This is a genomic window from Bradyrhizobium sp. 41S5, assembly GCF_011516665.3.
Classification (GTDB): Bacteria; Pseudomonadota; Alphaproteobacteria; order Rhizobiales; family Xanthobacteraceae; genus Bradyrhizobium; species Bradyrhizobium quebecense.
Map to the genome: position 1 here is coordinate 6,680,984 of NZ_CP083721.1, position 56,155 is coordinate 6,737,138.

Here is a 56,155-nt window from a genome sequence, read left to right on the forward strand (position 1 = left end):
ACGCGCTGGCCATGCAGTTCCTGATCCAGGGGTGGACCTTCGACGACAAGCGTCCCTGCCTCGTGCGCTAACAAGAAAGGTTGGAAACATGACCGCTCACCAGAAGAACTTCATCGCCGGCGAATGGGTCGACGGAACAAGCATCACGCGGGACATCAACCCCTCCAACACGGCCGACGTGGTCGGCGAATACGCCAAGGCCGACAAGGCACAGACCGAAAAGGCGATCGCCGCGGCGAAGGCCGCCTTCCCAACCTGGGCGCGCGCGACGCCGCAGGAGCGATTTGACGCACTGACCAGGATCTCCGTCGAAATCCTCGCCCGCAAGGAAGAGCTCGGCCGCCTGCTGGCGCGCGAGGAAGGCAAGACGCTGCCGGAAGGCATCGGCGAGGTGGCCCGCGCCGGCCAGATCTTTGCGTTCTTCGCCGGCGAGGCGCTGCGGCTGATGGGCGAGAAGGGCGCATCGGTGCGGCCCGGCCTCGATGTCGAGATCACCCGCGAGCCGGTCGGCGTCATCGGCATGATCACGCCGTGGAATTTCCCGATCGCGATCCCGGCCTGGAAGATCGCGCCGGCGCTCTGCTACGGCAACACGGTGGTGTTCAAGCCGGCCGAACTGGTGCCGGGCTCCGCGCACGCGCTGTCCGAGATCATCGCGCGCTCGGGCATTCCGGCTGGTGTCTTCAACCTCGTGGTCGGTTCGGGCTCGGTGGTCGGCCAGACCCTGCTCGAACATCCCGACGTCGCCGCGATCTCCTTCACCGGTTCGGTCCAGACCGGCCGCAAGATCGCGCAGGCCTGCGTGCTCTCCAATCCGATGAAGAAATTCCAGCTCGAGATGGGCGGCAAGAACCCGCTGGTCGTGCTCGACGACGCCGACGTGAAGGTCGCGGTCGAGGTCGCCGTCAACGGCGCCTATTTCTCGACCGGCCAGCGCTGCACGGCCTCCTCGCGGCTGATCGTCACCGCGGGGATTCACGATCGCTTCGTCGCCGCGATGACCGAGCGGATGAAGGGGCTTTCGGTGGACGACGCGCTGAAGAGCGGCGTGCATGTCGGCCCGGTGGTCGACCAGAGCCAGCTCGACCAGGACCTTCGCTATATCAAGATCGGCCAGGACGAAGGCGCCCGCCTGCACTGGGGCGGCGAGCTGTTGAACCGCGAGACGCCCGGCTTCTATCTGCAGCCGGCACTGTTCACCGAGGCGACCAACCAGATGCGGATCGCCCGCGAGGAGATCTTCGGCCCGGTCGCCTGCGTGATCCGCGCCAAGGACTACGAGGAAGCGCTCGCGATCTCCAACGACACCGAGTTCGGTCTCGCGTCGGGCATCTGCACGTCAAGCCTGAAATACGCCTCGCATTACAAGCGCAACAGCGAGGCCGGCATGGTGATGGTCAATCTGCCGACCGCGGGCGTCGACTACCACGTGCCGTTCGGCGGCCGCAAAGGCTCGAGCTACGGCGCGCGCGAACAGGGCGCCTATGCCCGCGAGTTCTACACCACGGTGAAGACGGCCTACACCTTCCCGGGTTGAGTCTTACCGCACGGGAGGTGCGCCCCCTCTCCCGCTTGCGGGGGAGGTGAAGCCAAGCCAGGAGGAATACGGCATGGACCAGTCGATCGGCGCGCAGGAGCAGCCCCGCTACATCAAGCTCAACACGCGCGACAATGTCGCGATCGTCGTGAATGATTTCGGCCTGCCTGCCGGCTCGCGCTTCGCCTGCGGCCTGACGCTGCGCGCCTTCGTGCCGCAGGGCCACAAGACCGCGCTGGACGACATCGCCGAGGACGCGCCGATCATCCGCTATGGCGAGGTGATCGGCCATGCGCTGTCCCCTATCCTGGCCGGCGAATGGGTCGACGAAGCGCGCATCCGCATGCCCGACGCGCCGCCGCTCGATCAGCTCGAGATCGCAACCGCGGTGCCGCCGGCACTGCCGCCGCTCGAAGGCTTTACCTTCGAAGGCTATCGCAATCCCGACGGCTCGGTCGGCACCAAGAATATCCTCGGCATCTCCTCCTCGGTGCAATGCGTCAAGGGCACGATGGAATACGCGGTCAAGCGCATCCGCGCCGAGCTGCTGCCGAAATATCCCAATGTCGACGACGTCGTGCCGCTGACCCATGCCTATGGCTGCGGCGTCGCCATTACCGCACCCGACGCCGTGGTGCCGATCAGGACCCTGCAAAACCTCGCGCTCAATCCGAATTTCGGCGGCGAGATCCTCGTCGTCGGGCTCGGCTGCGAGAAGCTTGCGCCGGAACGGCTGGTGCCGGAAGGCGTCCGTGACGCCATCGTGCGGATGCAGGACGAAGCCTTTGACGGCTTTGGCGCTATCGTCGAGGCCATCATGACGCAGGCCGAGGCCCGCCTGAAGGTGCTCAACGCCCGCACTCGCGAGACCTGCCCGGCCGCCGATCTCGTGATCGGCCTGCAATGCGGCGGCAGCGACGCGTTCTCCGGCGTCACCGCAAATCCTGCGGTCGGGTTCGCCGCCGACCTGCTGGTTCGCGCCGGCGCGACCGTGATGTTTTCTGAAGTCACCGAGGTGCGCGACGCGATCCAGCTTCTGACCCGCCGCGCCGTTAACGAGGATGTCGGCCGCGCGCTGATCCGCGAGATGGCCTGGTATGACGCCTATCTCGCCCGCGGCGGTGCCGACCGCAGCGCCAACACCACGCCAGGCAACAAGAAGGGCGGACTCGCCAACATCGTCGAAAAATCCCTCGGCTCGATCGTCAAGTCCGGCTCCGGCCCGATCGCTGGCGTGCTGTCGCCGGGCGAGAAGGCGCGGCAGAAGGGCATGCTGTTCGCGGCGACGCCGGCCAGCGATTTCATCTGCGGCACGTTGCAGCTCGCCTCCGGCATGACCTTGCAGGTCTTCACCACCGGCCGGGGCACGCCCTATGGACTTGCCGCCGCGCCCGTCATCAAGGTCGCGACCCGCAGCGAGCTGGCGCGGCGCTGGAAGGACCTGATCGATTTCGACGCCGGCTGCATCGCGACCGGCGAGAAGACGATCGAGGAAACCGGCTGGGACCTGTTCCGCCTGATCCTCGACGTCGCGAGCGGCCGAACCAAGCCGTGGTCGGACCGCTGGGGTATCCACAACGATCTGACGCTGTTCAACCCGGCGCCGGTGACTTGAGCGCGATCCCGTCACGGATTAACCGCCTGTTAGCCACGCTCCGAGTGGCCGGGGAACGTTGCAATTCGATTCAAATTGTCTGGACATGGAGGCTGACATGACCCCGACAATCAACGATCTCAAGGATCAGGCCGACCGCGCCGAACGACTGGCGCGCACCGGCATGGACCCGGTGACCGCCGAGCGCTTGCGCGCCTACGCCGAAGAATGCCGCAATCGCATCGCGACGGATTATCCCGGCCCTCCGAGGGCTGGTTCGCCGGTCTGCCAAGTATCGCATTAAAACATGAAAGTCCGCCGCGACGAGGTCAGCGGCGGACTTCCATTTCTCTTGATCGGTATCAATCGTCGTCGTGATGAATGACGGTCTTGCTGCGATTGCCGAGCTCGTCCTGCTTCTTGATGACCGTGGTCCGGTCACTGCGCGGCTCACGCTCCTTGATTACCGTAGTGCGGTCGCGATCCCGATCGCGATATTCATGCGACTCGCCGACCGTGACGCCGGCGCCGACGGGGCCGGCACGAACACCGATTTCATCGGCGAATGCAGGCGAAGCGATCGCGGTCACCATAGCCACGGCAAACAGATACTTTTTCATGACGTCTCTCCTCCTCGAGTTGCGATGTGGAGGAGGAACGTCGGGTGCGACAAACTGTTCCTATGTCACCCTGCTGCAGACGCTCCCGCGCCGATGCGGAACCATCGCGCGGGGAACCTCGCTGAACAGGCATTCACCTGTGTGGCGAAATGCTCATGTTCGACGCGTTGAATAGCCCGATTTGACAGCCCACGTCCTCATCAACAGGAGGACATTCCATGAAGCAATCGCAGCACTTCCTCGACAATGCGGAGAACTGCGCGCAGCTTGCCGAGCGCGCCGACGACGAGCCGACCTACAATCGCTTCAAGCGCATGGAGGCGGCCTGGCGCGCCCTGGCCAAGGAGCAGGATTGGCTCGACGGCGAGACCCCGCCGTCGGAGACTGCAGCCGCAGCTCCGTCGGAAACCGCGGCCCAAATCCGAGCCAGCCCAAGCCTGAGCCAGCCCAAGTCTGAGCCAGCCCAAGTCTGAAAATCGAAGGTGTGGAAGCAGCTCGCGCGCGACAAATGAGATGTCGCCGCGGGCCGCTTCTTAAAGCATGATCCGGAAAAGTGCGAAGCGGTTTTCCGAAAAGATCATGCTCAAACAAGGAGCTTTTGCGCGACGATGATTCAACCTAATCTCATCGCGCTTTAGTCGGCGCTGCGCTGCCGCTGCCAGCGCAGCAGATAGGCCTGCAGCCGCCAGATGATCGCCGACAGCACGACACCGACCAGCATCAGCACCACGACCGCGACCATCATGCCGGAGGCCTCGCCGCGCGCCTCCGACTCGATGATAAGGCGGCCGATGCCGCGCTCGGCGCCGATGAACTCGCCGACGATCACGCCGATCAGCGCGAACGAGATCGCAGGTGTCAGCGAGGCGAACACCCAAGCCATGGTCGAGGGGATCACCACGGTACGGGTGATCTGCCACTCGCTGGCGCCGAGCAGCCGCGCCGCGTGGGTAAAGCCCTCGTCGATCGAGCGCGCGCCCTCGAAGGTGTTGAAGAACACCAGGAACACCACGACGATCCAGGAAGTCACGATCTTCGACATGTCGCCGATCCCGAACGCCAGCACGATGATCGGCGCGAGCGCGATCCGCGGGATCGAATTCACCGCGGTGATGAAGGGCTGGAAGATCGCGCTGAGACGGTCGGATCGCCCGAGGATCAGCCCCGCGACGAAGCCGCTGACCACGCCGGTGACAAATCCGAAGAAGGTGTTCTTCAGGGTGATCGCCGTAGCGGCCCAGAGATTGTTCTCGTTGCGCGCCAGGCACTTTGCGAAATCGCCGTTGAACCAGCCGTTGAAGACGCCGAGCTTGGACGTCAGGCAGCTCTGGATCAGGAAATTGTCGAAGATCATCGACGGCTTCGAGATGAAGTACGGATCGAGCAGATCGGGCACCAACCACGGCAGCTTCGTGCGGAGGTCGTAACCCCACTGCCACACTGACAGCACGATCGCGCAGATCAGGACCTGCCAGCCGATCGTACCGAGCATGCCGTATCGCTTCATGCGCTGCGACCCTTGACGAATTCCTCCCCGAGCGAGTGCCAGATGTGCTGGAATAGCTCGGCATAGCGCGGAGTCTCGCGCACCTTCACCGCATCGCGTGGACGGGCGAAGTCGACTTCGAACATATCCTTGATGCGGCCCGGGCGCGCCGAGAACAGGATGATGCGGTCGGCCAATGTCAGCGCCTCGCCGAGATCGTGGGTGACGAACAGCACGGTCTGCTGCTCGCGCTCCCAGATCCGAAGCAGCACCTCGTGCATGTCGATCTTGGTATGGGTGTCGAGCGCGCCGAACGGCTCGTCCATCAAGAGGATCTGCGGCTCGACGATCAGCGTCCGCATCAGTGCCGCGCGCTGCCGCATGCCGCCGGACAGCGCCGACGGATAGGCGTTCTCGAATCCCTTCAGCCCGGCCTGCGCGACGCATTCCGCGATGCGCTGCTTCCGTTCCTGCGCCGGCACTCCGGATAGCTCCAGCCCGTAACCGATATTGTCGGCGACGGTCCGCCAGGGAAACAGCGTGTCGCGCTGGAAAACATAGCCGACATTGGGCGTCGCCTTGCCGGGGACGACGCGCTTGCCGTCGATCAGGATCTCGCCGCCGGTCGGGCGGATCAGCGAGGCGATCATGTTGAGCACGGTGCTTTTGCCCGAGCCCGACGGCCCGAGCAGCGCGACGAACTCGCCGCGGCGGACGTCGAAGCTGACGTCGCGAACCGCCTCGATCGTAGCCTTCGCGAGCTGGAACGACTTGCTCAGGCCCTTGACCTCGACGCGGCGGTCGGCCGAGGCGCGCGGCGACAAGGGTGCGCTCGTCTCGAGCACGCTCAACCCGGATAGGCCTTTCGCGCCGTGTCGATGAGGTTCGAGTTGACCACGTCGGCGATCTTGAGCGGCTTGATGCCGGTCATCTCGCGGAACCAGACCTTTTCGCCGCGCGCGAAGCTCGCCGCGTCGACAATGCCCTCATAGTCCGCGACCTTCTGGATCGCGGTGATCTCGAGCAGGTTGGCGTCGCGCGAGGTGCTGCCGACATAGGGCTCGATGGCGTCGTAGACCTCCGCCGGCTTGTGCGTCTTGATCCATTGTGAGGCGCGCCACAGCGCGGTGACGTAGGCCTGCATCTTGGCGGGGTCCTTGTCGATGGTGGCCTGGAGCGTGAAATGCGCGGTCACCGGCACCTTGCCGCCGATATGCTTGTTCCAGATCGCCTCGTCGGTGCCGTCGAACAGCAATTCGCCCCAGCCCTGCTGCTGCGCCTCGTTCAACAGCGACAGCGAGCTGACGAGAATATCGACCTGCTTCGACTTCAGCGATCCCAGCATGGTGTCGACATTGCCGGTGCCGATCCAGGTCACCTTGTCGTCCAGTCCCATGGTTTCCATGTAGTAGGACGCCCAGACATGGTTGGTGCCGCCGAGCGAGGAGACCGAGACGATCGGCTTGCGGCCGTCAGGCCGTTTCCATTGCGTGAAGGCCTCCAGCGTGTTGATGCCCTGGTCCTTCAGATCCTTGCGCAGGATGAACATCACCGAGTTCGACCGTGTGTCGACCGGCAGCAGCACGCGCGCAGCGCGGCCGTGATTGGTCAGCTGCATCGGATGGGTGACGTCGCCGATCCCGATGTCGCCCTGCGACGAGGCGATGATCTCGCGGGTCTTCACGCCGCTGCCGCCCTGCACCAGCTTGCAGTCGAGCCCGGCTTCCTTGAAGTATCCGATGCGGTCCGCAACAAACTGCGTCTGATAGACCGGCACTGCGACAGGATAGATCGCGCGCCCGGTCGCCGCCTGCGCCCATACACGCCCGGTCGCCAGCGCCGCGCCGCCGGCGGCGATCACCGTCAGGGCTGATCGCCTCGACACATGGGGCATGGTGAGGCGCGCCATCACGCGTGCTCCTTGGCCGAGATCTTGTCGAGCGCGCCGAGCACCGCGTCGCCCATCTGGACGGTCGAGAGCTTCTTCGCGCCGGCGTCGGCGATATCGGCGGTCCGCGCGCCGGAAGCGAGCGCGGTGTGCACCGCCTGCTCCAGCAGGTCGGCATCCTCGGGCCGGTTCAGCGTGAGGCGCAACAGCATCGCGACGCTCAGGATCGAGCCGAGCGGATTGGCGATGCCCTTGCCCGCGATATCGGGCGCGCTGCCATGCACCGGCTCGTAGAGCGCCTTGCGCCGGCCGAAGCGATCCACCGGACCGAGCGAGGCCGACGGCAGCATGCCGAGCGAGCCTGACGCCATCGCCGCGCAGTCGGACAGGATGTCGCCGAAGATGTTGCCTGTCACCATGACATCGAACTGCCGCGGCTCGCGCACGATCTGCATCGCGGCGTTGTCGACATAGAGATGGGTCAGCTCGACATCAGAGAACTCCTCCTTGTGCAGCCTGATCACCTCCTCGCGCCAGACCACGCTGGTCTCCAGCACATTGGCCTTGTCGACCGAGCAGACCTTGTTGCGCCGGGTCCGCGCCAGCTCGAACGCCGAGCGCGCCACGCGGCGGATCTGGCTGGTGGTGTATTGCTCGGTGTTGAAGCCGCGGCGCTGGCCGTCAGGCAATGTCTCGATGCCGCGCGGCTCGCCGAAATAGATGCCGCTGGTCAATTCGCGGATGATGACGAAGTCGACGCCGTCGAGCACCTCGGGCTTGAGCGGCGCCGACGCCGACAGCGCCGGATTCGCGACGATCGGCCTTAGATTGGCGTAGAGATCGTATTTGCTGCGCAGCCCCAAAAGACTGCCCGCCTTGCGCGCCGCCGCCGGCACTTCGGTGGTCTCGGGACCGCCGGTCGCGCCCCACAGGATGGCGTCGGCCTCGTCCATCGCCTCCGTGGTGTCCTCGGGCAGCACCTTGCCGGTCGCCAGATACGGGATCAGGCCGTACTGCGCCTCGCGCAAGGTCATCGGCACGTTACGTTTGGTCGCGAACCACTCGAGCACGCGGCGCGACTGCGCGGTGACCTCGGGACCGATGCCCTCGCCGCCGACGACGGCGACCTTGACCATGTTGGATTGCGTGCTCATGCAGATGTCCTTGAAACGGGTGTCTTCTGGAAATGAATCCAGGGCCGCGTCGTGCGGTCAGAAGCCTGGAAGGCGTGGATCTCGTCGTCGCGCTGCAATGTCAGCGCCACCTCGTCGAGGCCCTTCAACAGCCCTTCGCGCCGCCGCGGGTCGATCTCGAACGAATGCCGAGCGCCCGACGGCGAGACGATGGTCTGGGCCTCGAGGTCGATCGAGACCTTGCCGGCGCCCTGCGTCGCCTCGACGTCGGCGGCGAGCTGATCCACCACAGCCTTGTCGAAGACGACGGGCAGGATTCCGTTCTGGAAGCAGTTGGCGAAGAAGATGTCACCGAAGCCGGAGCCGATGATAGCGCGGATGCCGCGCTCCTGCAGCGACCACACCGCGCCCTCGCGCGACGAACCGCAGCCGAAGTTCGGCCCCGTGACCAGGATCTCCGCCTCCCGGTAGGGCTCGCGGTTCAGGATGAAATCCGGATTCTCCGAGCCGTCGGCCAGATAGCGCAGCGAGCCGAACGCCCATTTACCGAGCGTGCCGCGGATTCCGTTGCCGACCAGGCGTTCGATCCGGATGATCACATCGGTATCGATATTGCTGCGCATGATCGGCGCGGCGGTTCCGGTGAGCTTGTCGAACGGTTTCGGCATCACTGGTGTCCCATCGTCCTGACATCGGCGATCGCGCCGGCAATCGCGGACGCCGCCGCGCTCGCGGGGCTCGCCAGATGGGTCCGCGCGCGCGGCCCCTGTCGGCCGACGAAATTGCGGTTCGAGGTCGAGACCGAGCGCTGCCCTGGCGCCACCACCTCGCCATTGGCGGCAAGGCACATCGAGCAACCGGGCTCGCGCCACTCGAACCCGGCATCGATGAAGATCTTGTCGAGCCCTTCGGCGACCGCCTCGCGCTTGACGTTTTCCGAGCCCGGCACCACCCAGGCGCGGACCCCGGCGGCAACCTTGCGGCCGCGCGCGACCTCGGCCGCGGCGCGCAGATCACTCAGCCGGCTATTGGTGCACGAGCCGATGAACACCCAGTCGACCGGCGTGCCGGCAATCGGCGCGCCGCCCTGCAGGCCCATATACTCAAGCGCGGTCTCGATCGCGGCACGCCGCGCCGGATCGTCGACCGTCTTCGGATCGGGAATGACGCCATCGACGCCGACGACATGCTCGGGGCTGATGCCCCAAGTCACCTGCGGGATGATCTTTTCGACATCGATCACGACCTCGCGGTCGAACACCGCGTCGGGATCGCTCGGCAGTTCGCGCCATGCGTTGACCGCGAGATCCCACATCCCGCCTTGCGGCGCGTAGGGGCGGCCACGCAGGAATTCGAAGGTTGTCTCGTCCGGCGCCACCATGCCCATCTTGGCGCCGAGCTCGATCGAGAGGTTGCAGATCGTCAGCCGTCCCTCGATCGGCAGCGCCCGGATCGCGCTGCCGCCATATTCGACCGCGTAACCCGTGCCGCCGGCCGCACCGATATGTCCGATCAGCGCGAGGATCATGTCCTTGGCGGTGACGCCGAGCGGCAGCTTGCCCTCGAAGCGCGCGCGCAGTGTCTTCGGTCGGCGCTGGATCAGCGCCTGCGTCGCCAGCACATGGGTGAGCTCGCTCGACCCTATGCCGAAGGCGAGCGCGCCGAGGCCGCCATGGGTGCAGGTGTGGCTGTCGCCGCAGACGATCGTCGCGCCCGGCAGACTCAAGCCGAGTTCCGGCCCGATGACGTGGACGATGCCCTGGCCCGGCTGATCGACATCGAACAGCGTGATGCCGCTCGCCGCCGTCTCGGCCCGCAGCGCGGCCAGCAATTCCATGCCGATCTTGCTGGTTCCGGCGCGGCCGGGCGCCGTCGACAACGCATGATCCGGCGTCGCGAATGTCAGTTCGGGATTGTGAACCTTGAGGCCACGGCTCTTGAGATCGAGCAGGCCGCGCGAGCCGCCGAGATCGTGCAGCAGATGGCGGTCGATATGAAGGAGGTCAGTGTCCTCGCTCAGGCGGGCAATGACATGCTGATCCCAGATCTTGGCCAGCATTGTACGACCGGTCTTTTCCAAGACAGTCCTCCCTTCGGCTTCTTGAGGCCCGCGGCGCGCGCTGATCGCCGCTTTGCGCGGCTTGCGTTGCGCACATCAAATCACGCAGGCGACCGCCCGGCCAGAGCCGAGTGGCAAGCATGCCATGGAAGGAGGGCTGCGCTTGGGCAGCTTGACAAAGCCGTAGCCCGGAACCAGCGAACCGGTCGTGCGAACGCGCACCCGATGACAGGCTCAGCGCAGTCGGGGGAGTTAGCCGCATCCGCGGCGAAATCCATCCTCTCCTTCCCGCTGAAAGGGGGAAGGTTGGGATGGGGGTCCGCCGCAGGCGACGCTCCATGTGGAGAGAGCAGATCCCCACCCGCTTTGCTCTGACGAGCAAAGCGACCTCCCTCCTTCAAGGGGAGGTTGAACCGGCGCTGCAATGAGACCTTTCGGATTTCGCCCTACGACGCCAGCGCTTCTTCCGGCATCACGGCCGACAGATGCTGGCTTTCGGCCACCGCGCGGTTGGTGATGCGGCCGCGATGGACGTTGAGGCCGGCGCGCAGATGCGGATCCTCGACCAGCGCGCGCAGTCCCTCCGAGGCCAGCGCCAGTCCGAACGGCAAGGTGGCGTGGTTGAGCGCATGGCTCGAGGTGACCGGCACCGCGCCCGGCATGTTGGCGACGCAATAATGCACGATGTCGTCGACCAGATAGGTCGGCGCCTGGTGCGTGGTCGCCTTCGAGGTCTCGAAGCAGCCGCCCTGATCGATCGCGACGTCGACCAGCACCGCACGGCGTTTCATGCCTGCGAGCTGTGCGCGCGACACCAGCTTTGGCGCGCTGGCGCCGGGCACCAGCACCGCGCCGATCACAACGTCAGCCGCGAAAACCTCCTGCTCGATCGCTTCCAGCGTGGCGTAACGGGTGCGGACACGCCCGAGGAAGAGGTCGTCGAGCGCGCGGAGCCGCGGCAATGAGCGGTCAAGGATGGTGACGTCGCTGCCGAGCCCGGCGGCCATGCGCGCCGCATGGGTGCCGACCACGCCGCCGCCGATGATCGCAACGCGCGCCGGCGGAACGCCGGGCACGCCGCCGAGCAGCTTGCCCATGCCGTCGGCGGATTTGCGCAGGGCAGCGCCCGCGGCCTCGATCGCCAGCCGGCCGGCGACTTCGCTCATCGGCGCGAGCAGCGGCAGCCCGCCATGCGCGTCGGTCACGGTCTCATAGGCGACCGCCGTGCAGCCGGAGGCGATCAGCCCCGCGGTCTGCGGCACGTCGGGCGCAAGATGCAGATAAGTGAAGAGGATCTGGCCCTCGCGCAGCCGGATCCATTCGGACGGCTGCGGCTCCTTCACCTTCACGATCATCTCGGCGACCGAGAACACCTCTTCGGCGGCGTCGGCAATCCGTGCGCCGGCCTGGGTGTAGACGTCATCGCCGGCACCGATGCCGTCGCCGGCGCCGCGCTGGACCACGACTTCGTGGCCGTGCGCCACATATTCCCGCACCGAGGCGGGCGTCAGCCCGACCCGATATTCCTCGACCTTGATTTCCTTGGGCACGCCGATCCGCATGGTCCGCTCCTTGAAGGATTCGTTTCCGTTACCCTCAAGGCTATTCCCCGTCACACGGCGTTTCTCAGCGAATTCCGGCTTGTGCACATGCAGATCCGCTCATATCCTTCGTTTCCAGCTCAGCCTTCGAAGGAAAACTGCGTGGACGGTCTCGATCGTATCGATCTCAGAATCCTTGCCGAGCTGGTCGCCGACGCTCGCGCCAGCCAGATCGAGCTCGCCGAGAAAGTCGGGCTGTCGCCGACCGCCTGCGCGCGGCGCATCCGCCATCTCGAGGAAATCGGCGTGATCCGCGGCTACCGCGTCGACCTCGAACCATCAACGCTTGGCCTCGTGACAACCGTCGTCGTCACCATCACGCTGGAGAAGCAGAGCGAGGATTATCTCGCAGCCTTCGAGGCCGCGATCGCACGCTGTCCCGACGTCGTGTCCTGCCACCTGATGTCGGGCAGCGACGATTATCATCTTCAAGTGATCGCCCGCGACATCGCCGACTTCGAGCGCATCCACAAGCAGCATCTGTCGCGGATGCCGGGCGTCGCCCGCATCCATTCCAGCTTCGCGATGCGCGAGGTGGTCCGCCGAACGATCCCGGAAACTGCCCTGCGCGGCTGAGGGTCGATCGCAGCGTCAGAACGGATTACGGCTCGCGCGCGGCCACATCCGCGCCAGCGTCTCGTCCTTCTTGACGACGACATGCCAGAGCGTCGCCGCGATATGCAGCGCGACCACGGCATAAACAAAGTAGGCAAGCAGGCCATGCGCCAGCTCGCCGGCCTCCGCCACCGCCTTGTTGTCGGCGAACAGGCGCGGCCAGCTGAAGGTCCAGAAATAGCGCAGCGAATAGCCGCCGGCCGACGAGAACATGTATCCGGTCACCGGCATCACGAAGAGGATGGCGTAGAGCGCCCAGTGATTGAGCCGTGCTGCGATCCTGACCAGCGGCGAGAACGAGCCCGGCTCCGGCGGCGCCGTGGTCACGGCGCGCACCATCAGCCGCAGGATCGCCAGAAAGAACAGGGTGACGCCGAGCGACTTGTGCACCTCGAGCAGCTCGCGCCGCGGCGACGTCCCCGCCGGCTGCAGCCCGCAATAGAGCCCGATCAGCATGGCCGCGATGAACAGCACCGCCGTCGCCCAGTGAATCCTGCGTAACAGCGGATCGTAGCTGGCCGTCATGTCCGTCGTCACAAGGCGCCTTCGCTTGCAGCCAGCCCGTGCGGGTTCGGCCGAAAAAGGAAGGCCGTTCAATAGATGATCGCGCGACGCCTGCCTACGGGGGCGGGCGTCACCTTCGATCACGATCGCGAAGGCTGGGCTCCCTCCATCGTCATTCCGGGGCGCGCGAAGCGCGAGCCCGGAATCCATTCAACCGCAACACGGCAGCCCGATGGATTCCGGGCCTGCGCTTTCGGCACATCCCGGAATGACGAAGAGGTTACCCCGCGTCCCGAAATGACGAACGGAGGGCTCGCCACGCGCTCGCTGTCACAAACCGCGGTCGCTGTCACAATCGGAGCCGCCCGGCCCCGCGCCACACGCATTTTTTAGTCGTGATACGCTGCCTTCTATGACAGAATTGCTACAATTCAATATCAGTTCGGTTACACGCGGAGCGGTGAATGAGCATGGAGTGGCGGGCGCGGCCGGTTTCGCTGGCCTGGTCGAATCCTGTGGTCCGGTGGTGGGGCTTCCTGAGCCTCGTCAGTGCCGCCAACATCGCGATCTGGTTCGCGCTGTACCGACAGTTCCACGAGCAGTCGAACGGTAGCCTCAGCAATACGTCCGGCATCGGCCTGATGCTGCTGCTCTGCGCGGCCTATGTGTTCGGCTGCGCCTTCCGCTCGGTGCTGCCGCGCGCCGACGTGCAGCGCATCTGCCTGTTCGACACCTGGCTGTCGAGCGTCGTGGTCGGCCGTACCGTCGCGACCGTCGCCGAGGTCTGCTTCGCCGCGCAATGGGCGATCGTCCTGTATCAGCTCGGCACGATGACCGGCGCCGAGACCACCATCAACATCGCCTGGATCATCGTGCCGTTGATCGTGATTGCGGAATGCTTCTCCTGGTATGCGGTGCTGACCACCCATTATCTCTGCAACGCGATCGAGAACTCGATCTGGGCCGTGGTGTTCTTCCTGGTCGGGATCGCGCTGTGCCGGCTGCTGCCCCAGTTTCATGGGCCGGTGCGCTGGGCCTTCATCGTCGCGATCGTCGGCATCGCCGCCTTCCTCGCCTTCCTGATGACCGTCGACGTCCCGATGTATCTGAACCGCTGGCGCGCCAACCTCGCCGCCGGCGGCACGTTGCTGCATCCGCTCGAAGGCCTGCGCGACGTCAGCCGGCGCTGGGTCGTGACCCACGACATCGCCGAATGGCGCGAGGAGATCGCGTGGATGTCGCTGTATTTCAGCATGGCGGTCTGGTCGAGCCTCGCGCTCTGCGTCGGCTACTCGCTCGAGGATCAGCTGCCGCGTTACCGCACCGAGCCTGCGATCGTCGCGACGACGCCGGCGATCGAAAGCCCGATACCGGCGATCTTCAGCACGACGCCGGCGGCGCAGCACACCGCAACGATCGACGCGGCGGCGCCGTCGCGGAATTGAGCGGCGGCCGCGCCGCACGGCTTGCGGCCGTCAACGCTTCCGGAGTAAACGCTGAGGCATCCCGCCCATCCGTCAGCGCGTTCCATGCCCCGCATCACCATCATCGAAACCGGGCTCGTCAGTCCGCAATTCCGCGAGCGCCACGGCAGCTATCCGCAGATGTTCCAGCGGATGGTGGCCGCAGCCGATCCGTCGATCGCCTGCGACGTCGTCAGCGTCGCCAACGGTGAGGCACTTCCGGATCCGGCCACACTGGATGCGATTCTGATCACGGGATCGGCGGCCGGTGTCTACGACGATGTCGCCTGGATCGCGCCGCTCGAAGCCTTCGTGCGCGCCACCCATGACAAGCGCATTCCGATGGTCGGAGTCTGCTTCGGTCACCAGCTGATCGCGCAAGCGCTCGGCGGCACCGTGCGCAAATCAGAAAAGGGCTGGGGCATCGGCCGCCACGTCTATCAGCTGGCGCCGGACAACGGGCTGATCGACGGCGAGACGGTCGCGGCGGCCGCCTCGCATCAGGACCAGGTGATCACCCCGCCCGCCTCCGCACGCACCATCATGGCGTCCGCGTTCACACCGCATGCCGGGCTGCTCTATGCCAACGGCATCACGCTGTCGGTGCAGCCGCACCCGGAATTCACCGTCGATTATGCCGACGCGCTGTGCGACCTGCGCCGCGGCCTCGCGCCCGATGTCGTGGTCGAGACGGCCAAGGCATCGCTCGCCGCACCGCTCGACCACGCCACGCTTGGCGGCGTGGTCACGCGCTTCCTCACCGGCCATACGCCCGCGTAAGACAGCGCTTCAGGTCATGCTGCCCGGCATGAAGCAGCGCACGCGCGGGTGGCCGTCGATATAGTGCTTCCACACCATGGTTCGGCCGATCTTGTTCGGCTCGGTGATCAAGGCCTCGTTCGGCACCACGACCCATTCGTCGTCGATGTGCACGCGATAATGGCCGTGGTCCGACTCCCAGTCCGGATCGGCGACCACGGATCCGTCGGCGTCGGAACAGCATTGTCCGTAGCCGCTGTGCAGGCTTTCAAACCAGGGCTTCAGAGGTGAATTGGCGTAGCGGCCGTCGTCGCGCGCCAGGGTCGGCGATGTCAACCACATCGCTCCCAGCAGCAGTGCCGCACGCGTCATGGCGTGCATGGTGTCGTCTCCGCAAGTGTCGATCCAGCTGCGGACGCGCATCACCTACCGTTCGCCGGCGAGATTGCCGTCGCGGGCGAAACACGACGAAGCGGCGCCCCAGCACCTTGCATTGAAGTATGCAAGAGCGACGCCAGACTGCATTCCGGGAGACTACGGCCGACGAAAGTATGGGAGCGCGGACCCGTCGCGCGCCACGCCGGGCAGGCCGCCATCTGAGGCACGAGCGATCGCCCTCGGCACGGCTCGATCAGCGGATCGCCGCGGCGACCTCGGAGACCAGCGGCGGCGCACTTCGCAGCGCGCATTCGACGAACCGGCGCGGCAGCAGCGAGGCGTTCGAGCGCATCGCCACAAGCATGCGGCTCTCCGCATCCGGCGTGTCCAGCGCTTTCGCGACAACGTTCATGACGCCGGCCTGCTGGTAACAGGACGGCAGGATCGAAAGTCCGATCCCGGCGGCGACGAGGCTGAGCACCGTGCGCAGCTCATGCGCCTCCTGCGCGATCCGCGGCGCAAAGCCGGCGCGCCGGCACAGCATCGCCGCCTGGTCGCCGACGCCGCAACCGCTCTCCGCCATGCCGACGAATTCGTGCTCGGCGAGGTCCGCAACGCCGAGTTTGCCGGGCGCGGCGGCAAGCGGGTGATCGATCGGCAGGAACACCATCAGCCGGTCGCGCCAGACGACATGAACCTGCAGATCGGCCGCGGGCCGGAAATCCAGCGGCGGCCGCATGATCGCGACGTCGAGTTCGGCGTCGGCGAGCGCCTGCAGCTGTTTTGCCGTCGACATGTGCCTGAGTTCGATCTTCACCCGCGGATAGCTGCCGCGGAAGCTGCGGAACAGTTCGGCGAACATGTCGAGCATCGGAACCGAGTCGGTGAAGCCGACACGGACCGCGCCGGCTTCGCCGCGCGCTGCGCGGCGCACGGTCTCCGATGCGAGGTCGAGCTCGCTGACGGCACGCCGTGCATGTTCCAGCAGCAATTGGCCGGCCTGGGTGAGTTCGACCGCACGCCGTGTCCGCGACAACAGCTGGGTGCCGAGCTCCTCCTCCATCGCCTTGATCTGCGTGCTCAGCGGCGGCTGGCTGACATGCAGCCGCTTGGCGGCGCGGCTGAAGCTGAGTTCTTCGGCCACCGCGATGAAGTAGCGAAGCTGCCTGTAATCCATCGCTTATTCCGTTTCCCTATAAGTGACGGGTCAAAGCGGTATTTGACCTCCCAGGTCCGTTTCTCGATCTTGGCGCCAAAACGCGGATGCTCCAAGGGGCAACACGCGCAGCCGGTCAGCCATGCGAAATCGCCGCGAATAGCAGGCGTTCCGCCCGGTTCGGATCACAAGCGCGATAACAAGAAGCAAGGGAGGATTCCAATGGGCCAAGCGTCCGTCAGCGAGCTCGAACGGCAAACCATCCGCCGGGTCTATTGGCGGCTAATCCCGATCCTCTTCGTCATGATGTTCTTCAACTATCTCGACCGCATCAATCTCGGCTATGCCGGGCTGACGATGAACAAGGACCTTGGCCTCAGCCCCGCGATCTTCGGCTTTGCGGCCAGCATCTTCTTCCTCGGCTACATGGTGCTGGAGGTGCCGAGCAATTTGATGCTGCACTGGCTCGGGGCGCGGATCTGGCTCGCGCGCATCCTGATCACCTGGGGCCTCGTCGCCACGCTCACCGCTTTTGTCTGGAATCCGCTGAGCCTCTACGTGATGCGGTTCGGCCTCGGCGTCGCGGAAGCCGGTTTCATGCCCGGCGTGGTGCTTTATCTGACCTATTGGTTCCCCGCGCGCTATCGCGCCCGCGCGGTGGCCGGCTACATCATCGCCGGCTCGTTCTCGGCGGTCTTGGGCGGGCCGATCTCGACCAGCATCATGACCTTCCTCGACGGCGCGTCCGGCCTGCATGGCTGGCAATGGATGTTTATCGCCGAGGGCGTGCCGACCATTCTGCTCGGCCTCTTCACGCTCTATTATCTGACCGACCGCCCGGTCAAGGCGAGCTGGCTGAGCAAGGAGCAGGCCGCCTGGCTGGAAGGCGAGCTCGCCGCCGAGCGGGCCGAGATCGAACAGCGGGGGCAGCACAGGTTGATCGAATGCGTGCTCGATATCCGGGTCTGGCTGCTGGCGGCGCTGTTCGGCTGCGCGCTGGTCGGCATCTATGGCCTGCTGCTGTGGCTGCCGCAGATCATCAAGGGCATGGGCAATCTCAGCAACATCGAGGTCGGCTTCCTGTCGGCGATCCCGCCGCTGCTCGGCGTCGTGGGCACCATCGTGGTGAGCCGCAGCTCGGACAAGACAGGCGATCGCAAGTTTCATCTTGCGGCCGTCTATTTGCTCGCCGCCGTCGCGATGCTCGGCAGCGCCTATGTCGCGAGCCCGGTGCTGGCCTTCGTGTTCCTGTGCATCGTCGGCTTCAGCCTGAATGCCGGCAATCCATTGTTCTGGAGCATCAACGCCTCGCTGCTGACCGGCGCGGCCGGCGCCGCCGCGATCGCCATGGTCAACACGCTGGCGCAGTTCGGCGGCCTGATCGGCCCCTGGTGCATCGGCCTGATCAAGGACTCCACCGGAAGCTTCTCCTGGGCGCTGGTCGGCATCGCCGGCTTCCTGTTCGTCGCCTCCGCCATCGCCGCCACCATGCGCGTCAAACCGCGCGAGACCGAATTGACGGGCGCGATCCCGTCATCCGTCGCCCACTGACAACTCTGCGAAGGACGCAACCATGATCATCGACTGTCACGGCCACTACACCACCGAGCCGGCCAAGCTGCAGATCTTCCGCGACAAGCAGCTCGCCGGCCTCGCCGACAGATCGCGCCGGCCGCTCACCACCAATCTCGGCATCACCGATGACGAGATCCGCACCAGCGTCGAGGGCGCGCAGCTCCGCCTGCAGAAGGAGCGTGGCACCGACGTCACCATCTTCTCGCCGCGCGCCGCCGGCATGGCGCATCATGTCGGCAAGGAAGCGACCAGCCGGGAATGGACCACGATCTGCAACGACCTCGTGCACCGGGTCTGCACGCTGTTTCCGCAGAATTTCGTCGCCGTGTGCCAGCTTCCGCAGAGCCCGGGCGTGCAGCCCAAAAACTGCATCGAGGAGCTCGAGCGCTGCGTGACGCAGCTCGGCTTCGTCGGCTGCAACCTCAATCCCGATCCCGCCGGCGGCTATTGGTGCGACCCGCCGCTGACCGACGAATGGTGGTATCCGCTCTATGAGAAGATGGTCGAGCTCGACGTGCCGGCGATGGTCCATGTCTCTTCGTCCTGCAATCCCTGCTTCCACGGCACCGGCGCGCATTACCTCAACGGCGACACCACCGCCTTCATGCAGTTCCTGACCTCTGACCTGTTCAAGCGCTTCCCGACCTTGCGGTTCATCATTCCGCATGGCGGCGGGGCGGTGCCCTATCACTGGGGCCGCTATCGCGGCCTCGCGCAGGACATGAAGCTGCCGCCACTGTCGGAGCATCTGTTGAAGAACGTGTTCTTCGACACCTGCGTCTATCACCTCCCCGGCATCGAGCTGTTGACAGGGGTGATCCCGGTCGAGAACATCCTGTTCGCGTCGGAGATGGTCGGCGCGGTCCGCGGCATCGATCCCGAGACCGGACATCACTTCGACGACACCCGCCGCTACATCGATGCGCTGCGCCTGAGCGCGGCGGACAAGGCCAAGATATTCGAAGGCAATGCCCGCCGCGTCTATCCTCGCCTCAACGCCCATCTCGACCGCCGCGCCCATTAGGCGACCGCGCCGACAACACACCGGAGAACACCGATGGCCATAGGATTTGCCATTCACAAGGCGAAGCGGAAAGTGTCGCCTGACCTCGTCGCGCGCTACCGCACGCTTCCGGTCGCCAATATCAGCGATGTGATGTCGCGGATCGCGGGCACCAACCGGCTGCGGCCGATGCATGCCGGCGGCTGGCTCGGCGGCCCGGCGCTGACCGTGAAGACGCGGCCCGGCGACAACCTGATGGTGCACAAGGCGATCGACCTGGCCCAGCCCGGCGACGTCATCGTGGTCGACGCCGGCGGCATCCTGGTCAACGCCATCATCGGAGAGATCATGTCGACGCTGGCCGAGAAGAAGGGCGTCGCGGGCTTCGTGATCGACGGCTCGATCCGCGATGCCGGCGCGATCCGCGCCGGATCGTTCCCGGTGTTCGCCGCCGGCGTTGCCCATCGCGGCCCCTACAAGGACGGCCCGGGCGAGATCAATTGCGCTGTTGCGATCGACGGCATGATCGTCGAGCCCGGCGATCTCATCGTGGCCGACAACGACGGCGTGCTCTGCGTGCCGCATGACGAGGCCGACGCCGTCTGCAAGCTGACCGAGGCCAAGAAGGCGACCGAGGAAAAGGCCATCCAGCAGATCCTCGCCGGCACCAGCGACCGCCGCTGGGTCGATGAGGCCCTGCAGCGCCTCGGCTGCGAGTTCAAGGACTAACCTGCCGCCGCTGCCCGGGAGGTGGGATGCCTGTCTCTTGGGCACAAGTCTCCGCAAAATCGGCAAGAATCACCGCCGCGCAGCCGGTTGCGGGCCCGTCGACCGGCATCGGGAACTTTTCCCGATTGCAGATGGAAAAGAATCCCGGATCTCCGGGACACATCTTGTTTGCCAAAGCACCAGCGCTCCCGCAGTCTCGAAGCCAAGGTTCGTCGGGGATAAAAGTCGAACCGGGACAACAGGGTGGGCGTTATGGCTGGTGCGTTGTTGCGTACGGCAACACGAATTTTGTCTGGTTCGGTCATTACGCGCGGCGCTGCGGCCATGCTCACCGCCATCGGAGCCGCAGCACCGCTGACGATCGTGCAGGCCCAAACCCCCGCCCCGACCGAACTGCCGCCGGTCACCGTGATTGCCCCCTCGCCGCTTTCAGGCACACGCAGCATCAAGCCAGCCTCCCGGCCGGTGGCGCGGACCTCGCGAACCGCGCGAACACGGGCCGCGCCGGCGCAAACCGCGGCGGCGCCCGAGGGCGGCGCCGGGGTCCCAAGCCCCTCCGACCGGGATTCGAGCCTGCTCGATCGCGACAAGATCCCGTCCAACACCGAGGTGCTGACCTCGGCGGATTTCAGCCGCAACTATTCGACGAACTTTCTCGACTCGGTGAACCGCAAGCTGCCCGGCGTCACGCTGACCGATCAGACCGGCAATCCGTTCCAGCGCAATCTCGACTATCGCGGCTTCGTCGCCTCGCCGGTGCAGGGTACGCCCCAGGGCATCGCGGTCTATCAGAACGGTGTGCGCATCAACGAATCCTGGGGCGACGTGGTCAACTGGGATTTCATCCCGGAAAAGGCCATCGACCGGGTGTCGCTGGTGCCCAACAACCCCATCTTCGGCCTCAACGCGATCGGCGGTGCGCTCAGCATCCAGATGAAGAACGGCTTCACCTATCAGGGCTCCGAGGCGGAACTGTTCGGCGGCTCCTACGGGCGCGTGCAGGGCAGCGTGCAAGCCGGCGGCCAGAAGGACAATATCTCGGCCTATGCCGCGTTCGAATCCGCCTATGACCGCGGCTGGCGCGACTACGCCAATTCCTCGCACGTCAACCGCATGTATGTTGACATCGGCGGGCGCAACGACGACACCGAATTCCACGTCAACTTCACCGGCGCCAGCAATCTGCTCGGCAACGTCGCCGCAACGCCGGTCGAGATGCTCAACCAGCGCTGGTCGAGCGTCTACACCTGGCCGCAATCGACGCTGCTGCAACTCGCCTTCGTCAACGCCACGCTGAGCCACAATTTCTCGGACACATGGTCGTTCCAGGGCAACGCCTATTTCCGCGGCTTCCGGCAGTCCCATGTCGACGGTAACGGCACCGACGTTGCGCCGTGCGATGATCCCACCACTTTGTGCATCGGCGACGGCCTCCCGGTTTTCGGTCCGGCCGACGGTCCCGCGACTCCGAACACGCTGGGCAACGCTTTCCTCGGCGAGATCGATCGTAACCAGGTTGCGACCAACAGCTACGGCGGCACGGCCCAGTTAACCAACTCGGACAGGCTGTTCGGGCACGACAACCACGTCGTGATGGGCGTCAGCGTCGACCACGGCAACACCAAATTCACGGCGACCAGCGAGCTCGGAACGATCGATCCGAACAACCTGTTCGTCACCGGCACCGGGGTCTTCATCAACCAGCCCGACGCCGGCCTCAGCCCGGTCGATCTGCGCGCCACCAACACTTACACCGGCGTCTACCTCACCGATACGTTCGACGTGACGAACAGGTTCTCGGTCACGGCCGGTGGACGGTTCAACTATGCCCAGATCGACCTGCAGGACCAGACTGGCACCAATCCGCTGCTGAACAGCAGCAACCGCTTCCAGCGCTTCAACCCGGTGATCGGCGGCACCTACAAGATCACGTCGAACCTCACCGCCTATGCCGGCTATTCGGAAGCCAACCGCGCACCAACGCCGCTGGAGCTCGGCTGCTCCGATCCCAACCATCCCTGCATGATCGACAGCTTCCTGGTGGCCGACCCGCCGCTCAAGCAGGTGGTCGCGCACACCGTCGAGGCCGGCCTGCGCGGCAGCTGGGGCCGCGACGCCAGGACCGGCGTGCTGAGCTGGGGCCTGGGCGTGTTCCACACCCTGTCCGACGACGACATCATCCAGGTGACGAGCCCGCTCGGCGTCAACAATTTCGGCTTTTTCCAGAATGCCGGACAGACCCTGCGGCAGGGCATCGAGGCCAAGCTCGACTATCGCATCGATCGCTGGAACGCCTACGCCAACTACACCTACGTCGACGCCACCTATCGAAGCGCGATCACGCTGTCCTCGCCGAACAATCCGAATGCCCTGACCAACGACGCCGGCGCGCAATTTGTCAACGTCACGCCGGGTGACCACATCCCCGGCATTCCCGCGCACCGCTTCAAGGCCGGCGTCGACTACAACGTGACAGATGCGTGGAAGGTCGGCGCCGACCTCAACGTGGTGGGCAGCCAGTGGATCATCCATGACGACACCAACCAGAGCCCGAAGGTGCCGGCCTACTCGGTCGTCAATTTGCACACGTCATACCAGGTCACGAAGAACATCGAGGTGTTCGGCCTGATCAACAATGTGTTCAACCAGCACTACTACCTGCACGGCGCGTTCTATCAAACGGGCGGCTTTACCAGCGCCGGCGGTCTGCCCAACCTGATGGCGCAGCTGAGCGATCCGCGCACCTTCGTGCCCGGCATGCCGCTCGCCGCCTATGCCGGCATCAGGGCGAAGTTCTAGGGGATAGAATCTGACGGATGAGTCCGCATGAGCCCAGCTAAAGCCTGACCTCTTGCACGGGTGACGTCGGGTCAACGTTCAACGTCCAAGCTTCAGCAAACTCCCGCACTTCGGCAATCGATTTTTTCGGGTGCGAGGTCGTGGTTATGAACCGGCTGGAGTCGCTTCCGTCACCGACCACCAATTCATCAATCACGTCTTCTATCCTGGCGCAATCATCGCCAATGACGCACACCAGAACAACCTTGTCTTGAATGCCCTTTTCAACGAACGCGTGAAGCTTCGGCGAGCGCCAAGGTGGCGCATGCAGGATGATTCTCTGTGCGTATTGCACTTCCAAGACGCTACGCCACCGTCCCGCCGTCGACCGGCATCGCGATGCCGGTGACGAACGAGGCCTTGTCCGACAGCAGGAACACCGCGACCTCCGCGATCTCCTCCGGACGTGCCGCGCGGCCCATCGGGTTGCGGGTCACCGCGGCCTTGATCAATTCCTCGGGGTCGGCTTCGTTGTGGCCCGGCTGGTCGGGCCGGTTGACGAACGCCCGCAGCATCGGCGTGTCGATCGCGCCGGGACAGATCGCATTGACGCGCACGCCGTCCTTGGCGTGGCGCTTGGCGAGCGCCCGCGCGAGGCCGATCACGCCGGCCTTGGCCGCCGAATAGGTCGGACTCCACGGCGAGCCGACCAGGCCCGAGGTCGATGCGGTGAACAGGATGCTGCCCTTGCGCCGCGCCGTCATCTGCCCGAGCGCCGCATGGGTGGTGATCAGCTGCGAGCGCAAATTGAGATCGATGCTGAGGTCCCAGCCTTCCAGATCGTCGATCACAGACGGACCGGGAATGCCGAGATGATTCCAGACGCAATCGAGCGCGCCGAACTCCTTCACGGCTGCAGCGACGATGTCGCGCGCAAAGCCGTCGTCGCGCAGGTCGCCGGTCAGCGCCAGCGCGCGTCCGCCGCCCTTTTTGATCTCGTCGACCACGGCCTTCGCACCAGCCTCGTTCTGGTCGACCACCGCGACCGCCGCGCCCTCGCGCGCGAGAATGAGCGCGCCGGCGCGGCCGGCGCCCGACGCCGCGGCGGTGACGAGTGCGATCTTGCCTTGCATGTCCATGGTTCGATCCTGATTGTGCTCGCGACCTCGAGCCTTCTTGGTTCTGATTGAAGTTCTGGTTGGATCAGGACCGCAACGCCAAAGTCTTGCGCTGAAGCGCTACTTCACGCCCTCGATCTGTTCGGAAGCGCTAAAGCATGATCCGGAAAAGTGCGAAGCGGTTTTCCGAAAAGATCATGCTCAAACCAGGAGCTAAAGCGCGATGACGATTCGACCTAGTCTCATCGCGCTAGCGGCCGCCGAACAGAACCGGTGACTGGCCCGGCAGCAGCTGCGAATGGATGTCGCTGTCCATGCGCTCCGCCCCTTGCTGGGTAAAACCGGCCCCGAACGACAGGGTGACATTCGAGGTCGGGCGGAACTCCAGTCCCGCACGCGCCGTATACCCGGCGTTGACGCCGGGATTGCCGCTGAACGGCGCCAGCGGCCCGCCGGCACCGGGGGGATTGTATTTCAACGAGTCGAAGCCGGCGAAGAACGTCACCGGCGTATCACCGACGCCCTTGAAATTGTAGCCGACCTGCGCGCCCTGATATTCGAGCGAGCCGAATGCCGCCGATTGACCAAGCCTGTTCCAGCCGGCGCGGCCGCCTTCGCCGCCGATAAACCAGCCATCCGGACGGCCGTTCAGATACGAGAAGTCGCCGCCTTGCGGGGCGGTGGCGTCAAAGCCCGGAAAGTTGCCGTAAGTGTCCGCCTTCTGGCCGTCGGCCAGGCTGCCGCCGAAGCCGAACAGCGAGCCCGGCGTCCAGTAGCGCACAGGGCCGGCCTGGGCGTTGGCCTGCTGGGCGCCGAGACAGAGCACTGCGGCGATGATTGCGAGACCGGATTTGCTTGCGAAAGTGGACATCAGGTTACCGTCACGTGCGGCCAAACTATACCCGTCGGACGTCGACAATGCCAGCGCGGCGCCTGATCGGGACGTAGCTCGCCAGGCTCCCGCGAAGCCGCTGACGACCCTCGGCAAGACGAAGCGGCCAGGCTTGGTCGCGGGATCATCGACGTCGCATCGACGAACGGCCGGGACCAGGGACGCGATCGTGGAGCAGTTGTGTGCCAACGTCGCGGTGTTGCACGATCACCCGGACGGCCGGAAATTGATCGCATCAATAAGCAATGCGGATTGACAGGCCGGCTCGTTTTCGAAACTGTGCGACACCGCGTCGCAGGCGCCGTCCGTCGGACTTGTGCCTCTCGACGCGGAAATGGCGTCGTCATGAAGTGGTTTCGTTCGAACATCAGGCACGGGACTCGGCTGGCGCTGTTGGCGCTGTCGATCCAGTTCGTGCTGTCGTTCGGCCATTTCCATGCCATTGCGTCGGCACATGCGACAACATCGCTCGCGGCGCACGTCGAGAACGTCTCGCGCGACGGGCCTCGTTCGAATCCCGATTCCGATCAGGCCGCGGACCTTTGCGCCATCTGCGCCGTCGTGGCGATGGTCAACTCGGCAATACCGGCGCCGACGCTGCCGCCACTGCAGCTGCCGGATGCCGCAGCTCTGCTCGCCTGGCACATCGACAATTATGCGGCGCCGCTCGACATCGGCCGGCTGCACTATCAGCCGCGCGCGCCTCCGATCTCCTGAACTCCCTGCACGACTGAACTTCGAACGCGGCCACCATTCGGCTGTCGTTTGATCAATGGGGAATTTCGCCGTCGCGCATCGACGGCGGGCTCGACCGCGTCCTTCGGTGAGGATCCGGATCGCAGCCTCGTGAGAGCGGGAACCAACATGTCAGGAATTATCAGACGACGCGCCGCCGCCGGCGCTGCATCGCTCTTGGTCTGCGGGATCAACGGCGCCGCATTCGGGCAGACGACCGCGCCGACAACCACACTTCCGGACATCACGGTGACGGCACCGCAGCGCCACACCGCGCCGGCCGGGTCGAACAAGCCGAAGACGCGCGTTGCGACCGGAGGCGGTCGCCGCGCGCGAAGAACCGGTGCGGTATCGGCGACGCCGCAATCTCCAGAACAGACCGAGGCGCAAGCCGTCGCGGGCCAGAACACACGGCTCGACCAGGCCCGCGCCGCGCTGCTGGCGCCCACCGGCGCCAACAGCTACCAGATGAGCCGGCAAGCCCTCGAGGCGCTGCCACAGGGCACCAACACCACCCTGGACAAGGCGCTGCTGCAGGCGCCCGGGGTCTCGCAGGACTCGGCCGCAAGCGGCGAACTGCACGTGCGCAACGAGCACGCCAACCTGCAATACCGTATCAACGGGATCATGCTGCCGGACGGCGTCGGCGCCTTCGGCCAGATCATCGACACCGGGATCGTCGGCAGCATGGCGCTGATCACGGGCGCACTGCCCGCGCAGTATGGCCTGCGCACCGCCGGTGTGCTCGACATCCAGACCAAGACCGACGCCTTCAACAATTCCGGCAGCGTCAGTGTCTATGGCGGCAGCCACGGCACGTTCACGACCAGCGTCGACTATGGCGGCACGATCGGACAAACCCAGTACTACGTCTCCGGCCGCTATTTCGGCGGCGACGTCGGCATCGAGAACCCGACGCCGGCCTATAACGCCATCCACGACCGGACCGACCAGGAGAAGGGCTTTGCCTATGTCTCAACGGCCATCGATCCGACCAGCCGGCTGACCTATATCGGCGGCGTCTCCAACGGCGGCTATCAGATCCCCAACAATCCCGGCCAAACTCCCGCCTTCACCGCCTACGGCGTCTCGAACTTCGATTCCGCGCTGCTGAACGAGCGGCAACACGAATTCAACCAGTTCAACGTCGTGGCCTATCAGAAGTCGGGCGACGGGTTCGACTACCAGGTCGCCTATTTCAATCGCTACAGCCAGCTGCACTTCATGCCCGATCCGGTCGGCGATCTCGTGTTCAACGGGGTCGCGTCGGACGTGTATCGCCAGAGCTTCGTCAACGGCATCCAGGAGGATACGTCCTACAGGCTGGGCTTCGCGCATACGCTGAAGTTCGGCGTCGCGGTCAGCGCCGAGCGCTCGCTGGTCAACAACGGCTCGACCGTGCTGCCGCTCGACGATTCCGGCAAACCGATCGATGCGCCGCTTTCGGTGTTCGATTCCAGCGCCAAGACCGGATATCTGTTCTCCACCTACATCGCCGACGAATGGAAGATCACAAACCAGCTGACACTCAATGCCGGCCTGCGCTTCGACCAGATGTGGCAATATGTCGATGCCAACCAGCTGAGCCCGCGGATCAGCCTGACATGGAAGCCCTATGACGGCACGACCTTCCATGCCAGCTATGCGCGCAATTTCACCCCACCCGAGCAGGTGCTGGCTGCCCCGACCAATCTGGGACTGGTGCAAAATACGACAGCGCAGCCCGCGGTCACCACCAATGACCCCGTGCTGCCGGAGCGCTCGCATGTGTTCGACATCGGCGTCACGCAGAAAGTTGATGCGATCCCCGGCCTCGAGGTCGGCATGGACGCCTATTACAAGATCGCGACCGACCTGCTCGACGACGGCCAGTTCGGCCAGGCCTACGTCCTGACCGCCTTCAACTATGCGAAAGGCACCAACGAGGGCGTCGAACTGACGGCGCGATACGACCACGACAACCTGCATCTCTACGGCAATGTCGCCGTCGCAAGGCAGGTCGCGACCAACGTCGTCTCGAACCAGTATCTGTTCGATCCGGACGAATTGGCCTACATCGCCAACAACTACGTCAACACCGACCATGCCCAGACGCTGACGGCATCGCTGGGCGGCTGGTACCAATGGCACGACACCAAGTTCAGCGCCTCGCTGATCTACGGCTCAGGCTTGCGCGACGGCTTTGCCAATACGGGCACGGTGCCGCCCTACGCGCAGGTCAATCTCGGCGTCTCGCACGACTTCAACATTGTCGCGCCGAACAAGCCGACCACGCTGCGCTTCGACGTCGTCAATTTGTTCGACACCGTCTACCAGATCCGCGACGGCTCCGGCATCGGCGTGTTCGCGCCGCAATACGGCCCGCGCCGCGGCTTCTACGCCGGCATCACGCAGAAGTTCTGACGAGGCCAGGGTTCGCGACACCCAGAAGCGGGCGCGGCGTGAGGCGCGCGCCCGCCGTGCCGGCTTACAGTTCGGCGACCAGTTTGACCAGTTGGTCCCGCAACCAGACATGCGCGGCATCGTGATGGTAGGACGCATGCCACAGCAATGACACCGTGACGTCCTTCACCTTCACCGGCGGCGGACTAAGGCTGAGCCCGAGATCGGCGGCGAAGCGGCGCGCCAGCCGCGCGCCCATGGTGACGATCACGGGCGCTTGCGCCACCAGATGCGGCACGGTGAGAAAACGCGGCGTGGTCAGCGCAACGGACCGCTGCAGGCCGAGCTCTTCGAGCGCTTCATCGACGAAGCCGCGCACGCTGCGCCCCGGCCGCAGGCTGGTCAGCACGTGCGGAATCCGGATGTAGTCCTCAAGCGAGATTGGCGGCGTGACACCCGTCTTCTCGGCATTGAACATGCAAAGAAAACTCTCGGTGAACAGCACGCGCTGCTTGTGATGCAATTGTCCCTGCTGGATCGGCCCATAGGAGAGCGCGAGATCCACTTCGTCGGCGTCGAGGTCGTCGAGCAATCGGGACGTATCGACATTGTAGAGCCGCAAGTGAATGCCCGGCGCGATCTCGCGCATGCGCGCCAGAAGGCGCGGCACGATCAGGATTTCCATACTGTCCGACAGGCCGAGCCTGAACGTTCGCACCGCCGTGGCCGGATCGAAGGACTGGTCGCGCAGCAGCACCGCCTCGACCTGTGCGAGCGCGGTCCGCACCGGATCGAGCAAGCTCATCGCGCGCGGGGTGAGGCGCATCCCGTCGGGCGCCCGCGTGAGCAGCTCGTCATCGAACAGTTCGCGCAGGCGGGCGAGATTGTGACTCATCGCGGATTGGCCGATGCCGACGGAGCTGGCCGCCCGGGTCACGCTCCGTTCGGTGAGCAGCGCATTGAGATGAACAAGCAGATTCAGGTCGATGCGACCCAAATTGACGGTATCGATGGCCATTATCGATCCTACCTGTTTGATCGATGATCATAGCCTGACCATCTCCTCCGGCAAGGGAGCAGGCGGGCAATCGCTCGCCAGCCCAGGTTCCGACACTCAAGCCAATGGAGGTTCTCATGTCGATCCGCAGCACAGTACTCGCAGTCACCCTGGCAGCACTTGGAACCTCGCTTGGAGCCGCAGAGGCGCGCGGGCTCAGGCCGAACGAGGCCCAAAGCATCCATCTGGGCGACGTGTCCGGCGTCACCTACTACACGGTCGAGCCCGACGGATATCGCGTCGTGACCACGCTCGCGCAAGGCGAGGCCGGAACGCCGGTCCGCTTCGTGTCGGTGCTCGCACCCGGTCAGCGTGCCCTGCTCTCGACGCCGAACCAGGCAGGCGCACTGGAGATCAGCCGGAGTAGCGACAGCGTGACCGTCCGCAAGCCGGGCACGCTCTCCAACTAGTGGGCACAGCGGTCGGAGCCTTCCATCAAAGGTGCAGGAGCCACAGATGTCCACGATCCATCTTCATCGGACGACGAGGTTGACGCCGGAGCAGTACGTCGCAGGCCTCACCGACTTCGGGCCGGGCCGCTCCAAACTGTTCGGCAATAGCGCCGATGCCTATCTCAAGGTGCATCATCGCGGCTTCTCGCAGGCGGATGTAACGGAAGGCTCGAACGGCATTTGGGAACGCTTGCACTACGACTGGTCCGACCCAGACCATGTCGTCCCGACGACGACCGACTCCAATGTGTGGGGCGGCAGGTCGGGCCACTCCTACAGCTTCGCGCGGCGGTCCGATGGCACGACCGACGTTGACGTGGTCGTGGTGCGCGAGGGCAAGAATCTGAAGGGATGGATCCTCGGTCTCGTGCTCGGGTCGATCGGCAGAAGCGTCCTGCTGAAAGCATTCGAAAACTCCGTCAGGGCCATCGAGCAGCGGCACCCGCAGCAGAGCCGGATCGCTGCCTAGACGCGGAGCAATGAAAGTATTGCTCCGAGATCAATGTTTCTATTGTACCGAGCAATGTACCGGACCATATCTAGGTTCAACGAACGCATTGCACCGGGTCAACCCGGTGCAAGCCGAATGGAGACAACTGAAATGGAGATGAATTTTCTCGATACGTTCCTGGCATTCCTCGGAATGACCTTCGGACTGGTCTCGGTGATGCCCGGCCTGTTTTTCCAACCCAAGGTCGAGGTAAAGCGCGCGACAAGGGCGACCGCGTCCCGCGCCGGCAACAGCAGGCGATGACGCGGCGCGGCTTCCGGGCCGGCGTCACGCCGAAGTTCTAGCCCGGCACAAGCAGCTTCTCCTTCAAGAGTGCCGCCAGCCAATCCGCAAACACCTGCAGCCGTCGCGACAGATGCTGGCGGTACGGATAGAGCAAGGTCATCGGCATCGGCGCCGCACGGTGCTGCGGCATCAGTTCGACGAGTTCTCCGGCATCGAGATGCCACTTCACGTCGCAGGCGGGAATCTGGATCAGCCCGAGGCCGGCTACACCTCGAAGTGAGGTCACCGTTCCCTGGGTGCACGAGCCTTTCCTTGCAGGGGAAACAGATCGCCGGCGGAATTTGACCGCCGGTTTGGCCGGCGATATCGTCGCCCCGCTGGGCCGTTCGCACTGACGGTCTATTCGAGCGCACATGGAATGGTCGACCAGGCCGGCCCGTCCGGACCAGCCCTTCGGCAGTTGGGCCGACGACCTCGCAGCTGCCTTCGTGCGACTGGAGCCGCGCCGGATTGCCGAGGAGTCGTTTGCGGGCGCGATCTGCAAGGTCGACGCCGCGCCGCTGCAGATATCGCGGGTCACGGCGAGCGGGCACATCGTGCACCGGCTCGCTGCGAGCACCGATGACCTTTGCTTCGTCAACCTCCAGCTCGAAGGGCTGGGGCGCACCTCGCAGCGCGGCCACGAGCAGATCAGCGCCCCCGGCGATCTCGCACCCCGGCGCTGGTCGGAATCTTCGGCGTCGCGCTGATGCGGGCGGCCTTCGCGTTCGCACTGGATTTTGCGCGCAGCGAAAAGCGCGGCGGCGTTCACCCCATCATCGAGCATCAGGCGGTCGGATACGCGCTCGCCGATGCCAAGACCACTATCGAAGCGGCGCGCACTCTCAGCTTGCGCGCCTGCCAATGGCGGTGCAGGCCAAGATCTTCGGCTCCGAGGCCGCGGTGCGCGTGATCACCGATCTGATGCGGGTGGTCGGCATCGACAGCTACGATCACGAGACGCCATTCGGCAGCCTGCTGCAGGACTCGCTCGCGCTGCCGATCTTTGACGGCGGCAATCTCGGCATCCGGCGGCGGCAACTGCACACGATGTTCAAGAGCCGCGACTACAGCCCGCTGGCCGCAAGCGGCGCGGCGTAGCGCGAAAAACGAGTGCAATCATGAGCACGGACGGAAAGTGGCAATCGTCACCGGCGCATCGCAGGGGATCGACGTCGCGCGGTCAAGCGCAGACGCAATATCGTTTCGAGATTAACCGCCTGCATGCAGGTGGTAAATTTCAACGCGCTCTTCAAGGCTGAGCTGGCCATAACATTGTCCCATCGCCACAACACCCTAGCAGGTGTTGCACTTGTGTCGTGAACCCAAGGGATCCATAATCACAAATGCTGCCTGTTGCGCGAGACCGGAACGACGAGTCCCCCACACAACACCCGCTGCGGCGTATGGGTCCCGGCCTTCGCCGGGACGACGATTGTGTATGCGACGCTGTATCGGGCTTCAGGGTAGGCAAAGCAAAGCCTTTGCCCACCCGCGTTCATGCCCTCTCAGTCCCACATCGACCTCCGCGACATTGCGCCGCGAAGCTCGTTGCGGCGCAACAATCAAAATGAGACTGCCCGTTAAGCACCCCCGCAGCGACGACATCCGCGCCGCGCCTGCCTTCGGCTAGCTTTGCCGGCAACAACCGGACGCCCATCAGCCTTCGTCAGGCCATTTGGACGCCGGCGACAACACAGAGGGAGGAGAGCGATGTTGAAAGGCAGTTTGGGACTGATTGCGTTGAGCAGCCTGTTGCTTTCGGGCACGGCGTTCGCGCAGGAGAAGATCAAGGTCGGCGTTACCGCGACGCTCGAGGGCACCTACACGGTACTCGGCGAAGACGGCATGCGCGGCTTCCAGACCGCGCTCAACGTGCTCGGCAAGAAGATCGGCGACAAGGAGCTCGAGTTCGTCGTCGCCTCGACCGACGCGACGCCCGACTCCGCGGTGCGCGCGGTGCGCAAGCTGATCGAGCAGGACAAGGTGCAGATCCTGCTGTCGCCGTTGTCCGGCGACGAGGGCATCGCGGTGAAGAATTTTGCCAAGACCCATCCGGAACTGACCTTCGTCAACGCCGCCTCCGGCGCGCAGGAGACGACCTATGTCGATCCGGCGCCGAACTTCTTCCGCTACAACATGGACGGCGCGCAATGGCAGGTCGGCCTCGGCAAATATGCCTATGAGACCAAGGGCTATCGCAAGATCGCGACCGTCGGCGAGGATTACTCGTTCATCTACACCCAGGTGTTCGGCCTCGTGCTCGAGTTCTGCGGCGCCGGCGGCCAGGTCACCAACCGGCAATGGGTGCCGCTCGGCACCAAGGACTTCGCCTCGGTGATCGCAGCACTTCCCGACGATGTCGATGCGATCTATCTCGGCCTCGGCGGCGCCGACGCCGTCAACTTCCTCAACCAGTACCAGCAGGCCGGCGGCAAGGCTCATCTGATGGGCGGCTCGATCATGATCGACCAGACCATCCTGTCGTCGAAGGGCAGCGCCAAGAACGCGCTGATCGGCACCATCGCCGCGAGCGGCCAGGCCGATACCTGGGAGGATCCGGGCTGGCAGAAGTTCGTGAAGGCCTATCAGGACTCGTTCCCGGAGAGCAAACGCTTCCCGAGCCCGTCGCTGCTCGCCACCAACTATTACGGCTCGACCATGGCGCTGATCCTGGCGCTGCGGCAGGTCAATGGCGATCTCTCCAACAACCAGGCCAAGCTCAAGGACGCGCTGGCGAAGATCGAGATCGACGCGCCGAACGGCAAGATCAAGCTTGACGCCAACCGCCAGGCGATCGGCACCAACTTCGTCACCGAGGTGGTCGACGACGGCAAGGGTGCGCTGTTCAGCAAGGTCGTGAAGGTGATCCCGAACGTCAACCAGACGCTGGGCTACGATCCGGCGGTGTTCGCCAAGATCGGCCTGCCGAGCCGCACGGTCCCGGAGTGCAAGAAGTACTGACATATTTGTTGCAGGTGCGAGCAAGCCAGCCGTGACCAAGCCGCGCGGTTGCATGAGCAGCCCTGCTCGCCCTTGCTTTCCGCGGGCGGATGATGAACGCTTGTCGAAAAGACAAGAACATCCCGCGGGAGGGGAGGCATGAGCAGGGCGCTTGCCGTCTTCCACGGCCGGTTCGGTCGCGCGACGGTCTATCAGTTGAACCGTCCCTTCAACGTGCATGCGCACCGCGAAGGGCACCTGATCTTTCATGTCGGCGGGACGCCGGCGCAGATCGATGTCTCCGAGCAGCGCCTGCTGCTCAAGGACGACACCGTGGTTGCGGTCAACCCGTGGGAACCGCACAATTTTCTGCCGACCGACATGGACCACGGCGCGATCTTCTTCGTGCTCTATGTCAATTCAGAATGGTTCGCGCCGCAGCCCGCGAGCGCGCAGGGCCTGCGGTTCGGCCGCACCTTCTTTCCGCGTACCGAGGCGCTCGACCGGCTGATCCGCCGCACCGCAGCACTGGTGTGCGGCGCGCCGTCGCTGCGCAGCCTCGATTGCGAGCTCAGGCAGCTAATCGACTCCTGCTACGAGGAGAGCTGGCAGGCGGCGCAGGACGCGCGCGCCGCCGCCGCGGTGACCGATTTCCGGGTGCGCAAATCGATCAAGCTGATGTCGGAAAGCCCCGGCGCCGAAATCGAGCTCGATGCGATCGCGCGGGAAGCGGGCCTGTCGCGGCCGCATTTCTACCGGCTGTTCCGGACGCAAACCGGCGTCACCCCTCACCTCTACATGAACACGCTGATCATGGAGCAGGCGCTGGATGCGCTGGTGGCGACCGAGGCGCCGATCGCCGATATCGGCTTCGATCTCGGCTTCTCCTCGCAGAGCGGCTTCACCCGCTTCTTCGCCGCCAATGTCGGCATGGCCCCGACCGACTATCGCCGCGCCGCCAAGGTGTTGCGGCCGTGATGAAGTTCCGCACAACGATGGAGCAGCGATAAAAGATACTGTCGATCAAATCCGCCGCTTTCGCCCTCGGTAGGATGTTGAACACGCGACCCGGCAGACGGTCGCGACGTCAGAGGGAACGCGACGGAGATGGCCAGGTTCATCGAACGCCATCCGGCTTGGGCGCTGATCGTGATCATCGCGGTCGCGGTGCTGCTGTGGCTGGTGTTCGCGATCTGGCCGCCGGGACTGGAAGCCGCGATCGGCCGCAAGCGCGTGTTTCTCAACGCCGTGCTGAACGGCATCACGCTCGGCGGGCTGTATTTCCTGGTGGCCAGCGGCTTCACGCTGATCTTCGGCCTGATGCGCAACGTCAACCTCGCGCACGGCTCGCTCTATCTGTTCGGCGGCTATATCGGCTATGCGATCAGCACATGGACCGGGTCGTGGATCCTCTCCTTCATCGTCGCCTTCATCGCGGTGGCGCTGGTCGGCGTGATCCTGCAGCTCGCCGTGTTCCGCCGCATGGAGGGACAGGACCTGCGGCAGACCATGGTGACGATCGGGCTCTCGATCGTGTTCGCCGATCTGATGCTCTGGGTGTTCGGCGGCGACTTCTACCAGGTCCAGACCCCGAGTTGGCTGATCGGCCCGGTGCAGCTGCCGCTACTGACCGCGATCAAATCATCCGGCGAGCCGGTCTATCTGCAATATCCGCTGGTCCGGCTCGTGATCTTCGCGGCCTCCGTCGTGATCGGCATCGCGATGTGGCTGGCGCTCAACCGCACGCGGATCGGCATGATCGTGCGCGCCGGGGTGGACGACCGTGACATCCTCGCCGCGACCGGGGTACGGATCCAGCTGGTGTTCGTGCTGGTGTTCGCGCTGGGCGCAGGGCTCGCCGGCATCGCCGGCGTGGTCGGCGGCACCTTCCAGTCGCTGTCGCCGGGCGAGGATACCCGCTTCCTGCTCGCCTCGCTGGTGGTCGTGATCGTCGGCGGCATGGGCTCGATCCCGGGGGCTGCGCTCGGCGCCGTCATCATCGGCCTCGCCGAGCAACTCGGCTCGGTCTACATCCCGACCTATGCCATCGTCGTCACCTTCCTGATCATGGTCGTGGTGCTGGCGCTGCGGCCGCAGGGCCTGCTCGCGAGGCGATGAGATGTCGTTGCTGCAGAGCACCCAGTTCCGCCCCGATCCGTCCGCCAACGCGACGCGCCGCGCCTTGATCCGCACCTGGCCGGAATTCCAGAACCCGGCGGCCTGGCTGGTCGCGCTGATCCTCGTGATCATGCCGCTGATCGCCAACGGCTTCTTCCTGATCGAGATCTTCGCCACCACGCTGATCCTCGGCATCATCGCGCTGAGCCTGATGTTCCTCGCCGGCTATGGCGGCATGGTCAGCCTGATGCAGCTCACCATCGCGGGCTTCGCCGGCTACATGGTCGCGGTGTTCGGCATGAGCGGCAACGCCAATATCAGCCTCGGCTGGCCGTGGTGGCTCGCAACCCCGATGGCGCTGGCTCTGGCGACGCTGTTCGGCACACTCGGCGGCGCGCTCGCGGTGCGCACCGAGGGCATCTACACCATCATGATCACGCTGGCGATCGGCGCGGCGTTCTACTACTTCACCAACCAGAACTGGGCGATCTTCAACGGCCACACCGGCATCAACACCGTCGCGACCCCGCATTTCTGGGGCGTCGACTGGCGCGCCGACATCGCCTTCTATTATGTGACGCTCGGCGTCGCCGCGATCTGCTACTTCGCCGTCCAGTATGTCTCGCGCGCGCCGTTCGGCCTCGCGCTGCAAGGCGTCCGCGACAACCCCCGCCGCATGGCCGCACTCGGCTTCAATCCGAACGCGCATCGCATCGCGGCCTACGCCTTCGCCGCCTTCATCGCGGCGCTCGGCGGCGTGCTGCAGGTCTGGAACTACCGGCAGATCTCGCCAGGCTCGGTCAGCGTCGGCGCCTGTATCGACGTCCTGATCATCGCCGTGGTCGGCGGCATCACCCGGCCGATCGGCCCGTTCATCGGCGCGCTGATCTTCGTCCTGCTGCGCACCTTCGCGCTCGACGTGTTGATCAAGTTCGGGCTCGACGGCAACCGCTTCCGGCTGCTGATCGGACTCGGCTTCCTCGCCATCGTGTTCTGGTCGTCGGACGGCGTGATCGGCCTCTGGGAGCGCTGGCGGCGCCGCAGCGCATCCTCGACGCAACGTTCAGGCGGAGGCCGCCATGGATAGCGTCGCGCAGCGACTGTCCGTGGTCGGCGCCGGCGCAGCGCTGGAGCTGCGCGGCGTGACCCGGCTGTTCGGTGCGCTGGCGGCGCTGACCGACGTCACCATCACCGTGCGGCCCGGCGAACGGCGCGCGGTGCTCGGCTCGAACGGCGCCGGCAAGACCACGCTGTTCAACTGCATCACCGGCGACTTCCCGCCCTCCTCCGGCACGATCCGCTTCTTCGGCGAGGACATCACCCAGTTCCCGCCCTATGAGCGAATCCGCAGGGGCTTGCGCCGCACCTACCAGATCTCGGCGCTGTTCCCCGGCCTCACCGTGCAGGACAACGTCTATCTCGCCTGCCGCGGCGTCTCCCGCGGCCGGTTCTCGTTGCTGCGCCCGGGGCAGAACGATGCGCTGATGCACGCGACCGAAACGCTGGTGCAGGCCGTGCATCTTGCCGGCGTCAAGGACCAGCGCGTCGCCGAACTGGCGCATGGCCAGCAGCGGCAGCTCGAGATCGCACTCGCACTGGCCGGCGCGCCGCGCTTCATCCTGTTCGACGAGCCGGCGGCGGGACTGTCGCCGACCGAGCGGCGCGAGCTGATCGAGATCCTGACCTCGCTACCTGCGCATATCGGCTACATCATCATCGAGCACGACATGGACGTTGCGCTGCGCGTTGTCGAGAGCGTGACGATGATGCACAACGGCCGCATCTTCAAGGAGGGCCTGCCGCGCGAGATCGAATCCGATCCCGAGGTGCAGGAGCTCTATCTCGGAGGCGGCCATGAATGACCGCCGCCCCGTTCCCACACTCGAGGTGAAGGGCCTCGACGTCTATTACGGCCATTCACATGCGCTGCAGGGCGTCGATCTCACGCTCGATACCGGCGTGTTCTCGGTGGTCGGCCGCAACGGCATGGGCAAGACCACGCTGTGCAAGGCCATCATGGGCCTGGTGCGCGCCAGCAGTGGCTCGATCCGGATTCGCGGCGAAGAGGCCACGCGGCTGAACCCGGCACGGATCGCTAGGCTCGGCGTGGGCTATGTGCCGCAGGGCCGGCGGCTGTGGCGCTCGCTGACGGTCGACGAACACCTCGCGCTCGCCGGCGGCCTGCGCCGTGGCGCGTGGACCATCGAGCGCATCTACGACACCTTTCCGCGCCTTGCCGAGCGCAAGAACAACGGCGGCAACCAGCTCTCCGGCGGCGAACAGCAGATGCTCGCGATCTCGCGCGCATTACTGACCAATCCGCAGCTCCTGATCATGGACGAGCCGACCGAGGGCCTTGCGCCTGTCATCGTCGCCCAAGTCGAGGAGATGCTGCTCCGCCTCGGCGACGAAGGCGACATGTCCGTCCTGGTCATCGAGCAGAACATCGGCGTGGCGACAGCGGTGTCGCGCAACGTCGCCATCATGGTCAATGGCCGGATCAATCGCATCGTCGACTCCGCGCGGCTCGCCACCGACCGCGAGCTGCAGCAGCGGCTGCTTGGCGTCGGCACCCACGGCGCTGAGGAGATCGATGCCGAGGCGGCGCCGGCAAGAGCTGAGGCGGCCGGCACACCACAGCCGGAGCGCAAGGGTCCGGTTCGCATCTACGTCTCCAATCCCGTGCTGCCGACGCGCTGGTCGCAGCCGGTGCCGATCGCTCGTATCGAGGCCGCTGCACGGACGCAGTCCATCGCCGTCACGCGTCTCGAGGAAGCAACCCGCTCACGGCGCGAGCCGCCGACGTCGAGGACATCGGGGCCGCCCGTCGTGCTGGTTGTCGGCACGCTCGACACCAAGGGCGCCGAGTTGCGCTTCATCCGCGATGTCGTCGCGGCCGGCGGCCTGCGCACCCGGCTGGTCGACGTCTCGACCAGCGGCAAGGCGGCGAGCTGCGACGTCACCGCGCAGGAGATTGCCCTCAACCACGGCCGCGGCGGCTCAGGCGTGTTCGGCACCGATCGCGGCGCCTCGGTGACGGCGATGGCGGACGCGTTCGAGCGGTGGCTGCGCCGCCAGGGCAATGTCGCCGGCATTATCTCCGCAGGCGGCTCGGGCGGCGCGTCGCTGGTCGCACCGGGCATGCGCGCGCTTCCGGTCGGCGTGCCGAAGCTGATCATCTCCTCGGTCGCCTCCGGCGACGTCGGTCCCTATGTCGGGCCCGCCGACATCACCATGATGTATTCGGTGACCGACGTGCAGGGCCTCAATTCGATCTCGCGCACGGTGCTCGGCAACGGCGCCCATGCCATGGTCGGCATGGTCAAGGCGCGGCTCGAGGGACAGACCGGAAAGCAGCGCGATACGGGCGCTCATCTTCCGGCCATCGGCATCACCATGTTCGGCGTCACCACGCCGGCGGTGCAGAAGATCGCAGCTGACCTCCGCGAGGATTTCGAGTGCCTCGTGTTCCACGCCACCGGCGTCGGCGGCCGCTCGATGGAGAAGCTGGTCGAGTCCGGCCAGCTCGCCGGCGTCATCGATCTCACCACGACCGAGGTCTGCGACCTTCTGATGGGCGGCGTATTCCCGGCGACCGACGACCGGTTCGGCGCCATCATCCGTAGCCGCGTGCCCTATGTCGGCTCGGTCGGCGCGCTGGATATGGTGAACTTCGGCGCGCCCGACACGATCCCGGAGCGCTACCGGCAGCGCAAATTCCACGTCCACAATCCGCAGGTCACCTTGATGCGGACCACGCCGGAAGAGAACGAGCGCATGGGCCGCTGGATCGCCGAACGCCTCAACCAGATGGACGGGCCGGTGCGTTTCTTTTTGGCCGAAGGCGGCGTCTCCGCGCTCGATGCGCCCGGCCAGCCGTTCTGGGACCCCGATGCCGACGCGGCGCTGTTCCGCGCGCTGGAGCGCACCGTGCGCCAGACCGGCAACCGGCAGATCATCCGCATCAAGCGCAACATCAACGATCCCGAGTTCACCGCCGCCATCGTCAGCGCGTTCCGTCCGCTGCTCGGACGCGCCGGTGGCCTGCGGAGAGTGGCGAGGTGACCCATGCCCAGGTTTGAACGCGCGGCGCTCTTGAAGAGTTTTCACGCCATGATCGCACGCGGCGAGCCGATCGTCGGCGGCGGCGCCGGCACTGGCCTGTCGGCAAAATGCGAGGAGGCCGGCGGCGTCGACCTGATCGTGATCTACAATTCCGGCCGCTACCGCATGGCCGGCCGCGGCTCGCTCGCCGGACTGATGCCTTATGGCGATGCCAACGCCATCGTCGTCGAGATGGCCGGCGAGGTGCTGCCGGTCGTGACCAGGACGCCGGTGCTCGCCGGCGTCAACGGCACCGATCCGTTCCGCGACATGGACGTGTTCCTCGACCAGCTCAAGGCGATCGGCTTCGCCGGCGTGCAGAATTTCCCGACCGTCGGCCTGATCGACGGCACTTTCCGCGCCAATCTCGAAGAGACCGGAATGTCCTATGCGCTCGAGATCGACATGATCGCGAAGGCGCATGACAAGAACATGCTCACCACGCCCTATGTGTTCAGCGAGCAGGAAGCGACCGCGATGGCGATCGCGGGCGCCGACATCATCGTCTGCCATATGGGCCTCACCACGGGCGGCACGATCGGCGCGCAGACCGCGCTGAAGCTCGCCGACTGCCCTGCCCGGATCGAGACCTGGGCCGAGGCCGCACTCAGCGTCAATTCGAACATCATCGTGCTCGCGCATGGCGGCCCGATCGCCGATCCCGCGGATGCCGATTTCATCATGAAGCAGACCCGCAACTGCCACGGCTTCTACGGCGCTTCCTCGATGGAGCGCTTGCCGGTTGAGCGGGCTTTGACGGATCAGGTTCGCAAGTTCAAGGCGATCGGCGCGCGCTAGAGCCGCCGTGACCAAGGGAGGAAGAGATGTCAGGGATGCTGGTCGGTGAATTGATCCTCTGGCTCATCGTCGCAATCGTCGCGATCGTCATCATCGTCTATGTGGTGAACTGGCTCTACCACCGCTCGTCGAAGGAAACCTCCTTCGTCCGGACCGGTTTCCTCGGCGAACGCGTGGTGATCAATGGCGGCGCCTTCGTGCTGCCGTTCATCCACGACTACACGCCGGTCAACATGAACGTGCTGCCGATGGGGATCGTGCGCTCCCGGCAGGATGCCGTCATCACCCGCGACCGCATGCGCGTCGACATCGAGGCCGATTTCTACGTCCGGGTGCAGGCGACCCGCGAGGCCGTCTCGATCGCCGCCGCCACGCTTGGCCGCCGCACCATGGAACCGGAGCAGCTGCACACCTTGCTCTCTGGCAAGTTCATCTCCGCGATCCGCTCGGTTGCTTCCGAGATGACTATGGAGCAGATGCACGAGCAGCGCGGCGAATATGTCGCTCGCGTCAAGGCCAACGCCGCCGAAGCGCTGGCGCAGAACGGCCTCGAGCTCGAGTCGGTCGCGATCACCGATCTCGACCAGACCGACCTCGAATATTTCAACCCCTCGAACCGCTTCGACGCCGAAGGCCTGACCCGCCTGATGGAGGACATCGAGGCCAAGCGCAAGCTGCGTAACGACATCGAGCAGGATTCGATGATCAAGATCCGCTCCCGCAACCTGGAGGCCGAGCGGCAGGCGCTCGACATCGAGCGCGAGAGCGAGACCGCCCGCCTCGAGCAGGAACGCGACATCGAGATGCGTCGCGCCCTGCAACGCACCGAAGTCGCACGCGAGCGCGCGCTGCGCGAGACCGAGGCCGAGCAGGCCCAGATCACCGCGCGCGAAGCCATCGAGAAGGCGCGCATCGCCAACGAGCAGGCGATCACCGAGGCACGGATCGCCTCCGAACGCGAGACGCGGCACCGGGAGATCGAACGGACCCGCGCGGTGGAAGAACGGGAGTTGCTGGCGCGTGAGGAGATCGAGAAGGCGAGGATCGCCAACCAGCGCTCGGTCGACACCACGCGCATCGCCTCCGAGCGCGAGGTCCGTCAGCGCGAGATCGAGCGAATGCGCACGGTGGAGGAAGCCGAAATCGCGGCCCGCGAGTCGATCGAAAAGGCCCGCATCCAGCAGGATCGCGTCGTCACCGATGCCCGCATCGCCAACGAAGAAGAAACCCGCCGCCGTGAGATCGAGCGCACCCGTGCCGTCGAGGAGGCCGAGATCGCGGCCCGCGAGGCCACCGAGAAGGCGCGCATCGCGCAGACCATGACGGTCAATGTCGAGCGCATCTCCTCGGACGAGCGCACCCGCGCGCTGGAGATCCAGCAGGTTCGTACCATCCAGGAAGCCGAGATCGAGGCGCAGAAGGCGGTCGAGGCCGCCCGGATCATCAGAGAGAAGACGCTGGCCGCCGAGCGCATTGCCGCCGATCACACCACGCGCAAGCTCGAGATCGAGCGCAACCAGGCGATCGAGATCGCCGGGATCACCGCGCGCGACGCCACCGAGGCGTCGCGGATCGCGCAGGAGGAACATGTCCGGGCGCTCGAGATCGCACGGACCCGTGCGATCGAGGAAGCCGACATCGCCTCGCGCGAATCGATCGAGGCGGCACGCATTTCGCAGGAGAAGTCGGTCGCGGCACAGCGCATCCGTGCCGAGCGCGAGACCCGCGCGCTCGAGATCGAGCGCACGGGGGCCATCGAGGCCGCCGAGCTGAAGCGCCGCGACGCGGTCGAGCGCCAGCGCATCGATGTCGAGCTGGCGCTGGAGAGCGAGCGGATCAGCTCCTCCAGGACCCGCGAGGTGCTCAACATCGACCAGAAACGGGCGATCGAGCTCGCCGACGAGGAGCGCGTGATCGCGCTCGCCGCCAAGCGCTCGGAGCGGATCGATGCCGACCGGCAGGTGAAGCAGGCCGAGATCACGGCCCGCAAGGAGGTCGAGACCACCGATGTGACCCGCGAGCAGGCGCTGGAAGCGGCGCGGATCGAACGGCGCCGCTCGATCGAGCAGCTCGAGGTCGCCCGCAATCAATCGCTGCAGGAGGCCGAGATCGCGGCGCGTGAAGAAGTCGAACGCGCCCGCATCGCCTCCGACCGCGGCCTCGACGAGGCCCGGATCGGCCGCGAGCGCGAGCTGCGCAAGCTCGAGGTGAACAGGGAGAAGGACGTCGAGACCGCCTTGATGGAGAAGGCCATCGCGCTGCACCAGAAGTCGCTGGAGGAATCCGCGGCGCGCGCTGCCGCCGAGGACGCCAGGGTCCATGCCACCGAGGCGGCCGAGCGCGTCGTTACCGCGCGCGAGAGCGAGATCGCCAAGCGGCGCAAGACCGTCGAGGTGCTGCTCGCCGAGAAGCAGGCCGAGGAAACCAGGATCGCGGCCGGGGCCGAACGGGTCCGTGCTACCGTCGAGGCCGAGGCGCAGCGCCTGCTCAACGAGGCCGAGAACGTGCTGACCGACCAGGCGCGCTACTCGCTGTTCCGCCGCAAGCTGCTCGACCGGATCGAGGGCATCGTGCGCGAGAGCGTCAAGCCGATGGAGAAGATCGAGGGCATCCGCATCCTCCAGGTCGACGGGCTCAACGGCAATGGCAACGGCGGCGGTTCCGGCCGCAGTGCCACCGACGAGGTGATCGACTCGGCGCTGCGCTACCGCGTGCAGGCGCCGCTGATCGACTCGATCCTGTCGGATATCGGCGTCGAGGGCGGCAGCCTCGCCAAGATGCCCGGCCTGATCCGCGAGGCCCGCGACATGCAGGGCATCAAGGAGAGCGCACGCAAGAGCGGCGCCGACGCCAAGCCGGCAGCGCCCGAAGGCGGCGGCGAGCCGCGCCCCGAACGCACGCCGCGCAAGAAGGACTGAGCTCGCAACATGGCACGGGTTTACGTCTCCACTGTCGTCAACGCCCGCAACGACCGGGTCTGGGCGCGCGTCCGTGATTTCAACGGGCTGCCGAACTGGCACCCAGCGATCGCCGAAAGCCGGATCGAGGGCGGCGAGCCCTCCGACAAGATCGGCTGCATCAGAGATTTCCGGTTGCGCAATGGCGATCGCATCCGCGAGAAGCTGCTCGGGCTGTCCGACTACGACATGTTCTGCACCTACTCCATCCTGGAATCGCCGATGGGCGTCGAGAACTACGTCGCGACGCTGCGGCTCACGCCGGTCACCGACGGGGACCAGACGTTCATGGAGTGGACCGCCGAGTTCGACTGCGCGCCGGAGCGTGAGGCGGAGCTCGTCAACAATATCGGCGGCGGTGTGTTTCAAGGCGGGTTCGACGCACTGAAGCGGGCGTTCGGGGGATAGACCGTGCCGCACATCGTCAAGAGCACGATCCTGGATGCGCCGACCGATGCGGTCTGGGCCGTGCTGCGCGATTTCAACGGCCATGACCGCTGGCACCCGGCGGTCGCGACCAGCGGCATAGAGCGCGCGCAGCCGTCCGACAAGATCGGCTGTGTCAGGCGCTTCAAGCTAAAGGACGGATCCGAACTGCGTGAGCAGCTGCTGGCGCTGTCCGACCTGGAGCAAAGCTTCAGCTACTGCCTGCTCGACACGCCGGTTCCGATGTTCAACTACGTGGCGCATGTCCGCCTGCTGCCGGTCACCGATGGTAACCGCACCTTCTGGCACTGGGAATCGCGCTTCACGACGCGGATCGAGGACAGGGACCGCATCACGCACATGGTTTCGGAAGACATCTACCAGGGCGGCTTCGACGCCATCCGCCGGCATCTGAAGGAGGCCGCGTAAGCGGGGAAGGACATCATGCCAGTCACGGTGAAGACCTTCACCAGCACCCATGACGCAGCAGCCGCGCTGTCGTCGGATCGCAGCGCCCGCTATCTCGGCGGCGGCACGCTGGTGATGCGGGCACTGAACGAGGGCGACATCTCGATCTCGACCGTCGTGCGCGCCAGCGACCAGACGATGACGCGGATCGACGTGTCCGGCTCACGTATCACGCTCGGCGCCGGCGTCACCTTCGCGCGCATCCTGGCCGAACGCGATCTCGGCTTCCTGCACGCCCCCGCCCGCTCGATCGGCGGACCGGCGGTGCGCAACATGGGCACGGTCGGCGGCAATCTGTTCGCGCCGGTGCCATATGGCGACTTCACGGTCGCGATGCTTGCGCTCGATGCCGTCGTGTCGGTGCAGGGGGGCCTTGGCGGCCGCGAGATCGGAATCGAGGAATTTTTGCAATCGCGCGACCGGCAGGCCGGCGTGCTGGTGCTCGCGATCTCCTTTGCCAAGCCCGGCAGCACCGAGGCCTTCCGCTACCGCAAGATCGCGCGGATCAAGCCCAAGGGCGGCGCGGTGATCACGCTCGCGGCGCATCTGCCGGTCAACGGCAGCCGCATCGTCGGCGCCCGCGTCGCGCTCGGCTCGATGGCGCCGACCCCGATCCGCGCCCGCGCCGCCGAGCGCGCGCTGGAGGGACGCTCGCTCGACGCCTCCACGATCAGCGCGGCGGCGGCAGCAGCCGTCGAAGGAACTTCGCCCGGCGACAATGCGCTCGCCAGCGCCTGGTATCGCCGCGAGATCGTCGGCGTGCATCTCAGGCGCCTGTTGTCCGGTCAGGAATAGATCGTCATGGCCAAGACCCCTCTCCAATTTCAGCACAACGGCCGTGACGTCGCGATCTTCGTCGACGGCGGCACCAATCTCCTGGTCGCGCTGCGTGAGCTGATCGGCGACATGACGCCGAAATTCGGTTGCGGCCAGGGCGGCTGCGGCACCTGCAGCGTGCTGATTGATGGCGAACTGCACCTCTCGTGCCTGACGCTGGCCGAGACGGTCGCCGGCCGCTCCGTCGAGACGCTCGACGGCATCAAGGACGGTCCCACCCTGCATCCGCTGCAACGTGCCTTCGCCGACAATTTCGCCGCGCAGTGCGGCTACTGCACGCCGGGCATGCTGATGGCCGCGAAAGCGCTGCTCGACCGCAATCCGCAGCCGAGCCGCGCCGAAGTGGTCGAGGCGATCTCCGGCAATATCTGCCGCTGCACCGGCTACGAGCCGATCATCAACGCCGTGCTATCAGCCGCTTCCGGCGGCCGGGCCCGCGCGTAAGGGAACAGTGCCATGCTGGAATTGCGCAAGGACATCTTCGCCGACGAGCGCGACGATAATCTGAAAGAAATCGGCAAGGGCACGCAGCGCCAGGACATGCTGGGCCATGTCACCGGCACCTCGCCCTATTTCGACGATCACAAGCTGCAAGGCATGCTGCACCTGAAGGTGGTCCGCAGCGCCCATTCCCATGCGCGGCTGCGCCGCATCGACACTTCGGAGGCCGAGCGGTCGCAGGGGGTGCGACGCGTGATCCGCGCCTCCGACGTGCCGCGCAATTTGAACACGCTGCTCAGCCTGATCAATTTCGGCAAGGACGACGAGCCGTCGCTCGCGGTCGACAAGGTGCGCTACAAGGGCGAACCGATCGTCGCCATCGTCGCCGACAGCCCGCGCGAAGCTTTTGAGGCGATCGCCAAGGTGAAGATCGACTATGAGCCGCTGCCCGCGGTGTTCGACGTCGAGGAGGCGCTGAAGCCCGGCGCGCCCGTCGTCAACGAAGTGTATCCCAAGAACACCTTCACCTATCACGAGACCTATGATCGCCAGCAGCTGCGCTTCGGCGACGCTGATCGCGCACTGGCCACGGCCGACCATGTGCTGGAGCAGCGCTACCAGATGTCGCCGATCGAGCATGCACCGACCGAGACCAACGGCTCGATCGCAGCACCCGACACCAACGGCCGCTACATCGTATATACCTCGACGCAGGCGCTGTTCTTCTCGGTCGACACCTGCGCCAAGATCCTCGACGTTCCCTCCAACACCTTCCACTTCATCGGCGGCACGGTCGGCGGCGGGTTCGGCGGCAAGGTCGATACGCTGACCGAGCCGCTGTGCATTCTCGGCGCGATGCTTACGGGGCGCCCGGTGCGCTACGTGTTCGGGCGCGAGGAGGAGATGCAATACGGCCCGCCGCGCGGCGCTGAGCGCATCTACATCAGGGATGGCGTGATGCGCGACGGCCGCGTGGTCGCCCGCAAGGTGCGCGCCTATTTCGACAGCGGCGCCTATACGCGGCTGTCGAGCTATGCGGCGGTGAAATGCGCCGCGCATCTGCCTGGCCCGTACACGATCCCGAACGTCCATGGCGACGTCTACTGCGTCTTCACCAACCGCACGCCCGCCACCGCGATGCGCGGCTTTGGCGTCACGGCGATGGATTTCGCGATCGAATGCCAGATGGACAAGCTCGCCCATCTGGTCGGCATGGATCCGATGGAGTTCCGGATTCTCAATGCGTATCGCGACGGCGACATGAAGGCGCACCGCCGCGAGGCCAAGAACACCGCGCTGATCGAATGCGTGCAGGTCGCAGCCGAGAAGGCCAAATGGCCGATCGGCGAGGACTTCAAGCGGATGTCATCCCGCAAGGATGGTGGCGGGATCCGTGCCGCCGTGACGCTGACGCCGCGGGAGTCGCATGCAACGCCCCCCGCACCGTCGCAGCAGCGCACGACGTATGACCGCACGCCGGCCGCAACCCGCGAGTCGCCACCACCGCCGCCTCCCTCCTCGCCGCCGCCGTCACCGCGGCCGGCCGCGCCGTCGCATGGCGCCACCCGCTTCTCTTCCGTCTTCGGCACCAGGAGACGCTGACCATGACCCGGCATCGCGGACGCGGCATCGCGTCGGTCAACTATCCCATCGGCATGAATCTCGGCGGCGATCCGAGCCAGGCGCTGGTGCATTCCAACCCGAGCGGCAAGTTCACCGTGGCGCTGTCCTCGATCGATCTCGGCCAGGGCATGAAGTCGGTGACGCGGCAAATCTGCGCCGAGACGCTCGGCGTGCCGGTCGAGGATGTCTATGTCGACACCGCGGATTCCGACACCGGCCCGCACTGCATGGGCTCGTTCGCCTCGCGCGGCACGCACCGCGTCGGCAACGCCGTGATGGCGGCGGCGCGGGAGGCCCGTGGCGTGATGATGGAAGCGGCCGCCGAGGAACTCGAGGTCAACGCCGCCGATCTCGAGACCGACGGCCGCGGCAACATCCATGTCAAGGGCGCGCCGCATCGTTCGATCTCGACCAAGGACGTCGCGATTGCCGCGCAGTTCAAGCAGGGCAAGACGATCTCCGGCCGCGGCATCTTCCTGGTGCCGCTGTCCGACGTCGACCCGGAAACCGGCGAGATGTCGCCGGCGACATGTTATGCGCATGCCTGTCTCGTCGCCGAGGTCGAGGTCGACGACGAGACCGGCGAGGTCGATATGATCCGGATGGACTCGGCCTATGAGCTCGGCCGCGCGCTCAATCCGCGGCTGGTCGAGCAGCAGCTGGTCGGCGGCGCCTGGATGGGCGTCAGCCACGCGCTCTACGAGACGCCGGAGCCGTATTATCCGGAGCCGGTGCATGGCCCACGCGACTTCGTCGAATATCTGATGCCGGGACCGGGTGACATCTGCCCGCACGACATCGCGGTGCTGGAGCGCCCCGCGCCCGACGGCCCGTTCGGCGCCAAAGGACCGGGCGAGATGTGCGCCAATCCGGTGTTGCCCGCCGTTGCGAACGCGATCTTCAATGCCGTCGGCGTCCGGATCGACGATCTGCCGATCACGCCGGAGAAGGTGTTGCGCGCGATCCGGGCACAGGGCGGCGCGCGGCCGCAGCCGCGGCGCTGAGGTCCTTCCATGCCGGTCCGCAGCAACATCGTCGGCATCGACAGCCCAGAGGCGCTGGAGAAGGCGCTGCGCGCGGCCTATTACCTCGCCGACGACGGCATCGCGACGGCCGCCTATCTCTCGCTTGCGCTCGGCAAGCCGCTGCTGCTCGAGGGCGCGCCGGGTGTCGGCAAGACCGAGGCAGCGAAAGCGATCGCCGCGGTGCTCGGCCGCCGGCTGATCCGACTGCAATGCTATGAGGGCATCGACGCCGCCGCCGCGCTCTACGAGTGGAATTATCCGCGCCAGATGCTTGCGATCCGGCAGGCCGGCGAAGAGAGCATCGACATCTACGGCGAGTCGTTTCTGATCGAGCGCCCGATGCTGGCGGCGCTGCGCGCGCCCGATGCGACCGTGCTGCTGATCGACGAAATCGACCGCGCCGACCAGGAGTTCGAGGCCTTCCTGCTCGAATTCCTGTCCGACTTCCAGATCTCGATCCCCGAGCGCGGCACCGTGCGCGCCGCCGAACATCCCGTCGTGGTGCTGACCTCGAACCGGACCCGCGACCTGCACGAGGCGCTGCGGCGGCGCTGCGTCTATCACTGGATCGATTATCCGAATGCCGAGCGCGAGGCGCGGATCGTGATGATGCGCGCCTCCAGCGTCGCCGAGGCCACCGCCCGCGCCGTGGTCGCCGCCGTCGGCCGGCTGCGCCGCGAACCGTTGAGCAAGGCGCCCGGGGTTGCCGAGGCGGTCGACTGGGCCGAGGCCGCGACCTTGCTGCACAAGAGCGGCGCGCGCTGGCCGGACGCCTTCAAGCGCTCGATCGGCGTTGCGCTGAAGGACGAAGAGGACCTGCATTTCATCTCGCCCCGGCTTGATGCGATCATCGCGGAGGCAGCCGCGTGAGCGACGACCTCAAGCTGCCGCGCGCCGCGCTGATCTTCGTCACCTTTGTCGCGCTGCTGCGCGCCAACGGCTTCTCGGTCGCACCGGAACAGACGACGAGTTTTCTCGCGGCGATCGAACTACTCGGTCCCCGGAGTCTCGAGCACATCCGCCGGGCCGGGCTCGCCACGCTGGCGCCGCCGCCGGAGCGGCGCGCGACGTTTGACCGTCTGTTCGACATCCATTTCCGCGGCGCCGATGCCATCGAGCTGGCCGAGGGCGAGGACGAGGAGACTGTCCGCCTGCAGGAGGAGAGCCGTGGCGAGGACGAGCCGCCGCTTGCCGATGAAGCCAACGAATCCGGCCTCGCCGCGGCGCGCGCCGAGGCGCTGGTCGAGCGCCGTTTTGCGCAGACAGCAACCGGCGATCCGCTGCGCCGGCTGGCGCGCGAGGCGGCACAGCGGCTGCCGCGGCGCCGCGGCCACAGGCGACGACGTGCGAGGAGCGGTCCGTTCGCCGATCTGCGCCGCACCCTGCGTGACAGCGTGCGCAATGACGGCGAGGTGTTGCGGCTCGGCCGGATGCGCCGCCGCGAGCGCCCGCGCAAGATCCTGCTCCTGATCGACGTCTCCGGCTCGATGAAGGCGCGCACCGAGGAGAACATGCGGCTGGCGCATGTGCTGATGCAGGCGGCCGGCAATGTCGAGGTGTTCACCTTCGGCACGCGGCTGACCCGCGTCACGCCGGCGCTGCGGCTGAAGCGGCGCGAGCAGGCGCTGAACGCAGCCTCCTTTCTGGTCAGCGACTGGGACGGCGGCACCCGCATCGGCGACGCGCTGCAGGCCTTCCTCGCCGTGCCGCGGTTCGGCGGATATGCCCGCGGCGCCGCGGTCGTGATCGTCTCCGACGGCCTCGAGCGCGGCGATCCGGCCGCGCTGCGCGATGCCGTCGCAAAGCTGTCGCGCCGGGCCTGGCGGGTAAGCTGGCTGACGCCGCTCGCGACCTCACCCGGATTCAAGCCGCAAACCGAGGCGCTGATCGCGATCCAGCGCTTCGTCGATGATCTCGTGGACGGCGGATCGAGCGCGGCGGTGGTTGCGCATCTGCTGTCGCTTGCAACAAGGAGAGCTGCGTGACCGGCATTGTCGACGGACATCATCACATCTGGCGTCAGGCCGATCTCGCCTGGCTGTCCGGCCCGATGCAGCCGCGCATTTTCGGTCCCTGCGAGCCGATCCGCCGCGACTATCCGATCGAGGAGTATCTCGACGACCTCAAGGGCACCGGCGTCACCCGCTCGGTCTATGTCCAGACCAACTGGCCGAACGGCCAATTCGAGGACGAGGCGGCCTGGGTGCAGCAGACCGCCGACCGGCACGGCTGGCCGCACGCGCTCGTCGCCTATGCCGATTTTTCCGCCGACGACGTCCGGCCGCAGCTAGATCGGTTGAAGCGCTACCCGCTGGTGCGCGGCGTGCGCATGCAGCTGCACTGGCACGAAAACCCGCTCTATCGCTTCGCGGCCCGTCCCGATCTCTGCACCGATCCGGTGATCCGGCGCAATGTCGGCCATCTCGCCGACTATGGCTGGAGCTTCGACCTGCAGGTGTTCGCGCCGCAGATGGCCGATGCGGCCGGCCTCGCCGAGGCCTGCCCCGACGTGACGTTCATCCTGCAGCATGCCGGCATGCTGGAGGATCTGTCGCCGCAGGGCCGCGCCGCCTGGCGCGCCGGCATGGCCCGGCTCGCACAATGTCCCAACGTGGTGTCGAAGCTGTCGGGGCTCGGCACCTTCATCCATCGCAACGATGCCGCGCATATCACCGGCGTCATGATCGACACGGTCGCGATCTTCGGCGCGGACCGCTGCCTGTTCGGCTCGAACTTTCCGATCGAGAAGCTGTGGACCAGCTACCGCGATCTCATCGACGCCTTCAAGGCGGCCGCCGAACGGCTCAGCCGCGAGCAGCGCGAGGCGATCTTCAGCACAACGGCGGCGCGGGTCTATCGGCTGGGGCCATAGGCGCGCTGCGGACGAACATAACAACGAACACGAATTGGGAGGGAGAAAGATGCCGTTGGAGATCAAGATCCTGGACTATGGCGATATCGAGCTGGAATCGAGCTTCCTCGTGCTCGGGCACAATTGCGGCCGCACCCGCCGAGTGCTGACGCTCGGCTTCCTGATCCTCGGCGGCCCCTACCCCGTGCTGGTCGATACCGGCTATCGCTCCAACCAGATCATGGAGACGCTCGGCATGCGCGGCCTCCAGTTCCACGAGAACATGATCGAGAACCAGCTCGCCCGCCACGGCGTGCGGATGGGCGACGTCCGTTTCGTCTGCCACACCCATCTGCACATCGATCATGCCGGCAAGGACGATCTGTTCCCGATGAACACGACCGTCGTCGTCAACCGCAAGGAGCTGGAATATTCCGTCTCCGGCCTGATGCACCCGCAATATCCCGCGCCCGACATCAAGCACCTGATCGACCGCCTGCACACCAAGAGCGCGCTGCGCTTCCTCGACCTCGAGATCACCGGCCCGGTCGAATTGATGCCGGGCGTCTATTGCGACGCCGCCAACGCCCATACCGAAGGCTCGATGAACATCCACGTCCACACCGCCGACGGCATCGCGACGATCTGCGGCGACGTGATCTATGATTTCAACGACCAGATCGTCACGCCGTTCAACGAAATCCAGGACGCCGAGCCGCGCACCACCGGCAATCACGGCACCAGCAAGCGAGCCGAGAAGGCCGCGATCAAGAAGCTGCTCTCCAGCTCGCGCTATCTGCTGCCGGTGCACGATCGCCCGGCGAAGATCGAGGGCGGCATGGTGGTCGGCCGGCTGCACGACCAGGTGCCCGGGCCCGTCGTGCAGAGCCTGCCGCAACGCAACTGGTTTCCGGCGTAACAGCGAGGACGAACGCGATGACGCATGTCACGCTGCGCGCGGAGTTCGAAGACCTGATCGACCCCTACGCGCCGGTCGGTCAGGTCGGCACGGGCTTCGATTTCACGGAAGGACCGATCTGGCATCCGCTCGATCATTTCCTGCTGTTCTCCGACATGCCCGGTGACGTGCGCCGGCGCTGGGATGCAGGGCGCGGCGTGGTCGAGGTCAAGCGTCCGTCGAACAAGTGCAACGGCATGACCTATGATGCCGACCTCAATCTGATCGTCTGCGAGCACGCGACCTCCTCGCTGATCCGTGAGCGGCCCGACGGGCGGCGCGAGGTGCTGGCCTCGCATTACGAGAACCAGGAGCTCAACAGTCCGAACGACGTCTGCGTGCATTCCTCCGGTGCGATCTATTTCTCCGATCCCTGGTACGGCCGGATGCCGGTCTATGGCGTCGAGCGGCCACGCCAGCTTGGCTTCCAGGGCATCTATCGCGTGCCGCCCGGCGGCGGCGCGCCGAAACTGCTGGTCGACCGTCATCTGTTCGAGCAACCGAACGGACTGTGCTTCTCGCCCGACGAACGCATCCTCTATGTCAACGACACCGTGCAGGCACTGATCCGCGCCTTCGACGTCGGCGCCGACGGCTCACTCGCCAATCCGCGCGTGTTCGCCTCCGGCATCCGCTCCGAGCTCGAACCCGGCCTGCCCGACGGCATGAAGTGCGACCAGCGCGGCAATGTCTGGGTTACCGCGCCGGGCGGCGTCTGGGTCTATTCGCCCGCCGGCGACCTGCTTGGCAAGGTCCGCCTGCCCGAGCTCGTCGCCAACCTCGCCTGGGGCGGCGCCGATTTCCGCACGCTCTATCTGACCGCGACCCATTCGGTGTACGCGATCCCGACCAAGGTCGGGCCGCGCCATGAGCCCTATATGAGCGGCAAGCGCGGCGCGGCGAGTGCCGCATCATCCGCACCTGCGCCTAACCTGACTGCCGGCGAGATGCAGATCGATCCGCATCGCTGCGCGATGATCATCCAGGACATGCAGAACGACGTCATCATGGATGGCGGCGCGTTCGCCTCTTCCGGCGCGCCGGCCCATGCCCGCCAGCAGCACGTCGTCGAGAATGTCCGCCGCGTCGCGGAGGCCGCCCGTGCCCGCGGCGTCGCCATCATCCACGTCTGGTTCGTGGTCGAGCCGGGCGCGCCCGGCGTGACGCTGAATGCGCCGTTGTTCGAGGGACTGGTCGACAGCAAGGCGATGGTGCGCGGCAGCTGGGGCGCGGCGCCGGTCTCCGGGCTCGAGCCGCGCCCGGGCGATTTCGTGGTCGAGAAGATGCGGATGAGCGCCTGGGAAGGTACCCGGCTCGAGACCATCCTGAAAGCCACCGGCCGCGACATGATCATCAACACTGGGGCCTGGACCAACATGTCGGTCGAGCACACCGCGCGCACCGGCGCCGACAAGGGCTATTTCATGATCGTGCCCGAGGATTGCTGCTCGACCAGGAATGCCGACTGGCACAACGCCGCGATCAACTTCGCGCTGCAGAACGTCTCTGTCGTGACCAACGCCGACACCGTCATCAAGGCGCTCGGCTGAGGAGGCGCAGTGCCGAAGCTGCTTCACGTCGCCTGCTCTCCCCGCGCCGATTCGGAATCGGCAGCCGGAGCGCGCGTCTTTCTCGATCGCTTCCGCGAAGTGCGGCCGGACTGGGAGATCGACGCGATGAACCTGTGGCGCGAGCCATTGCCGGAGTTCGAGGGGTATCTGCTCGAGGCGAAATACGCCCGGATCGGCGGCAAGACGTTCACCAATTCGCAACACGACGCCTTTGCCGTCGCCGAGCGCCTGGCGCTGCGGCTGTCGCTGGCCGACCGCGTGCTGATCTCGACGCCGATGTGGAATTTTTCCATCCCCTACAAGCTCAAGCAGTGGCTCGATGTCATCATCCAGCCCGGCCTGACCTTCCGCTTCGATCCGGCGTTAGGTTATCTTCCGCTGCTCAAGGACCGCCCGACGGTCGTGATCATCGCCAGCGGCAGCGACTTCGTCACCGGCATGAACCGCCGCCGCATCGACATGGCGACGCCCTATCTGCGTGAAGCGCTGCGCTTCATCGGCGTCAGCGACGTGCGCTTCGTGCCGATCGGCCCGACCACCGGGCCCACCGAGCCGATCCGCGCGGCGCGCGAGGCCGCGCACCGCCGGCTTGCGGAGATGGCGGGGCGGTTTTGACTTGCTCTCACCCCATCTTCGTCCTGCGAAAGCCAGGACGACGGGCGGTGGGATGGTTCTCGTTTCAAGATGTCCAAACACGCGGTGTCATCCCCGCGCATGCAGGTGACGCAGTGTGTGGGTCCACCGATATTGCCACGCGTCGTCCCTGCGAAAGCAGGGACCCATAACCACAGGGTTGTATTGTAGGAGTGAGCTGTGGCCCCAGCGCCGCAAAGCAATTCGCATTGGTGGTTATGGGTCCCGGGTCGCGCTTCGCTTGCCCGGGACGACACCAGGTTTGTTGCACGGCCGGCGGACATACATCCGCATTCTCGCGACAGCGCCAGCACTCGCTACGTTTCCGTCGGCGGAAACACGAGCCTGCACAACAGACCCGGCGCGTTGTCGCGCAATTCGATCCTTGCGCCGTGCAGACTTGCGACCGCCGCGACCAGGCTGAGGCCGAGGCCGTTGCCTGGCGTATAGCGGCTTTGCTCGAGCCGATAGAAGCGCTTGAAGACGCGATCGTGCTGCTCGGCTGGGATGCCGGGGCCGTCGTCGGCGACCGAAATCACCGGCCCGCCCTCGTCGTTGTCGCAGGTCACGGTCACCCGTCCGCCCGGACGGCCATGCTTGATGGCGTTGTCGACGAGATTGGCGATGGCGTCGAACAGGAGGTCGCGATCACCGGTGACCAGCACCGCCGGATCACCGGCAAGGTCGAGATGGGTGGTGACCTCTTCGGCGGCGGCATCGTAGAGCTCGACCACCTCGCCTGCGATCTCGACCAGATTGACGGTGCGGAACGCGCCCTTGCGGGCCCGCGTCTCGATCTCGGAAATCCGCGTGATCGATGCGAACATCCCGAGCACTGCGTCGAGATCGGCGATGGTGTCGCCGATCAGCGCCGCATCGCCCTCCCCGTTTCGGGGCGTGTGGTAGGCTTTTTCGAGCCGGCCGCGCATCCGGGTCAGCGGCGTGCGCAGGTCGTGGGCGATATTCTCGCTGACCTGCTTGACGTCGCCCATCAGGGTCTGGATCCGATCCAGCATCAGATTGAGATTCTCGGCGACACGATCCCATTCGTCATGACTGCCACGGAGCGGGATGCGCTGGTCGAGGCCCGAGAGCATGATGGCGCGGCTGGTCGCATTGATCGACTCGATCCGGCCGACCGTTCGCCGCGTGACCCCGATGCTGGCGGCGGCTGCAAGGCCGATGATCAGCACGACGACTGCGATCCCCGCGGCCCTGATCTGCGCCATGAAGCCGTCGAGATCGCTGATGTCGCGGCCGACCAGCAACCGATCACCGCCTGGCAAGGTCTTCGTCACGGCGCGCACCAGCGCGGTTCCCGAAGGCAGCTGCGGCAGCGAGGTCCGAAATTCCGTCCAACCGTCCACAGCAGTGTCGGCAGGCCATTGCTTGAGATTTCCCGCGAGCACCACGGAGCCGGGGCCGACCAGCAGATAGACCTGATCGCCCTTGTTTGCGATGCGTTGCGCCATCAACGCGGTCAGGCCATCGCGGCCGGACCGCGCATAGGCATCATCCAGGCTTGCCTGCTCGGTCATGATGGCGCGGTCGGACCTGTCGCGCACATAGGACAGCGTCGACCAGTAGACATAGGCGAAGATCACGGACACGATGAGGCCGAACGCACCGATGGCGATCAACGCCAGGCGGAACGTCGACGAGCTGAGGGTCTTAGCCAGGAGCACGGAGGCAGTACCCGATGCCGCGGATCGTGTGGATCAGCGGATAGGCTTGCTGGTCGTCGACCTTGCGGCGTACCCGGCCGACATAGACGTCGATGATGTTGGTGGAAGGATCGAAGTGCAGGTCCCACACGTGTTGCAGCAGCATGGCGCGCGACACCACGCGGCCTTCGTTGCGCGCGAGATATTCGAGCAGCTGAAATTCCTTCGGCAGCAGCGGAATCTTGCGGCCGCGGCGGCTTGCCGTCCGCGCGATCAGATCGACCGCGAGATCGCCGACCCGCAGGATGGTCTCCTTGGCAACGGTCTCGCTGCGGCGGCCAAGCGCCTCCAGCCGCGCCAGCAGTTCGACAAAGGAAAACGGCTTGACCAGATAATCGTCGCCGCCGGCGCGCAAGCCGCGCACGCGATCATCGACCTCACCGAGCGCG

General features: G+C 65.8%; 55 protein-coding genes and 2 pseudogenes (2 of these 57 cut by a window edge). 39 read left to right on the forward strand and 18 right to left on the reverse strand.

Annotation, left to right across the window (positions count from 1 at the left end):
- From gudD to HAP47_RS32120, 4 genes are all read left to right on the forward strand, one after another.
- On the forward strand, nucleotides 1-71 hold the 3' end of the coding sequence (gene gudD, locus HAP47_RS32105) for a glucarate dehydratase (protein WP_173641130.1). The gene continues 1,285 nt to the left of window position 1, outside the view; the window shows 71 of its 1,356 coding nt (coding positions 1,286-1,356); its start codon lies off the left edge, out of view; the stop codon is at nucleotides 69-71.
- Between the two features lie 17 nt (nucleotides 72-88).
- Entirely contained in the window at nucleotides 89-1,537 is a 1,449-nt protein-coding gene (locus tag HAP47_RS32110; protein ID WP_173641129.1) for an aldehyde dehydrogenase family protein, read from the forward strand.
- 73 nt (nucleotides 1,538-1,610) lie between these two features.
- A complete protein-coding gene (garD, locus tag HAP47_RS32115; RefSeq protein WP_173641128.1) occupies nucleotides 1,611-3,152 on the forward strand; it encodes a galactarate dehydratase in 1,542 nt (513 codons plus the stop codon).
- A gap of 97 nt (nucleotides 3,153-3,249) precedes the next feature.
- On the forward strand, nucleotides 3,250-3,435 hold the full coding sequence (locus HAP47_RS32120) for a hypothetical protein (RefSeq protein ID WP_231168511.1): 186 nt from the start codon (nucleotides 3,250-3,252) through the stop codon (nucleotides 3,433-3,435).
- 58 nt (nucleotides 3,436-3,493) lie between these two features.
- Here the strand turns inward: HAP47_RS32120 and HAP47_RS32125 are convergent, their stop codons facing one another.
- Entirely contained in the window at nucleotides 3,494-3,751 is a 258-nt protein-coding gene (locus HAP47_RS32125) for a hypothetical protein (RefSeq protein WP_173641126.1), read from the reverse strand.
- A gap of 218 nt (nucleotides 3,752-3,969) precedes the next feature.
- On the opposite strand from HAP47_RS32125, the gene HAP47_RS32130 reads away from it, so the two are divergent.
- Nucleotides 3,970-4,224: a hypothetical protein gene (locus HAP47_RS32130; protein ID WP_173640766.1), complete on the forward strand. Its 255-nt coding sequence runs from the start codon at nucleotides 3,970-3,972 to the stop codon at nucleotides 4,222-4,224.
- A 161-nt stretch (nucleotides 4,225-4,385) separates the two neighbouring features.
- Here HAP47_RS32130 and HAP47_RS32135 read toward each other — a convergent pair whose 3' ends face one another.
- The 7 genes from HAP47_RS32135 to ald all read right to left on the reverse strand — a co-directional run bounded on the left by HAP47_RS32135 (nucleotide 4,386) and on the right by ald (nucleotide 11,879).
- The gene (locus HAP47_RS32135) at nucleotides 4,386-5,258 is read right to left on the reverse strand and encodes an ABC transporter permease (RefSeq protein ID WP_173641125.1); all 873 of its coding nucleotides are present in this window, start codon (nucleotides 5,256-5,258) and stop codon (nucleotides 4,386-4,388) included.
- On the reverse strand, nucleotides 5,255-6,088 hold the full coding sequence (locus HAP47_RS32140) for an ABC transporter ATP-binding protein (RefSeq protein ID WP_173641124.1): 834 nt from the start codon (nucleotides 6,086-6,088) through the stop codon (nucleotides 5,255-5,257). Before HAP47_RS32140 ends, HAP47_RS32135 begins: the two co-directional genes overlap by 4 nt.
- On the reverse strand, nucleotides 6,085-7,146 hold the full coding sequence (locus HAP47_RS32145) for an ABC transporter substrate-binding protein (RefSeq protein WP_173641123.1): 1,062 nt from the start codon (nucleotides 7,144-7,146) through the stop codon (nucleotides 6,085-6,087). Before HAP47_RS32145 ends, HAP47_RS32140 begins: the two co-directional genes overlap by 4 nt.
- Nucleotides 7,146-8,279 (reverse strand): 3-isopropylmalate dehydrogenase, encoded by a 1,134-nt coding sequence (gene leuB, locus HAP47_RS32150; RefSeq protein ID WP_173641122.1) that lies wholly within the window; start codon nucleotides 8,277-8,279, stop codon nucleotides 7,146-7,148. Before leuB ends, HAP47_RS32145 begins: the two co-directional genes overlap by 1 nt.
- A complete protein-coding gene (gene leuD / locus HAP47_RS32155; RefSeq protein ID WP_173641121.1) occupies nucleotides 8,276-8,926 on the reverse strand; it encodes a 3-isopropylmalate dehydratase small subunit in 651 nt (216 codons plus the stop codon). Before leuD ends, leuB begins: the two co-directional genes overlap by 4 nt.
- Complete coding sequence (gene leuC, locus HAP47_RS32160) at nucleotides 8,926-10,317, reverse strand: 3-isopropylmalate dehydratase large subunit (RefSeq protein WP_173643020.1); 1,392 nt, start codon at nucleotides 10,315-10,317, stop codon at nucleotides 8,926-8,928. Before leuC ends, leuD begins: the two co-directional genes overlap by 1 nt.
- A 446-nt stretch (nucleotides 10,318-10,763) precedes the next feature.
- Nucleotides 10,764-11,879 (reverse strand): alanine dehydrogenase, encoded by a 1,116-nt coding sequence (gene ald / locus HAP47_RS32165; protein WP_173641120.1) that lies wholly within the window; start codon nucleotides 11,877-11,879, stop codon nucleotides 10,764-10,766.
- Between the two features lie 87 nt (nucleotides 11,880-11,966).
- On the opposite strand from ald, the gene HAP47_RS32170 reads away from it, so the two are divergent.
- Entirely contained in the window at nucleotides 11,967-12,494 is a 528-nt protein-coding gene (locus HAP47_RS32170; RefSeq protein ID WP_210285325.1) for an Lrp/AsnC family transcriptional regulator, read from the forward strand.
- 15 nt (nucleotides 12,495-12,509) lie between these two features.
- On the opposite strand, the gene HAP47_RS32175 is transcribed toward HAP47_RS32170, so the two are convergent.
- On the reverse strand, nucleotides 12,510-13,058 hold the full coding sequence (locus HAP47_RS32175) for a cytochrome b (RefSeq protein WP_173641118.1): 549 nt from the start codon (nucleotides 13,056-13,058) through the stop codon (nucleotides 12,510-12,512).
- A gap of 449 nt (nucleotides 13,059-13,507) precedes the next feature.
- On the opposite strand from HAP47_RS32175, the gene HAP47_RS32180 reads away from it, so the two are divergent.
- Nucleotides 13,508-14,482: a hypothetical protein gene (locus HAP47_RS32180; protein ID WP_231169021.1), complete on the forward strand. Its 975-nt coding sequence runs from the start codon at nucleotides 13,508-13,510 to the stop codon at nucleotides 14,480-14,482.
- An 84-nt stretch (nucleotides 14,483-14,566) separates the two neighbouring features.
- Nucleotides 14,567-15,280: a type 1 glutamine amidotransferase gene (locus HAP47_RS32185; protein WP_173641117.1), complete on the forward strand. Its 714-nt coding sequence runs from the start codon at nucleotides 14,567-14,569 to the stop codon at nucleotides 15,278-15,280.
- 9 nt (nucleotides 15,281-15,289) lie between these two features.
- Here the strand turns inward: HAP47_RS32185 and HAP47_RS32190 are convergent, their stop codons facing one another.
- The gene (locus HAP47_RS32190) at nucleotides 15,290-15,640 is read right to left on the reverse strand and encodes a hypothetical protein (protein ID WP_231168513.1); all 351 of its coding nucleotides are present in this window, start codon (nucleotides 15,638-15,640) and stop codon (nucleotides 15,290-15,292) included.
- A gap of 250 nt (nucleotides 15,641-15,890) precedes the next feature.
- A complete protein-coding gene (locus HAP47_RS32195) occupies nucleotides 15,891-16,814 on the reverse strand; it encodes a LysR substrate-binding domain-containing protein (RefSeq protein ID WP_173641116.1) in 924 nt (307 codons plus the stop codon).
- Between the two features lie 201 nt (nucleotides 16,815-17,015).
- On the opposite strand from HAP47_RS32195, the gene HAP47_RS32200 reads away from it, so the two are divergent.
- From HAP47_RS32200 to HAP47_RS32215, 4 genes are all read left to right on the forward strand, one after another.
- Complete coding sequence (locus HAP47_RS32200) at nucleotides 17,016-18,344, forward strand: MFS transporter (protein ID WP_173641115.1); 1,329 nt, start codon at nucleotides 17,016-17,018, stop codon at nucleotides 18,342-18,344.
- Nucleotides 18,345-18,366: 22 nt separating this feature from the next.
- Entirely contained in the window at nucleotides 18,367-19,392 is a 1,026-nt protein-coding gene (locus tag HAP47_RS32205) for an amidohydrolase family protein (protein ID WP_173641114.1), read from the forward strand.
- A gap of 33 nt (nucleotides 19,393-19,425) precedes the next feature.
- Entirely contained in the window at nucleotides 19,426-20,100 is a 675-nt protein-coding gene (locus HAP47_RS32210) for an RraA family protein (RefSeq protein WP_173641113.1), read from the forward strand.
- A gap of 612 nt (nucleotides 20,101-20,712) precedes the next feature.
- On the forward strand, nucleotides 20,713-22,899 hold the full coding sequence (locus HAP47_RS32215; RefSeq protein ID WP_231169022.1) for a TonB-dependent receptor: 2,187 nt from the start codon (nucleotides 20,713-20,715) through the stop codon (nucleotides 22,897-22,899).
- Between the two features lie 37 nt (nucleotides 22,900-22,936).
- On the opposite strand, the gene HAP47_RS32220 is transcribed toward HAP47_RS32215, so the two are convergent.
- From HAP47_RS32220 to HAP47_RS32230, 3 genes are all read right to left on the reverse strand, one after another.
- On the reverse strand, nucleotides 22,937-23,233 hold the full coding sequence (locus tag HAP47_RS32220; RefSeq protein WP_231169023.1) for a hypothetical protein: 297 nt from the start codon (nucleotides 23,231-23,233) through the stop codon (nucleotides 22,937-22,939).
- A 10-nt stretch (nucleotides 23,234-23,243) separates the two neighbouring features.
- On the reverse strand, nucleotides 23,244-24,017 hold the full coding sequence (locus HAP47_RS32225; protein WP_173641112.1) for an SDR family NAD(P)-dependent oxidoreductase: 774 nt from the start codon (nucleotides 24,015-24,017) through the stop codon (nucleotides 23,244-23,246).
- Nucleotides 24,018-24,246: 229 nt separating this feature from the next.
- Entirely contained in the window at nucleotides 24,247-24,867 is a 621-nt protein-coding gene (locus HAP47_RS32230) for a hypothetical protein (RefSeq protein ID WP_173641111.1), read from the reverse strand.
- A gap of 366 nt (nucleotides 24,868-25,233) precedes the next feature.
- Between HAP47_RS32230 and HAP47_RS32235 the strand changes: the two genes are divergently transcribed.
- Both HAP47_RS32235 and HAP47_RS32240 read left to right on the forward strand, forming a co-directional pair.
- Nucleotides 25,234-25,605 (forward strand): DUF2946 family protein, encoded by a 372-nt coding sequence (locus tag HAP47_RS32235; protein ID WP_173641110.1) that lies wholly within the window; start codon nucleotides 25,234-25,236, stop codon nucleotides 25,603-25,605.
- Nucleotides 25,606-25,752: 147 nt separating this feature from the next.
- Nucleotides 25,753-28,026, forward strand: a complete 2,274-nt coding sequence (locus HAP47_RS32240; protein WP_173641109.1) for a TonB-dependent receptor — start codon at nucleotides 25,753-25,755, stop codon at nucleotides 28,024-28,026.
- Nucleotides 28,027-28,090: 64 nt separating this feature from the next.
- Here HAP47_RS32240 and HAP47_RS32245 read toward each other — a convergent pair whose 3' ends face one another.
- The gene (locus HAP47_RS32245) at nucleotides 28,091-29,023 is read right to left on the reverse strand and encodes a LysR family transcriptional regulator (RefSeq protein WP_173641108.1); all 933 of its coding nucleotides are present in this window, start codon (nucleotides 29,021-29,023) and stop codon (nucleotides 28,091-28,093) included.
- Between the two features lie 116 nt (nucleotides 29,024-29,139).
- Between HAP47_RS32245 and HAP47_RS32250 the strand changes: the two genes are divergently transcribed.
- The 3 genes from HAP47_RS32250 to HAP47_RS32260 all read left to right on the forward strand — a co-directional run bounded on the left by HAP47_RS32250 (nucleotide 29,140) and on the right by HAP47_RS32260 (nucleotide 30,268).
- Nucleotides 29,140-29,472 (forward strand): hypothetical protein, encoded by a 333-nt coding sequence (locus HAP47_RS32250; RefSeq protein ID WP_173641107.1) that lies wholly within the window; start codon nucleotides 29,140-29,142, stop codon nucleotides 29,470-29,472.
- 46 nt (nucleotides 29,473-29,518) lie between these two features.
- Nucleotides 29,519-29,983, forward strand: coding sequence for a hypothetical protein (locus HAP47_RS32255; protein ID WP_173641106.1), 465 nt, complete (start codon nucleotides 29,519-29,521; stop codon nucleotides 29,981-29,983).
- 132 nt (nucleotides 29,984-30,115) lie between these two features.
- Entirely contained in the window at nucleotides 30,116-30,268 is a 153-nt protein-coding gene (locus HAP47_RS32260; protein WP_173641105.1) for a hypothetical protein, read from the forward strand.
- A gap of 37 nt (nucleotides 30,269-30,305) precedes the next feature.
- On the opposite strand, the pseudogene HAP47_RS32265 reads toward HAP47_RS32260, so the two are convergent.
- Nucleotides 30,306-30,518 (reverse strand): annotated as a pseudogene (locus HAP47_RS32265) (LysR substrate-binding domain-containing protein); the annotation flags it as partial.
- 145 nt (nucleotides 30,519-30,663) lie between these two features.
- Here HAP47_RS32265 and HAP47_RS32270 point away from each other — a divergent pair.
- From HAP47_RS32270 to HAP47_RS32375, 22 genes and pseudogenes are all read left to right on the forward strand, one after another.
- Complete coding sequence (locus tag HAP47_RS32270; protein ID WP_173641104.1) at nucleotides 30,664-30,999, forward strand: hypothetical protein; 336 nt, start codon at nucleotides 30,664-30,666, stop codon at nucleotides 30,997-30,999.
- Nucleotides 30,999-31,390 (forward strand): annotated as a pseudogene (locus tag HAP47_RS32275) (acyl-CoA dehydrogenase family protein). Before HAP47_RS32270 ends, HAP47_RS32275 begins: the two are co-directional and overlap by 1 nt.
- Before the next feature lie 612 nt (nucleotides 31,391-32,002).
- Nucleotides 32,003-33,253, forward strand: coding sequence for an ABC transporter substrate-binding protein (locus tag HAP47_RS32280; protein WP_173641103.1), 1,251 nt, complete (start codon nucleotides 32,003-32,005; stop codon nucleotides 33,251-33,253).
- 138 nt (nucleotides 33,254-33,391) lie between these two features.
- On the forward strand, nucleotides 33,392-34,210 hold the full coding sequence (locus HAP47_RS32285; RefSeq protein WP_173641102.1) for a helix-turn-helix transcriptional regulator: 819 nt from the start codon (nucleotides 33,392-33,394) through the stop codon (nucleotides 34,208-34,210).
- Between the two features lie 129 nt (nucleotides 34,211-34,339).
- Entirely contained in the window at nucleotides 34,340-35,350 is a 1,011-nt protein-coding gene (locus tag HAP47_RS32290) for a branched-chain amino acid ABC transporter permease (protein WP_173641101.1), read from the forward strand.
- Nucleotide 35,351: 1 nt separating this feature from the next.
- Nucleotides 35,352-36,437: a branched-chain amino acid ABC transporter permease gene (locus HAP47_RS32295; protein ID WP_173641100.1), complete on the forward strand. Its 1,086-nt coding sequence runs from the start codon at nucleotides 35,352-35,354 to the stop codon at nucleotides 36,435-36,437.
- Nucleotides 36,430-37,212: an ABC transporter ATP-binding protein gene (locus HAP47_RS32300; protein WP_021075866.1), complete on the forward strand. Its 783-nt coding sequence runs from the start codon at nucleotides 36,430-36,432 to the stop codon at nucleotides 37,210-37,212. The genes HAP47_RS32295 and HAP47_RS32300 overlap by 8 nt, the downstream gene beginning before the upstream one ends.
- Nucleotides 37,205-39,415, forward strand: a complete 2,211-nt coding sequence (locus tag HAP47_RS32305; RefSeq protein WP_173641099.1) for an ABC transporter permease — start codon at nucleotides 37,205-37,207, stop codon at nucleotides 39,413-39,415. Before HAP47_RS32300 ends, HAP47_RS32305 begins: the two co-directional genes overlap by 8 nt.
- A gap of 3 nt (nucleotides 39,416-39,418) precedes the next feature.
- On the forward strand, nucleotides 39,419-40,252 hold the full coding sequence (locus HAP47_RS32310; protein WP_173641098.1) for a phosphoenolpyruvate hydrolase family protein: 834 nt from the start codon (nucleotides 39,419-39,421) through the stop codon (nucleotides 40,250-40,252).
- A 26-nt stretch (nucleotides 40,253-40,278) separates the two neighbouring features.
- Nucleotides 40,279-43,170 (forward strand): flotillin family protein, encoded by a 2,892-nt coding sequence (locus HAP47_RS32315; RefSeq protein WP_173641097.1) that lies wholly within the window; start codon nucleotides 40,279-40,281, stop codon nucleotides 43,168-43,170.
- Between the two features lie 9 nt (nucleotides 43,171-43,179).
- Nucleotides 43,180-43,617: an SRPBCC family protein gene (locus HAP47_RS32320; protein ID WP_173641096.1), complete on the forward strand. Its 438-nt coding sequence runs from the start codon at nucleotides 43,180-43,182 to the stop codon at nucleotides 43,615-43,617.
- Between the two features lie 3 nt (nucleotides 43,618-43,620).
- Entirely contained in the window at nucleotides 43,621-44,064 is a 444-nt protein-coding gene (locus HAP47_RS32325; protein ID WP_173641095.1) for an SRPBCC family protein, read from the forward strand.
- Nucleotides 44,065-44,079: 15 nt separating this feature from the next.
- Nucleotides 44,080-44,898: an FAD binding domain-containing protein gene (locus HAP47_RS32330; protein ID WP_176396277.1), complete on the forward strand. Its 819-nt coding sequence runs from the start codon at nucleotides 44,080-44,082 to the stop codon at nucleotides 44,896-44,898.
- Between the two features lie 6 nt (nucleotides 44,899-44,904).
- Nucleotides 44,905-45,384, forward strand: coding sequence for a (2Fe-2S)-binding protein (locus HAP47_RS32335; RefSeq protein WP_173641094.1), 480 nt, complete (start codon nucleotides 44,905-44,907; stop codon nucleotides 45,382-45,384).
- Nucleotides 45,385-45,396: 12 nt separating this feature from the next.
- The gene (locus HAP47_RS32340) at nucleotides 45,397-46,983 is read left to right on the forward strand and encodes a xanthine dehydrogenase family protein molybdopterin-binding subunit (protein WP_173641093.1); all 1,587 of its coding nucleotides are present in this window, start codon (nucleotides 45,397-45,399) and stop codon (nucleotides 46,981-46,983) included.
- Between the two features lie 2 nt (nucleotides 46,984-46,985).
- Complete coding sequence (locus HAP47_RS32345) at nucleotides 46,986-48,008, forward strand: xanthine dehydrogenase family protein molybdopterin-binding subunit (RefSeq protein ID WP_173641092.1); 1,023 nt, start codon at nucleotides 46,986-46,988, stop codon at nucleotides 48,006-48,008.
- A gap of 9 nt (nucleotides 48,009-48,017) precedes the next feature.
- Nucleotides 48,018-48,899 carry an AAA family ATPase gene (locus HAP47_RS32350; RefSeq protein ID WP_173641091.1) on the forward strand — a complete coding sequence of 294 codons (882 nt, stop codon included), beginning with the start codon at nucleotides 48,018-48,020 and terminating at the stop codon, nucleotides 48,897-48,899.
- A complete protein-coding gene (locus HAP47_RS32355) occupies nucleotides 48,896-50,014 on the forward strand; it encodes a vWA domain-containing protein (RefSeq protein WP_173641090.1) in 1,119 nt (372 codons plus the stop codon). Before HAP47_RS32350 ends, HAP47_RS32355 begins: the two co-directional genes overlap by 4 nt.
- Complete coding sequence (locus tag HAP47_RS32360; protein ID WP_173641089.1) at nucleotides 50,011-50,901, forward strand: amidohydrolase family protein; 891 nt, start codon at nucleotides 50,011-50,013, stop codon at nucleotides 50,899-50,901. Before HAP47_RS32355 ends, HAP47_RS32360 begins: the two co-directional genes overlap by 4 nt.
- Nucleotides 50,902-50,950: 49 nt before the next feature.
- The gene (locus tag HAP47_RS32365) at nucleotides 50,951-51,799 is read left to right on the forward strand and encodes an MBL fold metallo-hydrolase (protein ID WP_173641088.1); all 849 of its coding nucleotides are present in this window, start codon (nucleotides 50,951-50,953) and stop codon (nucleotides 51,797-51,799) included.
- Between the two features lie 17 nt (nucleotides 51,800-51,816).
- The gene (locus tag HAP47_RS32370; RefSeq protein ID WP_173641087.1) at nucleotides 51,817-53,388 is read left to right on the forward strand and encodes an isochorismatase family protein; all 1,572 of its coding nucleotides are present in this window, start codon (nucleotides 51,817-51,819) and stop codon (nucleotides 53,386-53,388) included.
- Between the two features lie 9 nt (nucleotides 53,389-53,397).
- Nucleotides 53,398-54,024: an FMN-dependent NADH-azoreductase gene (locus HAP47_RS32375; RefSeq protein ID WP_173641086.1), complete on the forward strand. Its 627-nt coding sequence runs from the start codon at nucleotides 53,398-53,400 to the stop codon at nucleotides 54,022-54,024.
- A 335-nt stretch (nucleotides 54,025-54,359) separates the two neighbouring features.
- Here HAP47_RS32375 and HAP47_RS32380 read toward each other — a convergent pair whose 3' ends face one another.
- Together HAP47_RS32380 and HAP47_RS32385 are read right to left on the reverse strand one after the other, a co-directional pair.
- Nucleotides 54,360-55,727 carry a sensor histidine kinase gene (locus tag HAP47_RS32380; protein ID WP_173641085.1) on the reverse strand — a complete coding sequence of 456 codons (1,368 nt, stop codon included), beginning with the start codon at nucleotides 55,725-55,727 and terminating at the stop codon, nucleotides 54,360-54,362.
- A protein-coding gene (locus HAP47_RS32385; protein ID WP_021075850.1) for a response regulator transcription factor crosses the window boundary here: on the reverse strand, nucleotides 55,714-56,155 show its 3' portion. The gene runs 251 nt beyond the window's last position; only the last 442 of its 693 coding nucleotides appear in the window; the start codon falls outside the window, past its right edge; its stop codon occupies nucleotides 55,714-55,716. The genes HAP47_RS32380 and HAP47_RS32385 overlap by 14 nt, the downstream gene beginning before the upstream one ends.

What these genes read in the sequence shown, in the direction of transcription:
- HAP47_RS32110 (WP_173641129.1), top strand. Translation starts at nt 89, where the DNA reads ATGACCGCTCACCAGAAGAACTTCATCGCCGGCGAATGGGTCGACGGA.
- garD (WP_173641128.1), top strand. Translation starts at nt 1,611, where the DNA reads ATGGACCAGTCGATCGGCGCGCAGGAGCAGCCCCGCTACATCAAGCTC.
- HAP47_RS32120 (WP_231168511.1), top strand. Translation starts at nt 3,250, where the DNA reads ATGACCCCGACAATCAACGATCTCAAGGATCAGGCCGACCGCGCCGAA.
- HAP47_RS32125 (WP_173641126.1), bottom strand. Translation starts at nt 3,751, where the DNA reads ATGAAAAAGTATCTGTTTGCCGTGGCTATGGTGACCGCGATCGCTTCG.
- HAP47_RS32130 (WP_173640766.1), top strand. Translation starts at nt 3,970, where the DNA reads ATGAAGCAATCGCAGCACTTCCTCGACAATGCGGAGAACTGCGCGCAG.
- HAP47_RS32135 (WP_173641125.1), bottom strand. Translation starts at nt 5,258, where the DNA reads ATGAAGCGATACGGCATGCTCGGTACGATCGGCTGGCAGGTCCTGATC.
- HAP47_RS32145 (WP_173641123.1), bottom strand. Translation starts at nt 7,146, where the DNA reads ATGGCGCGCCTCACCATGCCCCATGTGTCGAGGCGATCAGCCCTGACG.
- leuB (WP_173641122.1), bottom strand. Translation starts at nt 8,279, where the DNA reads ATGAGCACGCAATCCAACATGGTCAAGGTCGCCGTCGTCGGCGGCGAG.
- leuD (WP_173641121.1), bottom strand. Translation starts at nt 8,926, where the DNA reads ATGCCGAAACCGTTCGACAAGCTCACCGGAACCGCCGCGCCGATCATG.
- leuC (WP_173643020.1), bottom strand. Translation starts at nt 10,317, where the DNA reads ATGCTGGCCAAGATCTGGGATCAGCATGTCATTGCCCGCCTGAGCGAG.
- ald (WP_173641120.1), bottom strand. Translation starts at nt 11,879, where the DNA reads ATGCGGATCGGCGTGCCCAAGGAAATCAAGGTCGAGGAATATCGGGTC.
- HAP47_RS32170 (WP_210285325.1), top strand. Translation starts at nt 11,967, where the DNA reads ATGCAGATCCGCTCATATCCTTCGTTTCCAGCTCAGCCTTCGAAGGAA.
- HAP47_RS32175 (WP_173641118.1), bottom strand. Translation starts at nt 13,058, where the DNA reads ATGACGGCCAGCTACGATCCGCTGTTACGCAGGATTCACTGGGCGACG.
- HAP47_RS32180 (WP_231169021.1), top strand. Translation starts at nt 13,508, where the DNA reads ATGGAGTGGCGGGCGCGGCCGGTTTCGCTGGCCTGGTCGAATCCTGTG.
- HAP47_RS32185 (WP_173641117.1), top strand. Translation starts at nt 14,567, where the DNA reads ATGCCCCGCATCACCATCATCGAAACCGGGCTCGTCAGTCCGCAATTC.
- HAP47_RS32190 (WP_231168513.1), bottom strand. Translation starts at nt 15,640, where the DNA reads ATGCACGCCATGACGCGTGCGGCACTGCTGCTGGGAGCGATGTGGTTG.
- HAP47_RS32195 (WP_173641116.1), bottom strand. Translation starts at nt 16,814, where the DNA reads ATGGATTACAGGCAGCTTCGCTACTTCATCGCGGTGGCCGAAGAACTC.
- HAP47_RS32200 (WP_173641115.1), top strand. Translation starts at nt 17,016, where the DNA reads ATGGGCCAAGCGTCCGTCAGCGAGCTCGAACGGCAAACCATCCGCCGG.
- HAP47_RS32205 (WP_173641114.1), top strand. Translation starts at nt 18,367, where the DNA reads ATGATCATCGACTGTCACGGCCACTACACCACCGAGCCGGCCAAGCTG.
- HAP47_RS32210 (WP_173641113.1), top strand. Translation starts at nt 19,426, where the DNA reads ATGGCCATAGGATTTGCCATTCACAAGGCGAAGCGGAAAGTGTCGCCT.
- HAP47_RS32225 (WP_173641112.1), bottom strand. Translation starts at nt 24,017, where the DNA reads ATGGACATGCAAGGCAAGATCGCACTCGTCACCGCCGCGGCGTCGGGC.
- HAP47_RS32230 (WP_173641111.1), bottom strand. Translation starts at nt 24,867, where the DNA reads ATGTCCACTTTCGCAAGCAAATCCGGTCTCGCAATCATCGCCGCAGTG.
- HAP47_RS32235 (WP_173641110.1), top strand. Translation starts at nt 25,234, where the DNA reads ATGAAGTGGTTTCGTTCGAACATCAGGCACGGGACTCGGCTGGCGCTG.
- HAP47_RS32240 (WP_173641109.1), top strand. Translation starts at nt 25,753, where the DNA reads ATGTCAGGAATTATCAGACGACGCGCCGCCGCCGGCGCTGCATCGCTC.
- HAP47_RS32245 (WP_173641108.1), bottom strand. Translation starts at nt 29,023, where the DNA reads ATGGCCATCGATACCGTCAATTTGGGTCGCATCGACCTGAATCTGCTT.
- HAP47_RS32250 (WP_173641107.1), top strand. Translation starts at nt 29,140, where the DNA reads ATGTCGATCCGCAGCACAGTACTCGCAGTCACCCTGGCAGCACTTGGA.
- HAP47_RS32255 (WP_173641106.1), top strand. Translation starts at nt 29,519, where the DNA reads ATGTCCACGATCCATCTTCATCGGACGACGAGGTTGACGCCGGAGCAG.
- HAP47_RS32260 (WP_173641105.1), top strand. Translation starts at nt 30,116, where the DNA reads ATGGAGATGAATTTTCTCGATACGTTCCTGGCATTCCTCGGAATGACC.
- HAP47_RS32270 (WP_173641104.1), top strand. Translation starts at nt 30,664, where the DNA reads ATGGAATGGTCGACCAGGCCGGCCCGTCCGGACCAGCCCTTCGGCAGT.
- HAP47_RS32280 (WP_173641103.1), top strand. Translation starts at nt 32,003, where the DNA reads ATGTTGAAAGGCAGTTTGGGACTGATTGCGTTGAGCAGCCTGTTGCTT.
- HAP47_RS32285 (WP_173641102.1), top strand. Translation starts at nt 33,392, where the DNA reads ATGAGCAGGGCGCTTGCCGTCTTCCACGGCCGGTTCGGTCGCGCGACG.
- HAP47_RS32290 (WP_173641101.1), top strand. Translation starts at nt 34,340, where the DNA reads ATGGCCAGGTTCATCGAACGCCATCCGGCTTGGGCGCTGATCGTGATC.
- HAP47_RS32295 (WP_173641100.1), top strand. Translation starts at nt 35,352, where the DNA reads ATGTCGTTGCTGCAGAGCACCCAGTTCCGCCCCGATCCGTCCGCCAAC.
- HAP47_RS32300 (WP_021075866.1), top strand. Translation starts at nt 36,430, where the DNA reads ATGGATAGCGTCGCGCAGCGACTGTCCGTGGTCGGCGCCGGCGCAGCG.
- HAP47_RS32305 (WP_173641099.1), top strand. Translation starts at nt 37,205, where the DNA reads ATGAATGACCGCCGCCCCGTTCCCACACTCGAGGTGAAGGGCCTCGAC.
- HAP47_RS32310 (WP_173641098.1), top strand. Translation starts at nt 39,419, where the DNA reads ATGCCCAGGTTTGAACGCGCGGCGCTCTTGAAGAGTTTTCACGCCATG.
- HAP47_RS32315 (WP_173641097.1), top strand. Translation starts at nt 40,279, where the DNA reads ATGTCAGGGATGCTGGTCGGTGAATTGATCCTCTGGCTCATCGTCGCA.
- HAP47_RS32320 (WP_173641096.1), top strand. Translation starts at nt 43,180, where the DNA reads ATGGCACGGGTTTACGTCTCCACTGTCGTCAACGCCCGCAACGACCGG.
- HAP47_RS32330 (WP_176396277.1), top strand. Translation starts at nt 44,080, where the DNA reads ATGCCAGTCACGGTGAAGACCTTCACCAGCACCCATGACGCAGCAGCC.
- HAP47_RS32335 (WP_173641094.1), top strand. Translation starts at nt 44,905, where the DNA reads ATGGCCAAGACCCCTCTCCAATTTCAGCACAACGGCCGTGACGTCGCG.
- HAP47_RS32340 (WP_173641093.1), top strand. Translation starts at nt 45,397, where the DNA reads ATGCTGGAATTGCGCAAGGACATCTTCGCCGACGAGCGCGACGATAAT.
- HAP47_RS32345 (WP_173641092.1), top strand. Translation starts at nt 46,986, where the DNA reads ATGACCCGGCATCGCGGACGCGGCATCGCGTCGGTCAACTATCCCATC.
- HAP47_RS32350 (WP_173641091.1), top strand. Translation starts at nt 48,018, where the DNA reads ATGCCGGTCCGCAGCAACATCGTCGGCATCGACAGCCCAGAGGCGCTG.
- HAP47_RS32365 (WP_173641088.1), top strand. Translation starts at nt 50,951, where the DNA reads ATGCCGTTGGAGATCAAGATCCTGGACTATGGCGATATCGAGCTGGAA.
- HAP47_RS32370 (WP_173641087.1), top strand. Translation starts at nt 51,817, where the DNA reads ATGACGCATGTCACGCTGCGCGCGGAGTTCGAAGACCTGATCGACCCC.